This is a genomic window from Bartonella propinqua, from assembly GCF_047263965.1.
Classification (GTDB): Bacteria; Pseudomonadota; Alphaproteobacteria; order Rhizobiales; family Rhizobiaceae; genus Bartonella.
Genome location: NZ_JBLEBK010000005.1, coordinates 1 through 57,671, shown reverse-complemented (window position 1 = coordinate 57,671; position 57,671 = coordinate 1). Strand labels below are relative to the sequence as shown.

Here is a 57,671-nt window from a genome sequence, read left to right as displayed (position 1 = left end):
TTTATTTCCATCTGTGACACTATCTTCACGCATTCGCAAAGCCATTGGCATCACTGATGTTAATGGCTCAACCTCACTAACATCAACTTCATTAAGTTGCTCTACAAAATTTAAAATAACATTGAGCCCTTGTGACATATGCTCTGCTTCATCATCGTGGATAGCAATACGTGCTAAATGTGCCACCCGCTTGACTGTTTCTTTATCAACAGACATATTATGCCTTTCTGCTTTTTTATTTTGATATTCATTTACTATTTTGGCTATACAGGGCTACGTTTGTAAGCGCAAGAATATTGATATCTCGAATAGAAATATAGTACAAACCTTAAAATATTAAAAAACTTAATTATAAGATCACATGGCTGTTATCAATATAGATGAAGTTATTACACATCTTTTGCCCAAGCAAACGATAGCAGGATTAGATTTAGGCACAAAAACTATCGGAATTGCAATTTCTGATATGAGTTTGACTTTCTCAAATCCACGTGCTGTCCTTCAACGCAAAAAATTTACGCTAGATGCTCACGAACTTGTACAAATTTTCAACAATGAAAACGTGGGAGTTGCCATCATTGGTTTACCTCTCAACATGAATGGTAGCAGCGGCTCTCGTGCTCAAGCAACTAAGACTTTTGTCAGCAATATGGCAAAACATACAAAAGTCCCATTTATTTTTTGGGATGAACGTTTATCAACAGTTGCCGCACAACGTTACCTTCTTGAAATGGATGTATCACGCAATAAGCGAGCGACCCGCATTGATTCTGCAGCAGCTGCTTTTATATTACAAGGTGCTCTCAACAGAATCAAAAGCCTCCATCAGATAGAAGGGTAAAGGACATTTAACAAATGCCCTGCATTATATCGTGCAATTAACATGCCATAGGAAATTCTCCATTGTCCACCAAGACGGCTTTCCATATAGGCATTTGCAACATGCTCTATATCTACATAACGCAACGACGCAGCTGCAGCTGCATACGCTACTTGCTCAACAAAAAATCTACCCGCTCCCTCATTTGTTGATGCCATATTTACAGCAGACTTGATAATCTCAATTGCACGCGGTCCTGCTGGTCCAATATCAACAGCAATTTTTTCTAACAATTTTTGGAACAATCCAGGTGCTTTTTCAGCTATGAGAATTGCATCCTTTACCAATTGATTAGCAGAACTATTTCTAACAATCCGCGCTGGTCCATTACACAACATTTGCGATAATGGATTACCCTCTACAAAACTTTCTATGCCAAGTTGTGCAATAATTTCACCAATAATGGGAACGACTAATTGGCTCACATGATAAGCAATAATAGGCGTCATAATTCGTGCAAAAGCTGCTTCAGAGCGGTCATTTGCAGCATTATCAAATGCTCGCGCTAAACGAAAAACCAATGCTTGCGAAGCAGCAATATCAAGTGCAATATCTGCAAAAATACGTTCTGTTAACGGTGGTAAAGGCTGGTTTGGCATTTTTTTCCGAAAAAAATCTATGCCAAATTGAAGTGCTGCCCGCAAAATACCTGCTGATATCACAGATTGATCGAAACGCATCATAGTTTCTATATCTTTAATAACCTTAACACCCTCTCCAGCATTCCCCAAAAGCCAACCACAACTGCCTTGAAAATCAACAACACCTTCTGGCGTTGAATTTTCTCCAGAACGTTGCATTAAATTACGGATCGATATGATACCATTTAGTGCACCATTTTCTTGCACACGTGGGATTAAAAAGCAGCTCAAGTTACCTTCTAGCTCTGCGCTTACAAGGTATCCATCAACTACAGGATTAATAACATTCGTTTTGACGACATTTAAGCGATACAGATCACGCCCCATTTTTTCATCAAAAGAAATTTTCTGGGCACTTGGAAAATTGAAAAAATGTTTTTCGCTTTTTTCAATATTATCAAAAGCACAGGTAAGCGAAGCTGCCATTTTATCATTAATAGGCTTAGATGATAAATCATATTCACGCGATAAGAGAACATTTTGCCATTTTTTAAATAGCTCAATATCACTAATTAATACTGCAATAGCTGCACTTGTTATAACAACTTCATTCAAATGCCCTGTTTCTAAACTGGCAGATAAAGCTAAACGGATAGCACGTGCTTGATAGCGCACTCCACTTTCTGAGGTCGTATTTTCCCAAAGTGAAGTAACCAAACCAGCTTGTCTGGAGTATCGTTGAAGCGCTTGATAAGAAGAGTGTATCTCCAATTGTTCTATTGGTTGTCCCCATTCATCATTATAGCGCAATACTGGCCGATAATGATTTGCCAAATAAGAAAGATCCTTTGCTTCATGGCTAGCCACAAAATCTCCCATTTCTTCAAAACTTGCTAATAAAAACTTAGGCAAAGTAGAAGCAATACGAAACATAAGCGTATCACTAAGAAACGCATTTTTGCGGCGGGAATTTTGTGCAGACACAGCACTCATCATCATATTCCTATTATTCAAATCATTCACATCATAGACTATTTGTCGTTTTGCAGTTAAAGAATACTTATCATATTTAAACAAATAGTTTTTTAATCTCTATTAGCAGAGAGAGAGAAAAGAATGCTATGACTCAAAATACTTTTTTTCCCATTTTCCCCTACCAACATCTTTTAGGTATTAAAGGTCTAAGTATACAGGATCTTACCGCATTGCTTGACCGTGCAAATGCGAATATTAATTTTTCAAAAAAAATTGATAAAAAAAAATCTACATTATACGGATATACTCAAATTAATCTTTTCTTTGAAGCTTCCACGAGAACTCAATCCTCGTTTGAATTAGCTGGTAAACGGTTGGGAGCAGATGTAATGAGCATAGCCATTGGCAATTCATCTGTAAAAAAAGGAGAAACATTGGTTGATACAGCTACAACTCTTAATGCAATGAAGCCAGATATACTGGTGATTCGTCATAGTTGTGCTGGAGCAGCTGCTCTGTTAGCCCAAAAAGTTGATTGTTGTGTCATTAATGCAGGTGATGGTGCACATGAACATCCAACACAAGCTTTATTAGATGCCCTGACTATTAAGAAAACCAAAGGCCGTATAGAAGGATTAACTGTTGCAATTTGCGGTGATATTTTGCATTCACGTGTCGCGCGCTCCAATATCCTTAGTCTTAATACATTAGGGGCACGTGTTCGCGTTATCGCTCCTTCAACACTTTTACCCGCAGGAATAGAAAATATGAGCGTCGAGGTTTTTAATACAATGAAAGAAGGCCTTAAAGGTGCTGACGTCATCATGATGCTACGCTTACAACATGAGCGTATGACAGGTTCCTTTATTCCCTCTATTCGTGAATATTTTCATTATTTTGGTTTACATAAAAAAAACTTAGCCTACGCTAAAAGCGACTGCATTATTCTGCATCCTGGTCCAATAAACCGTGGTATAGAAATCGCATCTGATGTAGCAGATGGACCACAAAGCATGATTCAAACACAAGTAGAGATGGGAGTCGCTGTGCGAATGGCCGTCATAGAAGCTTTATTGGACTCACGCCTTAACGGAAGTGGAAAGAAAAAATGACAAAGCCAATAGTTTTTCAAAACGCTCGTGTTATTGATCCTTCGCGCGCAATCGATGAAATCGGCACAGTTATTATTGAAAATGGATTCATTACAGCCGCTGGGAAAGAAGCTTTAAATCAGGGAGCTCCCAAAGATGCAGAGATCATTAATGCACAAAACAAAGCAATTTTACCTGGACTTGTTGATGCTCGCGTCTTTGTTGGAGGATCGGCAAATGAATATCGTGAAACAATCCCATCAGCAAGTCAATCTGCAGCAGCAGGCGGTATTACTTCCTTCTTGATGCTGCCAGACACGCATCCAATTATCGATAATGTAGCGCTTGTTCAATTCATTACGCATACAGTACAGGAAATGTCATCGGTCAATATTTACCCTATTGCTGCTATCACTCAAGGTTTTAATGGACAAGAAATAACCGAATTCGGTCTTCTAAAAGATGCAGGGGCAGTTGCCTTTAGTGAAGGAAAAAAAACACTGCAAAGTTCATCTGTTATGCAACGTGCAATGACTTATGCGTGTGATTTTGACATCACATTGATGCACGAAACACAAGACAAGGATCTTACAGGACAAGGCGTTATGAATGAAGGTCTGCTAGCAAGCTGGCTTGGTCTTTCTGGAATACCTCGCGAAGCAGAAGTTATCCCACTTGAAAGAGATTTACGACTGGCAGCATTGACACAAGCACGCTATCATGCTGCGCAAATATCTACAGCTATGTCTGCTGATGCTATTCGTCTAGGGAAGCAACGCAATGCAAAAATTTCCGCTGGTGTATCTATTAATCACTTGTCTCTTAACGAAAATGATATTGGTGAATATCGTACCTCTTTCCGTCTCATGCCCCCATTGCGTACTGAAGAAGATCGTATAGCAATGATTGAAGCCATAAAAGATGGAACGATAGATATTATCGTTTCTTCTCATGATCCTCAGAATATTGATACAAAAAATTTACCATTTAGTGATGCATCGGCAGGCGCTATTGGCATGGAAACTTTACTAAGCGCAGCTTTACGCCTTTATCACAATAATGCTATCTCTTTGCTACGATTAACTGAACTTTTGTCAACAGCACCAGCAAGACTCTTTGGCCTTAATGCAGGAACACTCAAAAAAGGTGCTCATGCAGACCTTATTGTAGTTGATCTTGATGAGCCATGGGTAGTGTCCACAGATAAGTTGTATTCACGTTCAAAAAATACACCTTTTGAAAATGCCCGCTTTCAGGGACGTGTTCTCCAAACCTTTGTTAAAGGACAACCAGTTTTTAAACTTAATCAACAATAGGATTTTTCATGAATGTACTAGAAACACCTTTTCAGCTCTATACATTATTTATCTTTCTTATGTCCTATCTCATCGGATCTATCCCATTTGGACTGCTTTTTACACGATTAGCCAAGCTTGGTGATGTGAGAAAAATTGGTTCTGGAAATATTGGAGCTACAAATGTTTTACGAATGGGAAATAAAAAAGTTGCTGCTCTTACTCTTCTTTGCGATATATTAAAAGGGACTCTTGTTGTTCTTGTTGTAAAGTTTTTAAATTACTCTACAGAAAATAATATCATTATTATTTTAGCTGGTTTTTTCGCTTTTTTGGGACATCTTTTCCCAATATGGCTTAAATTTAAAGGTGGGAAAGGCATCGCTACCTATCTTGGTGTATGCTTAGGATTTTATTGGCCAGCAGCAATTGTTTTTATTATTGTGTGGATGGCATTTTTTTTATTTACTCGTTACTCTTCATTATCCGCGCTCATTGCCGTTATTATCACTCCAATATTTGTTTATTTTTTCTATCCTTATCTCTATGCTTATTATATGTTGATTGTGATGAGTATATTCGTAATTATAAAACATTACGAAAATATCGGTAGATTATTAGTTGGGAAAGAAAGCAAGATTGGTACTCAAAACGGGGATAAATAAAGGAATTTTGCTCACAGATCGTCAACGTCTAAACTGGTTACGGTTGTTGCGGAGTGAAAATATTGGAGCAGTTAGTTTTCGCAATTTAATTGATCATTATAAAACAGCAGAAAATGCTCTAGAAGCTCTTCCTGAGCTTAGTAAAAAAGGCGGTCTTACTACATCTATTCGAATAGCAACACTAGAAGATGCTGAAAAAGAAATGCAAAAAGCCGAACGATTAGGTATTCGGTTTGTCGGTATGGGAGAACCAGATTATCCAGCCTTTCTTAAGGTAACGGAAGCGTCACCACCACTTGTTGCTATAAAAGGCAACTTTTCGGTCTTTCAGAAACCTTCTGTTGGAATTGTGGGCTCTCGAAATGCTTCAGCAGCTGGCAAAAAACTCACCGCTCAATTTGCTCATTTTCTTGGTAATGCTGACTTTACAGTTATTTCTGGATTAGCTCGTGGAATTGATAGCATTGCTCATCAAGCAAGTTTGTTAACAGGCACAGTTGCAGTTATGGCTGGTGGAATTGATCACATTTATCCTCCTGAAAACAAAAAATTATATGAAGATATTATTGCCAACGGTGGAGCAATTATCAGCGAAATGCCCATTTCTTGGAAGCCTCGCGCTATCGATTTCCCAAGAAGAAACCGTATTATTGCAGGTTTATCACTTGGTCTCTTGGTTGTAGAAGCTGCCATGCGATCAGGATCTCTCATTACAGCGCGCCAAGCTACCGAACTGGGACGACTGATTTTCGCCCTTCCTGGTTCCCCACTCGATCCAAGATCAGTTGGTACAAACAACCTTATCAAAGACGGCGCCTTGCTTACCACGCATCCCTCTGACATCGTAGAAACACTTACACCCCTCATCCCAAATACCGTTAACCCCCAGCTTAATCTTTTCGAGGAATCAAGCTCTCTTTTTGAGCAAGAAAATTTAAGCTCAACGAATGTAACGAATGACAAAATCGCTCCCCTCGAGAACACTGCGGAACGCGCAGCCGTTCTCTCTGCCCTCTCGACAACCCCAATCGACTTAGACACGCTCAGTACACATTCAGGCGTTTCATTGCAAAACCTTTACCTCTTGCTGGTTGAACTCGATCTTGCTGGCAAGCTTATTCGACACTCTGGTGGTTATGTGTCATTGTCGAGTTCGGATCTTCCCCAAGAGTTTCAGCGCTGTTAAGAATACTTTGCCCCTCTTTGGCTACCATATCCAAAAGTAATGCTAAAAGCGGACTACGAGCTTGACGCGCCATTTGGTTCATTTGTTGTGACATATCTGTAATATATTGGATAACTTTTAAATGATTTATAAACATAATCTTCTATCCTTGAGTATTCTCCCCCACCTCTCAATAGACGTTATCTTTGTCTTTCGCCGTATTCTTTTGTATTAACTGCTGTATTAGCTGTGGAAAATAAATCTTACAGTTCTATATAGGGTGTATTTTAATAATAACAATCAAAAGTTGTATAATATAATGTTTTTTATGTGCTCTTAACCAATTGCCATTAGCTATTCCTGCGAAAGGAGTTTATAAAAAGAATTTTTATTTCAACATTCGGGTAAAATTATGAATATCGTTATCGTTGAATCTCCAGCTAAAGCAAAAACAATTAATAAATATCTTGGATCTCAATATAAAGTAGTCGCATCATTTGGCCATGTCCGTGATTTGTCTGCAAAAGATGGTTCCGTTTTACCTGATCAAGACTTTGCGATGAAATGGGATATCAATACTGCCGCGGCTAAACGTTTAAATGAAATAGCAAAAGCAGTCAAAGAAGCTGATAGCCTCATCTTAGCAACAGACCCTGATCGCGAAGGAGAAGCCATTTCATGGCATATTTTGGATGTTCTTCATCAGAAAAAAGTTTTAAATGATAAACCCATTAAACGGGTTGTATTTAATGCCATCACTAAAAAATCTGTGCTCGATGCTATGAATAATCCGCGTGATATTGATATATCGCTCGTAGATGCCTACCTCGCACGGCGCGCTCTCGATTATCTTGTTGGCTTTACACTCTCACCCGTTTTATGGCGCAAACTCCCTGGTGCTCGCTCAGCTGGTCGCGTACAATCGGTTGCCTTGCGTATTATTTGTGATCGTGAATCAGAAATAGAACATTTTATTAAAGAAGATTATTGGTCTATTACAACATGCTTAAAAACTATTCGAGATGACGGTTTTCGTGCAAAATTAACAATGTTTAATCAAAAAAAGATTGGAAAACTTGATATTCAATCTCAAGAACAAGCAAATCAGATTCGCTTTATGTTGGAGGAAGCAGAGTATCGTACATTAAATGTTGAAGCAAAACCCACAAAAAGAAATCCTTTCCCTCCATTTACGACATCTACTTTACAACAAGCTGCTTCTTCAAAACTAGGTTTTTCAGCTTCTCGCACTATGCAAATTGCTCAAAAACTTTATGAAGGCATTGAAATTGACGGTGAGATGGCAGGGCTTATTACTTATATGCGTACCGATGGTGTGCAAATAGCACCAGAAGCAATTGATTCAGCACGAAAAGTGATTCATGAAACCTTTGGTAATAGTTATATTCCTGAAAAGCCACGCTTTTATTCATCAAAAGCAAAAAACGCACAAGAAGCACATGAAGCTATCCGTCCCACGGATTTTCAGCGTACCCCTAATCAAGTAAGCAGTTTTCTCGATAATGATCAAGCAAAGCTCTATGAATTGATATGGAAACGAGCTATTGCTAGTCAAATGTGTTCTGCTGAAATTGAACGTACAACTGTCGAAATTGAAGCACTGCAAGGAAAAAATCACGCAAATTTACGCGCAACAGGCTCCGTTATTCGTTTTGATGGTTTTCTTTCTGTCTACACCGATCAACGAGATGAAGAAAATAATGAAGAAAATGAATCAACACGTCTGCCACAAATAAATACTGGCGAAACACTTACAAAAGAAAAGGTTGAAGCTGTACAACATACCACAGAACCACCTCCCCGTTATTCTGAAGCTTCATTAATTAAAAAGCTTGAAGAACTAGGAATTGGTCGCCCCTCAACCTATGCATCCACATTAGCCACACTTTGTGATCGTGGATATATTGTGATTGATAAACGAAAGCTTACCCCTGATGCTAAAGGGCGTATCGTTACAGCCTTTCTTGAAAATTTCTTTAATCGTTATGTAGAATACGGTTTTACAGCAGATCTTGAAGAAAAATTGGATCTTATATCGGATGGAAAACTTTCTTGGAAAGATGTTCTACAAGATTTCTGGGATGAGTTTAATGCATCTATTACCAATATACAAGAATTACGTATAACAAATGTTCTTGATGTTTTAAATGTAACATTAGCACCTCTTGCATTTCCTATTCGTGAAGATGGCAGTGATGTCCGTTCTTGTCCTCTTTGTACAAATGGACAGTTATCATTAAAATTAGGCCGGTATGGTGCATTTGTTGGTTGTTCCAATTATCCCAGTTGCAAATATACACGCCAACTTGGCACAGATACAGGAAAAGAAAATGAAGCTATGCACAATGATGAACCTGTTGTGCTTGGTGTCGACCCTAAAACAGAAAAAGATATCTCTCTTCGTAATGGTCGCTTTGGACCATATATTCAACTTGGTGAAGGCAAAGAGGCTAAACGCGCAGGATTACCAAAAGAATGGCAAGCAGAAAATATGACTCTTGATAAAGCTTTGGCTTTAATATCTTTACCTCGTGAAATTGGAATTCATCCTGAAACAGGCAAAATCATCACAGCCACAATTGGACGATATGGCCCTTACCTTTCCCACGATGGAAAATACGCTCCCCTTCTACACGCAGATGAAATTTTTGATATTGGTATCAATCGTGCTGTTACTGTGCTTGCAGAAAAACAAGACAATAAAACAAAGAGGAGCAAAACCACAACTGCAGCACTTGCTACATTAGGAGATCACCCAGATGGAGGGGCTGTTACCGTGCGCAATGGACGTTATGGCCCATATGTTAATTGGGGTAAAATTAATGTAACATTGTCAAAAGATAAAGATCCAATTAATGTGACACTTTCAGAAGCATTAGAACTTATATCGGCTAAAGCGTCTGGTAAAAAAACAACTTCCCCAAAAGCCCCTTCCAAAACGAAAGAGACATAAATTTTGGCTACAGGCGAAAAAAAAACAAAATATTTTCAATTTTTGAATATGGAGCAGCTGCCCGATAAAGAAGAGATTTTGACTTTTATTAAGGATAATCCTGATCAATCAAGCAAACGTGAAATCGCTAAAGCTTTTAACTTAAAAGGTGATGCACGCATCTGGTTAAGGGATATATTGCGTGATTTGAAAAATTATAATTTAATACCAAAACGCCATAAAAAGGCAATAAATAAGGAAAAATTGCCGCCGGTTGCTTTAGCGAAAATTAGCGCACGCGATGAAGACGGAAGTTTTATTGCACAACCTCTTGAATGGAAAAATGATCTAAAACCAAATATTGAAATATTCCCTTCTCATCGGATAAAAGGAACAAGCATTGGTATTGGAGATCATGTTCTTGTAAAAGTTTTTCAAAACAAAGTTTCTCAAAACATCCCCTATACAGGACGAATTATTCGTAAAATTGACGTACCTCAAAAGAGTGCACTCGGCATAATAAGAAAATTAGAAAATGGTCAATGGCGACTTGAGCCTATAGAACGCAAAATTAGCGAACTGATCGTTGATACATCTTCAGAAATTAAGATGGAATCTGGTGATCTTGTTGAAGTTGAAATTAAAAACAGTACTGGTTATGGACTGAAAAGTGCAAAAATAAAGAATGTTTTAGGACACATTGATAGTGAAAAAGCATTTTCAATGATTGCTCTTCTTTCGAGAGGAATTCCTTATATTTTTCCTGAAGATGTTCTTGAGCAAGTAAAAAACGCAAAACCTGCCAGCATAGATAATCGTGAAGATTGGAGACATTTACCGCTTGTTACAATTGATCCACCAGATGCAAAAGATCATGATGATGCAGTTTATGCAACAAATGATGAAGACCCTGCAAATAGTGACGGTTGGATTATCATCGTCGCAATTGCAGATGTTTCTCACTATGTTAAATCAGGAAGCGCTTTAGATAGAGAAGCATTAAAACGGGGGAATTCTGTTTATTTTCCTAATTACGTCGTACCAATGCTTCCAGAGCGCATTTCTAATAATTTATGTTCTTTGCGCGAAGGAAAAGATAGACCAGCATTAGCGGTTCGTATGGTTTTTGATGCAAATGGGAATAAACAAAAACATAGTTTTCACCGTATTATGATGCGTGTAGTAGCCAAATTATCTTATCAAGAAGTACAATCAGCAGTCGATGGAAATATAAATGAAAAAATGCTACCTCTTCTCGAAAACGTTTTACAGCCATTATGGAAGGCTTATGGTACTCTCAAAACTGCACGTAATCGTCGACAGCCGCTAGAATTAGAAATAGCTGAAAAAAAGATTATTCTTAATCAAAATGGATCGCTTAAAGATGTCGTGATAGAAACACACTTAGAGGCGCATCGCTTAATTGAAGAATTTATGATACAAGCTAATATTGCAGCTTCTGAAACATTAAAAGAACATAATCAGCCCCTCATCTATCGAATTCACGATAAACCTTCTCTTGCAAAACAAGAAATATTGCGAAATTTTCTCCATAGTTTAGGGATATCACTTTCTCGAGGAGCAGAACTGACATCAGCACGTCTTAATGGCATTTTAGCAAAAGTCACGAATACTCAACAACAAGAATTGGTCAACCAAGTTATTTTGCGCTCACAATCTCAAGCTGAGTATAATCCAAAAAATATTGGCCATTTTGGTTTAAATTTGCATAATTATACACACTTTACATCACCAATTCGTCGTTATGCTGACCTAATTATTCATCGAGCACTCATTAAAGCTTTAAAACTAGGGAATGACCAATTAGTGGACGCACAAGAAAAAAATCTTACAGAAATTGCCACACAAATTTCTTTATATGAGCGTCGTGCAATGATGGCTGAAAGAGAAACTATTGACCGGCTTGTCGCGCAATATTTAACAAATAAAATCGGTCATACTTTCACAGGTCGCATTTCTGGAGTTACAAAAGCAGGTCTTTTTATCTCGCTAGACAAATTAAACACAGATGGCTTTGTACATATTTCTACACTAAAAAATGATTATTATCATTTTGATGAAGCAAAATATATCCTTATAGGAAAGCGTAGCCATAAAGGTTATCAACTAAGTGATATAGTAGAAGTAAAACTTATAAAAGTGCAGCCTTTTGCTGGCGCTTTATGCTTTGAAATATTAACAGAACCTCGTCCAATCGCTTTTTCATCTGCATCACACCATAAAACAAAATTGAAAACAAAAAAACGATAATTTTTATAGAATAAATAAAGTAAAAATAAACAAATGATAATAAAAATAAAGAATTTTTACTATATTATACAGTTAATAATTAATGAAATTATATAAATAATAAGGTATAAATTCTTTAAATTTATAATTATTTTTTATTGTTAATATTTGTATTTTAATTTTTATTAAAATAAACTTTAAAGTAATTAGATATTAAATAAATTAAAAGAATCTATAATGAATAAATTTATTTTTAATAGCGCTACCGACTATTGCAAAACAATTGCAAAAAATTGCCACAATTATTATAATCCATCTTTTTGGTTAGATTGTCTTATGCTTACACTATTGCCAAAATAATATTGCTCAGGTGTAAGCATATAGGTGACTCTGAAATATTTCGGCTTCCTAGACGCCTATTTTCTCTAAGCAATACGGATTTGATCACTTTTTAATTCATATTAGAAGTTCCTCATGACCATTACATTTACTTTTCAACACTTTAAATCAACAATTACACACCACTTAAGAAGTATGATTTTGATTCCATTTATGATATTGAATTAAAGTTTGCAACACATCCAATGCTGACAATCAAAAGTGAAAATACAAAAATCTGTACTTTTACGATCGACTCCATCCTTATTGTACTTTCTGCCATATCACGTTTTTAAATTTTAGAAATTTAAGTCTAAAAATTTAAAGGAAGTCAGCATATACTATTTATTTTTTATATTTTTTTATCTTAATCAACAATGATCGTACTTCTTTATAGTACTTTTAAAATAAAAAAATTTTTCCTTATAACATCTTTAATATTGATCATTGGATATAGCGAAAATAAGGTAATATTCTTTATGGCTATCCTCCGTGCTTATTAATAATGTTTTACTCTTAAATTTCTACACTAAGCATTATAAGTGATTGCACAAAGTATCAGCTCCATTTTCCTATAAGCTGCATTATTTTACGCTATATTAAAAATTTTATAAGATACCACTATAATCAAACAATTATGAATTTTACAGTTATAAATTTTGATGTTTTTTCTTTTGTTTTTCACGGGCGAATTTGCTGATTTTTATGTAGTCAAGCTTGCACAGTTTAGGCACATATCTCAATCTCCATGAATACAGCTACTACTCATGCTGTTTTTATCCTCTTTTATTGTATCGATATGCGCATTAAATTAATCATTATCGGATAATCTATGAGATATTCTTAAAGTATTTAAATTTTTCTGTATTCATTTGTTTTTTACTTATATATTAATTTTGTTTTGATCGAATTTATGAGAAAATTAATCAGCTCTTGACTTTTTTTAGAACATCCGTAGTGTATTGCAAAATCTGATTGCACCAAAAATAGATTTTGGGAGCAAAGTGATATTGTTTTCAGTATAAATAGGATCCTTATATTATGGCTAAGGCAGCAACCATTAAGATCAAGCTTTTATCAACTGCAGATACTGGTTTTTTTTATGTGACAAAAAAAAATAGCCGCACAATGACAGATAAAATGAGCAAACGTAAATATGATCCAGTTGTGAAAAAGCATGTTGAATTCAAAGAAACGAAAATTAAGTAATTGACTTTACCATTTAACTGGAAACTGCTGTAACCGAAAAAAGAGGTAGATTTTATTGATCTCTGAATTTAGTTTCTAGAGGATATTTTTATAAAAAGTGGAAACAATCTGGCGATCTCCACAAAACAAAAGTGCATTTAGGTTTTTATAACTATAACGCTATTATGCTTAAATGAAGTAGATTTATTGATCGCCACCTTGATCGTGGGTATCATCACCGTAGTGGGTTTGACTTGTTTTAATTATATAGTCAAGATTCAAAATGAATTGAACACACAAAATTTTTTCGCTATATTTTTGTTATAATTGGGTAGTACGTTTATTTTTATCAAAATAATGAAAGCTTGTCGCAAAAGCTGTTAAGTGAATGTTTTCCAAAACAAGCGTATCATGATAGCAGTTTTTTAATTTTATGAGAAAAAAAAGCTCTCAGTTTTATCTAAAAAGCTTTAAATTAAAGCTTATCGGTCTTAGCATTCTTGCGGCAATCACACTTATTGTCTTTGTGACAATTTATCTCAAGTGTGCTCAAATATGCTCCCCAAAGGACAATTTTAGTTCCCAAGCCTTTATCAAAGGAAATGCGTCTATTATTGATGGCGATTCAATCACGATTTCTTCTGTTATTATCCGACTGATAGGGATTGATGCTCCAGAGCTTCGCCAATTTTGTGGCACAAAGGAATCACGATATCCATGTGGACTTGAAGCAAAAAAATATTTAAAACAACTTATAGCAAATCAGCCTATCACATGTTATTGGTACAAAAAAGATAAATATCATCGCATTCTTGCGACATGTAAAACAAAGCAAGTCAGCAATATAAATGCAACGATGGTACGCAATGGTTGGGCTGTAAGTTATTATAGTTACCCTAAAGAAGAACAAGAAGCCAGACAGAAAAAAAGAGGAATATGGCAATCAAATTTTCAACAACCGAAAAAATGGCGAAAGACGCATCCTTGGACAGAATAAAGAAAGTATTTTCTGCTCTAAAACGCATTCTTTAAATTTCCGCTTACCTATGAAGCAACAACAGTGTAGTCAAATTATAAAACTTGAAAAACAAATTTACTCCTGTCGTGTTTGTATCAAATGTCCACATTATCTTCCTCCTCTTCCACACGAGCCAAAACCTGTGGTTTATTTATCCAATACAGCTTCGATCGCAATCGCAGGTCAAGCACCAGGATTACGTGTACATGAAAGTTCTATTCCTTTTAACGATCGTTCTGGTGAAAGATTACGTAATTGGCTTAACGTAACTAGAGATGAATTTTATAACAAATCTCTATTTGCTATTGTTCCTATGGGATTTTGTTTTCCAGGCTATGACCAAAATAAATCTGATTTACCACCAAGACGTGAATGTCAAGAAATATGGCATGAAAAGGTATTTCAAGCTATGCCACAAATAAAGCTTGTCTTAGCTATTGGAAGTTATGCACAAAAATGGCATATTACAGAGCTCAAACATAAAACCGTTTCAGCAACCGTCAGTGATTGGAAAAATATTCTTTCCATACGTCAACCTCGAGGCTATAATGTTATGCCTTTACCCCACCCATCATGGCGAAACACTTTTTGGTTACAGAAAAATCCATGGTTTCATGATGAACTTATTGTGTACCTCCGCAATTTAGTACGTAAATTTTTATAAACTGGCTATTAAAAAAGAAAAATATGGATTATTCTTATCGAAAATCTTATATCTTTTACAAGAAAATGTGACATTTCTTATCATTGATATCATTAAAAAATTGAACTTTTCATAACATCTTATCGAAAGAAAATTCAAAAATTTAAAGGACAGAGTGTTATTCAACGTTGTGATACCATGTTTATTTCCCCCCTAAATTTAAATGCACATATCACTATTTTTGTTTTTATTTATACCAATACATACAAGCATAAATGCTTTAAGCGCTTTTTAAAAATTGTGTAGAAAACTCAAAGCTATCGAATTTATCGTATGAGTAAAAATATTAACTATCAATTGTGCGTTATCATTTCTAATATTGTAACTTATAATCTTTGGTACAAAAAATTAATTGCTAAAATTGATATTCGTAACATCTTAATTTGTAATAATAGAACACATTAACTACATAGCTTCCCTCATTAACTATGTAAAACTGCAAAAAATTAATAAATCAAACTCTTAAAGAATTTTTTTAGCTTTATAATTACGCTATAATCCCTTAAATACTTAAATCTTCTTGTTTGAAAAGTGTCATTTGTGCGTGCGTTAAGACTGCAGCTTTGACAACACCAGCTGCCATAGCTGCACCAATCCCTTCACCAAAACACATTCCCAAATCTAAAAGTGGTTCTTTCCCAATTTTTTCTAAAATCTTGCGATGCGCTGACTCTGAAGAAATATGCCCAACAATTATATGATCAAGAATTCTTGGATGCATTTTATAAAGTACTGCTGCTGCTGCTGTTGCTACAAAACCATCCAAAATAACTGGTATTTTTTCCATCCTTGCAGCTAAAATGGCACCCACCATAGCAGCAATTTCACGCCCTCCTAGGCAACGCATTACTTCAAAAGGATCATCAAAATTATGCTTATGTAAAGCAATAGCTGTCTTAACGGCTGCTATTTTACGCTGATAAAACTTTTCATCAGATTCTATGGTTTTTTCTACCCATTCCTCAACTTCTCCACCAAACAATGCTAAACATAAAGCTGAAGCTATCGTCGTGTTCCCAATACCCATTTCACCTATACACACAAGATCTGTTCCACCAGCAATGGATTCCATTCCAAACGCCATTGTAGCAGCTGCAGTACGCTCATCCATCGCTGCATCTTTGGTAATATTCATTGTTGGATATTCCAGTGCCAAATCAAATATCTTCAGTCCAAGATCATAAGCTATGCAAATTTGATTAATAGCACCACCTCCCGCAGCAAAATTTTGTACCATTTTTTGCGTCATAGATTGCGGAAATGGTGTAATATTTTCATCTATGATACCATGAGTCCCAGAAAAAATTGCAACTAAAGGCCGCATTATAATAGGCTTTTCTGCACCTCTCCATCCTGCATACCAAACTGCAATATCTCCCAATTTTCCTAGCGATCCTTGCGTCTTTGTTAAAATTTCTTGTCGTTTTTTTGCCAAAATTATAGAAGACTCATCAGCAACAGGTAAATTTTTAAGTAAAGCACGGAAATCATCAAACGGACTGATGGTCATATAAAGATACCTTTTAAAATTGATAATGCGTCATTAGAATCTTGTCATATAAACAGGATATGAATAATTTGTTGTTTTTTTAAAAAAGAGATTTAAGCATATTAAATATTATTAACAAAATTATTGGTATATTCAATCTTTTAACCACATAACTGTTTTCCCCCGATTTACAGATCATCCATTTCACGATCTATTTTTGTATTGAGTAATAATGATAAGCACATTATTTAGTATATATCATTGACATATTTTCAATGAAAATAATAACAACTTCCTATAGTTTATAAAATAAAGTTGCTTTTAAGAAAGCTTTTTCAAAAAACAGAGCTTTAAAAAAGCTAAGTTTTGATACATATTATTTCATAAAATTATTGTGAAATGAAAGCAGAAAAAGCTTCTTTTAAAACATGCACGCCCGCATCTCTTCTTGTTGCATCATTTGATAATACTTGCCGCCATCGACGTGCTCCATCTTGACCATGAAACAAACCAATCATATGACGTGTCACATGAGACAATCGTCCACCTAATGCGATATGTTGGGCAGCGTAATCACACATATGCTCAATAAGATCATAATCGCTAAGATCGTTCTGTAATTCACCATATATTTCAGAATCAACGTGCTTTAGCAAAGCTGGATCATGATAAATCCGTCGACCAACCATAGCTGCATCACACAAAGTCAAATGTTTTTTTACTTCATCAATTGATTTAATTCCACCATTTATCCCAATGAAATTATTTTGATATTTACGTTTTAATTTATAAACTCTTTCATAATTAAGCGGAGGAACATCTCGGTTTTCTTTCGGGCTTAACCCTTGTAACCATGCTTTACGTGCATGTACCCAAAGTGCATCACACCCAGCATTCCAAACTTGATCAGCAAAAAGGTCTAAAGTTAATTCTTCATTTTGCTCATCCACACCAATCCTACATTTAACAGTTACAGATACAGTAACAGCTTTCTTCATCGCTTCTACAGCATTTGCCACAACATTGGGATGTAACATCAAACAAGCACCAAATATACCTGCCTGAACACGATGTGATGGGCAACCAACATTGAGATTTATTTCGTCATAACCGAAACTTTCTGCAATTCTCGCTGCCTCTGCCAATTTTTGCGGATCTGATCCCCCTAATTGCAAGGCAATTGGATGTTCTTGATGGTGCAAAGCCAATAGTTGTTCACGATTACCATGAATTACAGCATCGGCTACAACCATTTCAGTATAAAGCAGTGCCTTTTTTGTTAAAAGGCGATAAAAAAACCTGCAATGCCGATCTGTCCAATCCAACATTGGCGCAACTGCGAATTTTACTGGTGATGGAGAACTATAAAATGTCATAAAAATATTATTCTCACGTTTCTATTCATAGCTCCCCATTCACACATTACAAATATTCACTTTTTTGACTTCATAAAAAGATTATCTTTTTTCTCGATTAATAGATGTAAAAAACAATTTATATTCAATTGATTTTTAAAAAACCTAAAAACTATTATAAATTTAAATAAAGAAAAAATAAAAATATATTATATATTAAAATAATTTATTTATATGTATATAATAATTTCATTAAATATAAATGTAATTATAATAAGTTATTAAATAGAGCTTTTCTTCAAGTATAAGGTCATTTATTATTCTCTAATACAGTATTTAAATATATTCTTATTTTTATAATTCATAAAATAAATCGTTAAATAACTTATATCATTACACCTTATCTTCCTGTAGCGCTTTTCAATAGATTCCGCAAATAGATGTCATAATAAAACAACGTAAACTCTCTAAAGATGAATTCATCATAAATTTTGTTCACTCCCTCTTTTGTTTTGCATATAATTGGAAAGAACATCAACCTCTTCTTTATTAAACAAAAGTCCAAGTTTTGAACGGCGCCATAATACATCTTCACATGTCCTAGCCCATTCTTTTTCCATTAACCATTTTACTTCTACTTCATAAAGTCCATGCCCAAAATCTTTTCCTTTATCTGCTTTACCATTTGCAAATATTATTAATGCCTCAGAACCATAAGAGCGAGCAAGTCTGCGACATGTAAAAGAATCTAAATCTGATATGAAAAAAGCGATCTTATTTTCGATTATATCTAACCGATTATATGGAAAATCGCCCCCAGGAAGTGTTGAATGAGCTGTCCACGGCGCTCCCTTTGTCCCAAGCGCTTTTTCAACAAATTTCATCACATCTTCAGCTAATTTTCGATAAGTTGTAATCTTTCCACCATAAAGATTAAGAATTCGTGGAATACTTTCTGTGCCCATTTCTTTTAAAACATAATCACGTGTAAGCTCTTGTGCTTTTGAAGATCCATCATCATAGAGTGGGCGAACACCAGAGTAAGTCCAACTAATGCTTTCACGCAATACTGGCTGTATAAAATATTCGCTCGCTGCTGCACAGATATAATCAATCTCTGCATCCGTAATATGAACGTTAGCAGGATCACCCTGATAATCACAATCTGTTGTTCCAAGTAATGTAAACTCTTCTTGATACGGGATAGAAAATATAATACGTCCATCACTGTTTTGAAAAATATAAGCACGATCATGATCGTAAAGCTTTGGAACGAGAATATGAGAACCTCTCACCAGTCGTACTGGTGGATTTTCTTTATAGTCTAATACATTTTCTAAAACATGATTAATCCAAGGCCCTGTCATATTTACGACATAAGAAGTCGTGACGCAATATTCTTTGCCACGTAACTTGTCTCGAAGAATTACAAGCCACTTTTTTTCTTCTCTTTTTAAGGAAAGAACTTCCGTCCGTACCTTTATATCAGCGCCCCACTTTTCTGCATCACGAGCGTTAGCAATCACCAACCGCGCATCATCTACTCTTGCATCAGAATATTCAAAACCTCTCTGATATTCTTTTTTAAGTGTAGAGGAAAAATTTTTTGACAAATTAACTGTTTTACTACGCCACAGTTTTTGATGCCAATCACCAAGATAATCATAAATGAAAAGCCCAAAGCGCAATATCCAAGCAGGACGTAATTTTTTATGATAAGGAAGAATAAAACGTAAAGGACGCACAATATGTGGTGCCATACGCCAAATGACCTCTCGCTCTTTCAATGCTTCACGAACAAGTTTGAATTCATAATGTTCAAGATAACGAAGACCGCCATGAATGAGCTTTGTGGACGCACTTGATGTGCCTGATGCAAGATCATTCATTTCAGCCAATCCCACTTTAAACCCACGTCCAGCTGCGTCTCTCGCTAATCCACATCCGTTTATTCCCCCACCAATAATAAACAAGTCATAATGCGTTGTGGTTTTCATAATCTCACTTTTCATATTAGATTTATTTTGTTTCACTGTATGCAATAAAACAACAGCCAAAAATTAATGTTGGTGCTTTCAATCAAATTATTAACGTGCCTTTTTGACGATAAATTAAGATAATATTCGATAAAAAGGAGAAAAATTTTCAACCATTGCACAAAACACGATTATCGTAAAAAAACATGCGTTACATGAAGTTTTCTAAACCTTCTTATAATAAAGAAAAAACTGATGTTTTCTCTACATCCTACAAGATTTATGCTACAGTTAAATGCTTTGTTGCATATCCGCAATAGTTTTCATATAGTTTACTGGCATCATAATCGAAAATAAAAATATGAAGGCACACAGATGACCTATCAGCCTCAACATTCAAAAACGACACTCATTGCAAAATTTTCAGTAGCAATTATGCTGAGTATTTCTTTAATCTACTCACCTTCTTTATCGCATGCACAGTTAAACGAAAAAATATCAAATGATGTGAATTTAGGAAAACTAAAAACACAGCTTTTAGAAGATCCTGCTTTTTTGTCTAAACTGAAAGAAAAGATTGTACCATATATTAACGATCATGATATTCAAAAAGTTGTAAAAGATTATTTACTTACTAATCCAGAAATTATGATTCAAATGCAGTTTATCCTTCAGGAAAAACTAGAAAAACTAGAAGAACAAAGAACCCAAAAACAATCTTCGGTCATTAATTCATTGAAAAAAGAAATTTTTCAATCTCCTCATGATATTGTTTTAGGAAACCCAAATGGTAAAATAGCGCTTGTTGATTTTTTTGATTATAATTGTAAATTCTGTAAAAGCTCTTATCACCACATAGAAAGCTTAATAAAAGAATACCCTAATTTACGGGTTATTGTTAAAGATTTACCAATTTTGGGACGCGATTCTACTGCTGCACATACTGTTGCATATGCTTTTCGAAAACAGCTTCCAGAGAAATATCCTCAATTTTATAAAGCACTTTTAACTAATCAAGGTCGTGCAAATGAAGCTACAGCTATAAAAATAGCAATTTCATTAGGAGCAGATGAAAGAAAATTGCGCAATGCAATAAAAGATCCTACTCTGTTGAACTCTTTTAAAGAAAATATTCAAATTGCTTCTGCATTAAATATCACAGGTACCCCTTCTTATATCATTGGGGATAAAGTGCTTATCGGAGCCGTAAGCAAAAATATTCTAGAAGAATTAATAAAAAATATGCAATAAATAACCCGTTTACCTTGTCAACTTTATGAAAATACCGCAAAGTGGAAAATTTATGATTCTTTTTTTGCTTTCTCTTTTTTATCAACAAGCTTATAAATGCAACTTTGCATGATAAACATAAGCTTAAAGCTGCAAAATACAATGAGTAAAAATATCAAAAAAAGTACAGGTCTTAAAAAATTCTCAAAAAAGTCATCCGTAATCTAAAGATATTCAATCATAAAATTTAAACAATAATGGTCTTCATTGATCAAGGAGTTAAAAGTAAAATGGCAACAAAAAAAGTGGATGCGACAAAACATACCGCAATTAATACGAAAATTATCCGCGATCTTGCTGAAATTTTGAATGATACGAATTTAACTAATATTGAACTTGAACAGGGTGGACTTCGTATTTGTGTATCACGTCAAAACAGCTCCGTCGCTCCTGAACAAACAATTTATGCCCCTGTTTCCACTCCTACTGTTGCCGTATCATCCCCCCCTTCAACTCCAACAACTGAACCTCTTGCACAGGAAGATAAATCAAAGAATGCGATAACATCTCCAATGGTTGGTACGGTGTATCTTGCACCTTCACCAGGCGCACAAAACTTTATAGAAGTAGGAAAAAATGTTTCTGAAGGAGAAACATTACTTATCGTTGAAGCAATGAAAATGATGAATCAAATTCCCTCACCACATTCAGGCAAGGTAACTGCTATTCTAGTTCAAGATGGGCAACCTGTTGAATTTGGTGAACCACTTGTTGTTATTGAATAAAGCGAGAACTTATTATGATTCGAAAAATCCTCATTGCTAATCGAGGAGAGATTGCTCTTCGTGTTTTGCGAGCCTGCAAAGAACTTGGAATAAAGACTGTAGCTGTTCATTCAATTGCTGATGCTGATGCGATGCATGTCCGCCTTGCTGATGAAAGTGTTTGTATTGGTCCTCCCCCAGCTCGAGATTCTTATTTAAGTGTTCATCAAATTATTGCTGCATGCGAGATTACGGGAGCTGATGCTGTTCATCCAGGCTATGGCTTTCTTTCTGAGAATGCAAAATTTGCAGATGTGTTAGAAGCTCATGACATTATATTTATTGGCCCAACAGCTGCACATATTCGAATGATGGGTGATAAAATTGAAGCAAAGAAAACTGCTAAAAAACTTGGAATTCCTGTAGTACCAGGTTCAGATGGAGCTGTCACAGAAGAAGCAGATGCATTACGTACTGCTAATGAAATTGGTTATCCCGTTATTATTAAAGCTTCTGCCGGTGGTGGTGGACGTGGTATGAAAGTTGCCCATTCTGAACAGGAATTTGCTATGGCTCTTAAAGTAGCTCGCTCAGAAGCTGGATCTGTTTTTGGTAATGATGCAGTTTACATTGAAAAATATCTAAAAAAACCACGCCATATTGAAATTCAAGTCATAGGTGATGGAGCAGGAAATGCTCTTCATTTAGGAGAACGCGATTGTTCGATTCAGCGACGTCATCAAAAAGTATGGGAAGAAGCTAGGTCACCTGCACTGAATGAAACTGAACGGAAAAAAATTGGTGATATTGTTGCAAATGCCTGCGCTAAACTTGGATATCGTGGCGCAGGTACTATCGAGTTTCTTTATGAAAATGGCGAATTTTACTTCATTGAGATGAATACTCGCTTACAAGTCGAGCATCCTATAACAGAGGAAATTACAGGCATAGATTTAGTTCACGAACAAATTCATATTGCATCTGGTCAAGGGCTTTCAGTCAAACAAGAAGATATCTGCTTTTCTGGTCATGCTATTGAATGCCGTATCAATGCAGAAGATCCCGTTAACTTTACGCCATCCCCAGGAACTATTACACATTTTCATACACCTGGAGGTTTAGGAATTCGTGTAGATTCAGGCGCTTATTCTGGTTACCGTATTCCGCCTTATTATGATAGCCTAATTGGAAAACTAATTGTCCATGGGCGTACACGCTTAGAGTGTATGATGCGTTTACGGCGTGCTTTAGACGAATTTGTAGTTGATGGAATAAAAACCACATTACCTTTATTTCGTGATCTTATTAATAATCAAGATATCACAGATGGTAATTATAATATTCACTGGCTAGAGAAGTATCTTTCTAATCAATCAGATTCTTCAGATTCGTAATTTAAAACTATAAAGTAGTGGAATTTCATCACTGCCTCTATTAAATAGAGGTATGGGAGTAATATTGACAGTACAAGATAATAAAAAAGCTTATTATTTTATAATTTGTAACAAAGTTTTTTAAAATATGTATAAAATCGATAATTTTCTATTTTCCTTTTTGTGAGTTTGTGTTACTTCCCATGTGTGGTTACGCCCTTATAGCTCAGTTGGTAGAGCACCTGATTTGTAATCAGGGGGTCGGGAGTTCGAGTCTCTCTGGGGGCACCAGACCTTTTTTATTATGTATAACTTATTGATTTAATGTATTTTTTTAAAGTGAAGAATACGTAAATAAAGGTGAGAGAATAAGGTTTTCGAACCTGCCTTTATCATGGCGTTTTTTGTATCAAATTTTTTATTGTAGCTATTAGATTTTTGTATCGATTTATTTTTTAAAAAGGTTTTTAAGAGGTCTTTAAAAAAGGGGCTTTAAAGCCTCCTCGGAGGGTATTTTTTTCTTCTATTAAACGTGATAATCAGTTCTTTAGCTGCAGTATTATTTGAAAAGACAAAAGTATAAGATGTAGCCACTTCTTTTATATGAAATTGACTGAAGGTTTTTCGAATCTTTGGCACGTCATTTAAAGAGAAAAGGAACTTCCCTTTTAATTGTACAAGAATCGTTGCCATCATCTGATAATCTTCCCGCTTAAACAAATCCTTTCTGTAATAACCCTCAACACTCCAATAAGCTCTAATAACGCTTCGATTTTAAAATAATTAAATCGTGCTCTACGATCAGTTGAAACACCAAAAGTGCGGCTAACCACCTTACCACTAAAACTCAATCGTTGCAGATATAAAAACCGAACAGCGTGCTCCAAGTTGGTTAAATTATTTGGGTCTTGGCTGAGAGAGACATTGAAACTCCTGACTGCTGCTAATCTGAAACTTCACCATATCCATAAATAACTGATAATGACGCTGCGGCACCCGAAAAAAATTCACCACATTGCCAGAACAATCATTGATGATTGTCTGCTGTTGGAATCTGTTTTTTTCCTAAAGAAAATCTCATCCTATCCAAGAAAGAGGAACAGAATAAAGGATGGAAGTGGGTATAAATCTGCATTCACGATTTTTTTCATTGACAATTTTTTAAATTTTTTTGACGCTTATATAATTTTTTTCTTTACCTTAAAAATCTTTAAAAAATTCCTATCAGGACACTTTTGAGGATTCAGATTATCACTAAAAAGAAATGTTTTTTGATATTTTTATATAACTCTTATTACGATTTTAAACCTTGTAGAAATTCAGTTTTTTCAGGGTAACAATCGCTGAAAAATCAAAAATAAAGAGCTAATTTTCCCTTTACCATTTATGCTAAACACGCCAATACACACACTCTCGAACCCATCACCTCGTATCTAGAAGCAATTCCATCCGAGAACTTAGTAAATTAAATTTTGAAAAATAAATATAAGACTCCACTTCTCAGTCTCTAAAAGATTTTTATTGAAAAATAATTTTTCTACAAAAAATAATTAAAAATCCTCTGAACCTGCAGTTTATCAAAGAGCTTTTAAAAGCGATAACGCAACCCAGCAGAAAAATGAACTCCAGAAAAACCAGACTTAGTAAGCTTATGCCGATAAACCAAATCACTGTGAAGCATAATTTTTTTGAGACAATTGCGAATAGACGCCCACTCCCGCTTCTAAGGAAGAACCAAAGGAAGCTAACTGAAAAGCATCTTTAAAATGCACAAATTGCTTTCTTTCAAAATTATGAGTAAAATGAAGCTACCATAAAAAGAGGTGGCACGATCCTTTTCAGATACTACAAATGTCTTTGTTACATTCCCTCCAACACGCATTACCCATTGATCAGGGTTTCCCATCTCAATATCAAAGCCACCAATATCACGTGCTTTATTAAACTGGAGATGTTGATAAATAATCTGAATCTGTGGGTCAAAACAAAGTCTTTATACCCTATCATAAATGCTTTCTTTACCAATAGACAATGAAGCGCTTAGAGAATTACCTTTTAATGTAGCTGTCTTTCCTTCTACGAAAGTAAAAACATCACCTTTAAATAGACCATAGGATAAAAAACCATCCAGATAAAGACCCGCATCATGCTGCATGCTGCCATATACTATACGACTGACCATTTATCTAATGAACTTTTTTGACTTTCTTCAACATTTTGAGGCTGCAAAGAAAGTTTTCCATAAATTCCCATCACCCCAAAAGATGTTGTACTATATGGATTCTCAATTGTCTTCAGTAAGATGCCCAAGCCATATTCAAGTGCGGACAAATTTGAAGTATAATGGTGGTTAGCACTATAACCATGCACAAATAAAGTAGGGTTTTTATCAATTTTTAAAAATCTACTAGTAGCAGTTCGCATAGTTTCCAACTGCCTATTTTGATTGCTAATATCCATCAAATCAGCATGAAACAAAGCGTTTGGCAAAAGCAGATAAGTTGAAATTTGTGGAACAACAAGCCTCACTTTTAGCTCAGAATGAGGAGCGATCTCAAAAGAAGGCGCGATAGGAAAAAGCGCAGCAGGTTCAATATATTTACTTTCAAGTCGATAATCCCAAAAATCCCCCTCGCCTTCAATCAATCTTTGAGCAGTACTTGTATTCCCATAAGAAGAATTTGGGACCATACGCATGAAGATAGTATTGATAAGGAAAACCCTTCAACGTGATATAAGCACTACTTAATTGAAAAGAGTCTTCCTCCGCTTTTCCATACACTTGAATAATTGAAATACTTTGAACATCTTCATTACCAATTTCTCCTCCTTTATCTTCTGCAATGAACTGCACATGAACTGTAGATTTTCCAGAGACATCACCATAAATCAAAATCCGATCAGTCTTTTGATTATCAAATGAACCACCATTATTGATATAGGTGTTAAAATAAAGACGCGCATTACCCTGCACACTGAAAACTTCTTCGGCTCCATTTCCAATACGAAGTATCTGATATTTTGTAAATATTGGAGTTTCAAAAACAATAGCACTATCAGAAAATCTTACAAATGCAATGGACGAGATTACGCGATCCGAATTTTGCCAATTTATTTCTTTCCTTTTTGTCAAAATCCATTTTGAATCTCCACTTAAATAAAGTTCTGCGATAGAATCATCAAAAACACGAGTGCCTCCTTTAAGCACAGAGGAATCAGCTAAGATTCCTACAGAATCCTCCTTTTCAAGCGTTAACAACAAATTGCCAGAGATTTCAGTCCCTTTTGAAGCTGCAATATAACCGCTACTCTTGCTACTATAAATAGCTGTACCATCTGGAGCATTAAAAATGGTTAAAAAAAAACAAACTCTTGTTCAGAATCATTGTCTCCTTTGTCTATATCAAAGTGTATACCGTGCTGGGCACCTGTCACCGTAACTATTAAATCATCAATATAAACCCGTGAAACTGAAATATTCTCTTTCATGTCAACATTCGGCTGTGCATTAACATATAGCCCAGTCCACAAACCACGAATATCTGTAGCCATAACACTGCTATTCTTTAAATGAATAGAACCATGCTGATTTATATTTAAAGCTGTATGGAAGACTTCATCTTCCTCATTAACTACTTTTTGATTTTTAGAAGTAATGGTAACACCATCTAAAATTGCACTTCCCCTAGTCCCTACATAAAGAGCTGCTGCATTTCTCACATCGATCGCCCCACCTATCCTATCATCTTAATGCTTGCATCAACACTACTAAAAAGAGCAGTTCCTTGGATAGATTCCTGATCTTCCACCTTAATTTTTGCATCAGTTAAAATAACAGATGCTCCTTGTTTTTCTGCATAAACACCCACTTCAGCAGTCTTAATAGATCTACGATCTATTTCTATAATCCCATTATTTGAAGCAAACACACCATAAGCACTACTTATAATTTTTACATGTGTTACTTGGATAACTGTTACCGATTCTTCTGCTACTATGGTAGCAGGCAACATAAAAAAATTATCTTTTTTACTTCCTTCTTCAAAGACCTCAACGAACTGATACACTTTATTAGCAATCTTATGCTTTTTGCCATCATTACATCTATAATACGGTTTGTTTTCATTACACGAAAATGACACAAATGAACCAGAACGCGCCTGAATATCTACGGTTAATAAAAAAGAAAAAACAGCTATCGTAAAAACGCACAAATATAAATGATTTTTAGATACTTTCATTATTCTTCTTCAAGCTTTCTTTTTTCTCAACGAAAACAAAAAATGTAGGAAAAAACCAACTACGACTTAAAATATGATACGTAAAAATGAAAAGGATAATTTGTTACACATCTTACTAAATCTAGCACATATAGTTCGTTTTGTATTTTATAAAAATTATAATATTATATATTTTCCAATATATAATATTATAATTCAGTCAAATTTTCCTATTCACAAAGATATTATATGGATTATTTTCTTTAATGAAAATCTACATCAACAAGTAGAATCTTTTATTCTCTACCATAAACACTTTACCATCAATCGATGAAATACTTCCAAATAAAAGACTTTCGCCATGTTACCACACACTATACTGGATATCTATGCAATAAGTGACATTGTGTTATGTTAATGAATATTCATCATGTAAAATGCTGCTAATGAAATTAATATGCACTTTGACACTCATACTTAATAAAAAAAGCACCGTTATCTTTTCAGATGTCTAAATAAAATTACTGAAATCAGCCTTAAATACTGAGAAAAGCACATAAACATTATGCTCTAAAACATTGTAACTATAACTCTTCCTTTGTCACATAAACAAAAAAGTCGTAATTAAGTTTTACTTTTAAGGAAGATCTTTTACAAAAAGATGCAATTAAAATAGTCGAAAAACTATAAAATAGATAAAAAATAACTCATTACAATCGACAAAAATTGATTTTATTAATATTTGGCGGAGAGAGAGGGATTCGAACCCTCGATATGGTTCCCCATATACACGCGTTCCAAGCGTGCGCCTTCAACCACTCGGCCACCTCTCCAGAGCTTTGCACTATACCCAGAAAACAATAACATGCAAGCTTAAACTATACACTCAAAATTCAAAAAATGACTTCATTTATCAAAATGAGATACGAATATTTGTCGAATAACAACTTACCATCCACCTTCAAGAAAAAAATTTTCCGCAGATAAACACCAAAAATCTAGTAGTTGGATCATTAAAAGCTTTAATATTCATCCGTACTACTATTCATCACGAATGAAAAATAGTCTTCAAATTAACATGCTGCACACATTTTTTAAAAATCGAATAATTAAAAATCAGCACCAGACTCTTTATACCACACTACCTATATTTAATAATAAACAAAGAGACTTTTTTTCATTAAGCTATTGAGATCCAAAATTAAAACCTACTTCACGAAAATAATAAACTTTATTTCAAAAAAATTATCTAATCTAATTACTTAAAAAAATTATAAAATTGATCAGTATTTTATTTCATTAAAATTTTTTATCACCTTGTGTCATATCGTTAAGGGCGCGTACAGCCTGTGCAGTTTCACATTGTAATGCTTTTTTTGCCAAAATTTTCATATCTTCAAAACTATGCGCCTGTAAACGCGCTTTTACTGAAGAAATATCGCAAGATATCATGGAGAGTTCATTAATTCCCAATCCAGCCAAAATCATTGCTGCAAAAGGATCTCCCGCCATACTTCCACACACGCTAACCCAACATTTATGCTTTGCTGCACCCTGAATAGTCTGATGGATCATGCGTAAAACTGCTGGATCAAGGCTATCAGCTTCAGATACAAGATAAGGGTTTTGTCGATCAATAGCCATTGTATACTGAGTTAAATCGTTAGTTCCAATCGAAAAAAAATCAACATGAGCACTCAAAATATCTGCCATAATAGCCGCTGCTGGAACTTCAATCATAATACCAAATTTTAATTTTGGAGCACCAATATCGTTCCGAACTTCTTCTGCAATCTTTTTCATAGCAAAAATTTCTGAAACAGACATAACCATTGGAAATAGAATCCATAGATCTCCACCCTCTTTTGCTGCTCGATACAAAGCGCGCAACTGTGGAATCAGAAGATCACGTCGACGTAACAAAAGCCGTGTTCCCCGAACACCTAAAAAGGGATTGTCTTCTTTAGATAAATGTAAATGCGTAACTTGTTTATCACCACCAATATCGAGCGCGCGAATAATCAATGGCTTACCTGCTACAGCTGCAACCATCGCTTGATACACATCAAATTGCGCCTCTTCATCTGGAATGTGTGAATTGTCTAAAAATAAAAATTCTGTGCGCATGAGTCCAATACCTTCAGCTCCCACATTGAGTGCAACAGGAACCTGATTGGCATAATTGACATTAGCCATGATACGAATCCTTTGACCATCTGTCGTTTGTACTGGCAATCCACATACGTGAACCTCACTGCCACGCTTTTGCGCAATAATGTTTATCTGTTTTTGGACATCTTCAACATCTTCAGGAACAGGATCAAGATAAATAAACCCGTTATCACCATCAATAATGGCCTGAATATCGCTCTCAACTGCTAAAATACCAACACCCGCAGCAACAACCATTGGAATGCCAAGAGTACGTGCCAAAATAGCTGTATGAGACATGGGCCCTCCCCATGCTGTCACCAATCCTTGCACTTTTGTACAATCAAGCTGAGCTGCATCAGAAGGAGACAAATCATCTGTAACAAGAATAACCCCGTGTGGAATATCATTTAAAAAAAACGATTTATAAGAGGGGTTGATTTCACCTAAAACACGGCGACCCACATCAACTAAATTAACAGCACGCGCCGCCAACAAAGGATTATCCACCTTAGAAAACATATCTGCAAATTGCCGAACTGTTTTATCCCAAGACCACGCCACACCATGACCTTCTGCCATAAAACGACAAACTTGCGCTATCAGAGTCTCATCCTCAAGCAAAACCATCTGCGCTGAAAAAATTGCAGCAGAATCCGCCCCCATACGGGCTGTAATATCATCAATAACTGATGCTATTTTATGCTTTGTTTTCGCAAGAGCGTTCTCAAGACATGCAACGCCAGTTGCAAAACCAACAGGCTGATCCGTTATAGAAATATCATTCCGTCTTAAAACAAAAATTTTTCCAAGAGATAATCCCGGACTTGCCCCAACACCAGAAATGCCTTTTTGTCCAGAGCGTGGATACCAACCGTGCAAGACTTTGGCTTGAGCTTCCATTTTTTTCATTACACACTTTTCACTTATGCTCACTTTCTTCACAACAGAAATTGCATTCTTAAGCAATTGCTTACCTTCTACAGCATCCGTCGAAAAAGTTAAAACATCACCGTTTTTTACTCCTAATTGCAATAAACCAACAAAATTTTTCATTTCAGCAGCATACTGACCAAGGCGAACTCTGATAGAGCTTTCAATTTTTTTCGCAAAGTCAACCCAAAGCGACGCTGGTCGTGCATGTAGACCACTTGGATAATCTAAAGTCCATTCTTGACATACCGAAAGATCACCAATAAAAACCTTCTCTCTCTTCATATCTTGATTAAACAGAGTGGTAACAATTTGCTGTTTGTCCGTAGTTGTTGAAAGTGTTTCAAGTCGTTCTTTATCAAACAAAAGATGCGTCAGTTTTTTGCAAATCTCTGTATAACGATCTGGACTAGCTGCAATAGCAATAACCAAACGTGCTTTATTTCCCTCTTGCCACTCAACACCAGCAGGAATTTGCACAACAGCGACAGCATCCCTAATAATTAAATCACAATTTTCAACCATTCCATAGGGAATTGCTATACCATTCCCAAGCCAAGTATTTGCTATTGCCTCACGTTTTAGCATGCTGGCTAAATAATATTTGTCAACTGCACCAATCTGTACAAGCAATTCAGCAGCAGCATGAATCGCATCATTTTTATGACTAAAAGCAGCCGCAAGTTTTACAGATTTTATAGATAAGATTTCTATCTCATTAAAATCTGTATTCATTGCTTCTGTCTCCTCGCATCTTATAGGGAATAAAAGGTGTTTTTGATAAAGTTTATTTCAAAGTAGCATTTTTAAAAATATAAAGTATAAGCAGCTATGAAATTTCCTTTATTTAAAAAAATATAATCAAGTAAAATATTAAGACCCTAGTGCAACTTACTAAATTATCAAATATTATCTCTAATGCGCACTGCTCAAAAACATTCACAAGAAAACTTGGCACCTATTATTTATTTTACCAAGCCAAACGCTCAGATACTCATGTACCCAATCAATTTTTAAAAACGTTATCATCATCTCAAGTTATTCAACGTAAATCACTATATTTTTCATATGAGAAAAAAATAACTACTTGCAGTTCCCGTTGATATTCTACGTACGCTCTCTTATTAAGCAGCCTGCTATCGCTTCTCTCCGACTAATTACATAATTTACAAATTGCCACACACAGTTCACTTCTTTAAGTTTGTTGCAACTTAATATTCCACGATACAAAAATGAATCTTGACAATACCGTAAGCTCTCCTTTTTCATATAAGTATCACAATTATACGATATTATCTGCTTCGTGCATAAATTAAATATGACATCAAAAAGCAACGCCATCAGCAGAAAAAATAAGTAAAGCTCTGCAAATAACCTTAATTTTTTCGCACTTCGATAAACAAAATAAAATAATGAAAAAGTGCTATTACCTTAAATTAATCCTCACTATTAAGCTAATGAATTTTATTTTCACAACACTCTAATATAGCTGATCGCACCTTGACCATTACGATGCCATAAAACTAAATTTCTTTAATAGCATATTCCTTATGATAAATTTACTGAAATTCCCTCTATACGTCACACTATCGACGCAACTTTAAGCAGCTTTTATTATTCCTCTTCCACCCTTTTATATATCCATTTTCTCTCTAAACGGCTAATTCAACCAAACCTCATCACCCGCTATATAACTATTATAAAAAACATAAATACCAATAAACCAATCCATTTTCATCAAAATAACCGTAAAAATACCTGCACCAAATTTTTTTACCAATCTCTGAAAAAAATTCAGCAATGTCGTTTTGCATATAAGAAGAGAAAAAATTTCCTGCATTATTATCTATAATTGCCTATCTATCGGAAAGCCCAAATACTACACAAATATTTCCAACACAGATGAAACATAACATCAATCTTCTAGCTCTTTAAGAAAAAGATTTCTCCAGATTCTATTTTTTAATTTCTTGTGCAATCCCTCAACATTTATTGCACTGTAGAAAAAAGGAGAGGTAAAACCCACCTCCCCTTTTAATGCTAAAAAAATTTAATAGATACTGGCTTATTGCAGAGAATACTACTATTTACTCTGCTGTCTCCATCATAGGAATTACTGAGACATATGAGCGGTTACTAGCTTTTCTACGAAAAGAAACCGTTCCATTTGACAATGCAAAAAGTGTATGATCTCTCCCAATACCAACATTATCACCAGCATGCCAGCGCGTACCACGTTGGCGAACAATAATATTTCCAGCAATAACAGTTTCACCACCAAATTTTTTAACGCCAAGACGTTTTGATTCTGAATCGCGGCCATTCCGCGAAGAACCACCAGCTTTTTTATGTGCCATAGATGTTCTCCTTTAATCTTTCTCACTCATCCGACGTCACGACTGAATCTTTTTGCGACACAACCTTTTTCTTAGAAGTTTGCCCAGCAGTTTTCTTGAGAGAATCAGCAGATTTTACTTCCTTTCGTGCAGCAGCTTTTTTTTCAGCCAACTTTTCTGTCGCTTTTTTGGGTTTTAAATCACCAGTCAAGATTTCCAAAACACGAAGCGTCGTTATCTCTTGACGATGACCCCGCGTACGCTTTGAATTTTGGCGACGACGCTTCTTAAATGAAATGACCTTACGCAAACGGCCCTGCTCTACAATTTCAGCCGTGACCATAGCACCAGAGACAACGGGCGCACCAACGGTTGCATTATTTCCCTCACAAACCATCAATACGTCTCTGAATTCAACAATATCACCGATATTTCCAACAATTTTTTCAACTTTTACCAGTTGATTAGCAATAACGCGATATTGCTTCCCACCAGTTTTAATGACTGCGAACATTATGTATCCTTTCGTTCGATCCAGCTCTTATTTCACTTCTAACTTAATTAATAAAGGGAAACAGGCTACTTTTTATCAGTCGTAACAAACTTAAATAGAGTATAAAATAACTGAAAATCGTGCACGCGCAAACCTTCCCACGCTTACACTTTGCTACATATGATAGAATTTTTGTTCTCTGTCAAGAAAAGCCAATAAAAAAGCAAAAAAGGGGTTGTTCTCAGAGTAATTGCAGATTATTTTTTCATCATATATTCACTAAGACTCTACAATGGAAAAATTTTGTTGTGCCTTAGTAATCTTGGAGAGATGGCTGAGTGGTTGAAAGCACCGCACTCGAAATGCGGCATAGGGGCAACTCTATCGGGGGTTCAAATCCCTCTCTCTCCGCCACATCATTAGGTAAAGTAGTGTTATTTTAATTTCCTTACTCAATGTAGTTTACTGTAGCTTACCACTAATGTACAATTTACCACTAGGTTTTGCACAAGTTCATTTTTTCTATTTTAAAAGAGTTTTAAAAAGGCTTTCAAGAGGTCTTTAAAAGAGTTTTTAATCTCCCTCAAAGAATATTGTTTTTTTCTGCCCAAAATCACAGTTTATGATGATCTGCTCTTTAAACTACAATATTATTAAAATGCCAAATGTATAAGATGTGGTGACTTCTTTTATATGAAATTGATTGAAAGTTTTTCAAATCTCTAGCACGTCATTTAAAGTAAGAAGGAGCTTCTCTTTTAATTTTGCACAAGAATCGTTACCATCACCTGATAATCTTCCCGCTTAAACAAATCCTTTCCATAATAATCCTCAACACACCAATAAGGCGGATCAAGGTAAAACAAAACATTTAGGTCGATCATAGGAGGCATAAAATCTGATTAGCGTCATGAGCCATTCTATGATGAATTTGATATTTTGAAGGCTCTGTATAACACAGAAGCTGTAATCAAAATTCTTTATGTAGATAATTCAACAAAATACTGTGAAAATATCAGCGAAAAAGAAGTAAAAAAACAAACAACTGAGGTTGTAAAAATCAAATCCACTAGCGAGTTGTTAATTCATCTCAATAAAATTAAAACACCAGAAACTATAGGAAATACTTATAGTATTGACGATTTTCCATCATTTGAAAATAAGCAAGAAGAACACAGCTTCAACAAAGCTTGTCGCTCTGTTGATGGTATAAAGTTTTAGCCATGCCAAAACGTCGTCCACCTCACCTTGTTCGCGAATGTACTCGCCATGGTAAAATCATCTGGTATGTGCGCATCGATCACGGTTCGCGGTTTTGGATTAAAGGAACCTACGGAACACAAGAATTTGTTGATAATTATACGCTTGCAATCAAAAAAACGCAAAATGGTTCCTCAAAAAATATGAAGCGTACTAGACTTATAGAAGGGTCTTTCGATTGGTTATTGCATCAATATTTACAAAGCATGCAATGGCATAATCAATCAGAATCTACAAAAAAAGTTAAATATAGAATTCTGAATAACGTTTCTAAACTTATTGGTGATCGCTCTTATAAAAGCATAGAAAAGCAACATATTCTTAATGCCGTAACAGCAGGCGCAATACTCTAGCAGCAGCAAAACATTTTTTAACATCTTTAAATGGTCTTTTTAATTGGGCGGTCGATAATGCTCTTTTAAATAAAAATCCTGCCTTTAATATAAAAACACCAAAATCTTTTAACTCAGAAGGATTTACTCCATGGTTAGAGGAAGATATCGACAAATATTACAACAAATGGGCACGTGGTACACATGAACGCGTTTGGATTGACGTGCTTTTGTACATAGGACTGCGACGTGGTGATGCAGCCCATATTAGCTGGAAAGATGTCACAGACAATATCATTCATCTCAAAACAGAAAAAAGCCAATTTTATACGAATGTCTTTCTGCTGATTTTGCCTGAACTCATAGAAACCCTTAAGATTGGTTCTATTGGAAATAAAATATTCATTTGTAGTAAAAATGGAAATAGGCTGTTCAAAAAAAATTTTGGCAACCTATTTTGTGAAGCATGCAATGCGACAGGAATTAATAAATAACACATGGATTAAGAAAATTAGCGGCAATGGCATCCCTTTATACTAAAACGACTGATAGAAAACAGCTCGCAATAGAGCCAATCAAAAAATTACAAGGAAGGTTAGAATAAATGGAAAATAACTTAAAAGAATCAATAAAATAAAAATTCCCAAATTTTTCTATAAACCATTGATTTTATTTAAAATGGCGATCCCGACAGGATTCGAACCTGTGACCCACGGCTTAGAAGGCCGTTGCTCTATCCAGCTGAGCTACGGGACCAACTGATCATTTTCCTCATCTAAAATAGCAGCTTTACTAATGCGTCCAAGATTGCTGTCTATCACTGCGAAAATTATCAGAATAAGAAACAGCACGTCGAATCGGCTTATATGTTTTTTCTACACGATAAGGAATAGAATTTTTGAGTGCAAAAGCAATCGCTTCTTCCTTATTATTAAAGCGAATTTTCACTTGGTTATTGATATCAGATGTTGCCGTATATTTCATAAGAGGCTCAAGCATTTTTGCTTGTGTCGGCTCATACTGCAACAACCAAAAACCAGTACTACCTCTTCCTGACTGCATAGCAGTCTTTGCAGGACTATAAATACGTGCAATCATAGTCTTTCCCTTTAGACCTTACAACGCTTGAGTGATAATCTCTCTACCATACACACTCAATTGAGCCATTCTCTCAAACATCAAACAAAGCATGGTCGGAGCGATAGGATTTGAACCTACGACCCCCTGATCCCAAATCAGGTGCGCTACCAAGCTGCGCTACGCTCCGCCATTTGTATTTATTTGATGCACATTCCCTAAAATTTTCACAACAAAAGTGCAAGGAAAAAACACAGTTTTTTTTAATTTTGTTTCATTTTTTGACAAATAATAACTTTTTTTAGAGTTTCTCCACCCAATGATACATTAATTGATGAAAATTAACGGAATAAAAAATTAATACCCACAAAAAAATTCAATCCACAGAGATAAACAGCTTATTTTCGTATAAAACTCTACAATTGTTCACATTATTTAGGAAATATTCCATAATTATATAAAAAGTATCCAATAGAAATAATTTTAGAAAAAAGTGATTTAAGCATTACAAAAATTTAAGATTTACATTGCTCTATAAATACAAACCTCAATCCTGATTATAAAAAATAGGTAATTTTTCTCGCTTCTTTACACTCTTAATCTCATTTATTTTAAAAATTTTACACTCTTTTACAATGTTAATATCCAAACTGAGAAAAAGAAAATATCTTTACGCTCTAACCATAAAAGTTTTTTACAGCCCTTAAAAATATTTTTTTTCTAAACCAATTTGAAATACACTATGATGTTCATGTAATCTATGAAAAAAATATTATAACATCATAAATTGAAAATCTTTAAAACATTCCAATAATGTATCAGGTTCATCTTAAAAAAAGAGAAAACATTGCCGTGTAGAACAAGAAGCAAATAAAAATAACTGCCCTTCATTCCAGAAAATATAGCATAAACAAAATTTCTTTTTGTAAACTAAAATACCAGCAAAACACTCTACTGTCTTACTGTCTATTTAAAAAAAAGCAATATTTACTGAATTTGCATGTTGAGAACTTCACCAATAACAGTACGTGTTATTTTACTTTTTCTTTGTAATGCTAATTGATCAACAGAATCAATAACACGCTTCAACGAAAATAAAGAACGTTCACAACGACTTACAAGATAATAAATCGTATTTGGATGAACAATAATCTGTCTATCAGAAAAAAGTTTAAAAGCAATAGCTGTTAATAACGCATCATCAGGCTGATCAATCGCAACTAACATAACTGAATTTAGACGACTTTTTAGATCATTTAATTTTAAATTCCACATAGAAGGTACTGTACGTGCAGTTATCAATAAAGTAGCTTGACGCGCATCAAGATTTGCTTGCTTAATACTGTTAATTAAGTGAAAAAGCCCCGTCTCACTGATTTCACCCGCATCAATATCTTCAATTAAAAATGATCTGCCTAAAGAAGCCGCAACAATAGCTTGATCAATTTCATTACGATGAATAGTTAAAGCATGAGCTTTTTTTGCCCATAAATTAGAAAAATGCGTTTTTCCCGATCCTTCTTTTCCAACCAAAATTGCAATAGGCAAAACCCAATTTGGCCAATGATCTATAAGCTGAAAAGCCATACGATTGCTTTCCGTCACTACCAAGTCATCAAATTGGAAAACTGATGTATAAGGAAAGTCTAAGGGCAATTGCTTTTCACGATCATTCATTTTAGTGGCTCCGAATCTTCACTTTGCAAATACATTTGAGAGTTCAGATAGGTATGAAGAGCAAAACGAACCAAAACACCAACAGCTGCTGCCGCAGGAACAGCAACAAGCATACCTGTAAAACCAAATAATGAAGAAAAAGCAAAAAGTGCAAACATCAACCACACTGGATGCAGCCCTACAGATGAGCCTACAAGCTTTGGTTGAAGAATATAACCCTCAATAAATTGACCAATAAAAAGGATAGCTATAACAACAATGATATAACCCCAATTATTTGGATAAAATTGAACCCATGCGACACCAGCAGATAAAACAAAGCCACACATTGTACCAATATAAGGAATAAAGCTAATAAGACCGATAAACATACCAATCAAAAGACCAAAATTGAGCCCTGTAACAGTCAGACCAATAGCATAATATCCCCCCAATATTAAACACGACGTTCCCTGTCCGCGAATAAATCCAGCAACTGCCCTATCCATTTCATGAAAAATACCACGAACAGTTTCAAGATGATCGCGTGGAATCCACGAATCAATTGCTGCAACCATGCGTGGCCAATCCAATAGCATATAAAATGCTACCACAGGTGCTACTACGAAGAGACTAACAACGTTAACTATAGATTTTCCTGACTTCAAAAGTGAATTCAAAAGGGATGTAATAAAATCAGAGCTTTGTCCTAAAAGTCCTGTAATATTAGTCTGTAACTCTTTTGGATCACTACCAAAATAGCGTCTAACCCAATCAAAATCATACTCAACAAAAAAAGTTTGAATACGACTAACATAAATCGGCAAGCCATCACTCATAAACTGTTGTATTTGCCAACTGATAATAGGAATCAAAATGATTAAAGCAGCGACAAAAATAATAACAATGAACAAAGTAATCAGGATAGTACCCAAAACACGACAAATACCAACTTTTTCAAGCAATTGAACAATAGGATTAAGAAAGTAAGCCAATGCAATCCCTGCTACAAAAGGAAGCAACACTGATCCAAAGAGAAACATAAAAAGAATGAAAAAAAGCAATGTTCCGAGCCAGAAAAAAATTTGTTTTTTCATATTGTTCGGTAATGGCACTTGAGCATAAGCAGGCACATAAGCCGCATAACGACCATGAATCTTATTTTCACGAATTTTCTTTTTCATTATCTGCGAAGCAGAGTTATCATGATTATCTGGTATCTTACTCATAAATATCTCAAAAAACTCTTCTACAAAAGATTATAAATTTCTTCACCATGGGTCAAGCAAAGTCACTTATTTCTTAAATACTAAATATCAATATCTCTTGCAGATATAATTTTATCATGGCATTGCATAACATCAAAATCTGGTTTTTCCTAAGGAAGGTTCTCATGAGCAATCAAGATTTAATAAATAATAACCCTGATAATGGTCTTACCTATGCAAAAGCTGGTGTGAATATCGATATGGGAAACGCCATGGTAGAAAAAATTAAACCCTATGTCCGCTCAACAAAACGAGCAGGCGCAGACGTAGAAATTGGAGGCTTTGGTGGTCTCTTTGATTTAAAAGCAGCAGGATTCACAGATCCTATTCTCGTAGCTGCTAATGATGGCGTAGGAACAAAGTTAAAAATTGCTATTGAAGTAGGTATTCATAATACTGTTGGGATCGACCTCGTAGCCATGTGTGTTAATGATTTGCTCGTACAAGGTGCTGAGCCGCTCTTTTTTCTCGATTACTTTGCCACTGGAAAGCTTAATCCTGAACAAGGTGCTGCAATTGTCTCTGGCATTGCAGCAGGCTGCCAACAGGCGGGTGCAGCCCTTATTGGAGGAGAAACTGCAGAAATGCCTGATATGTATGCGAAGGAAGATTATGATTTAGCAGGCTTTGCGGTAGGAGCAGCAGAACGGAGTTCATTATTACCTTCAAAAGACATTACAGAAGGTGATGTTATTTTAGGTCTTAGCTCATCTGGAATTCATTCTAACGGCTTTTCTCTCGTCAGACGAATCGTTCAACAAAGTGACCTAAAATGGGATAATTCTGCTCCTTTTAATCCCCAAATGAGCCTTGGCACAGCGCTACTCACACCAACACGCATTTATGTAAAATCACTCTTATCCACTATACGAAATTACGAAGGAATCAAAGCTCTTGCCCATATTACAGGAGGAGGATTTCCTGAAAATATTCCACGCGTAATTCCATCCTCTCTCTGCGCTGAAATTAATCTTTCTGCTATTAATGTTCCACCAGTCTTTTCATGGATTGCCAAACAAGGAAAAATAGGAGAAACAGAGATGTTACGAACATTCAATTGCGGCATTGGTATGGTTATTATCGTAGAGCAATATGCTGTTGAAAAAATTACACAAGCACTTGAAATGCAAGGAGAAACCGTTACTTTGCTTGGTGTTTTAACAAAACGTGAAGATAAAGGGATTTTCTGTAAAGGTGTACTGCATTTATGAAAAAACAAATTGTTGTTTTTATTTCTGGTAATGGATCCAACATGGTTGCCCTCGCTAAAGCGAGCAAACAAAAAGAGTACCCTGCCGAAATCGTCGCTGTTATTTGTGATAAACCTCATGCACCTGGCATTGAAAAAGCACGTAACAATAATTTGCCTATTCATGTTATTGACCGCAAAAGTTATCCAACTAAAGAAGCGCATGAAGAATCTATTTTTACAATTTTAGCTCAATATCAACCAGATTTTATCTGCTTTGCTGGTTATATGCGCCTCATTTCATCAAATTTTGTAAAACTTTACGAAGGAAAAATTTTAAACATTCATCCTTCTCTTCTTCCTTCATTTAAAGGTTTAAATACTCATGAAAGAGTCTTACAAGCAGGTGTTAAAATTACTGGATGTACTGTTCATCTTGTTACAGAGGATATGGATGCAGGAAAAATTCTTGCCCAAGCAGCCGTTCCAGTATGTCCCAATGATACTGCAGATAGCTTAGCACAGAGGGTTCTGAAAGCTGAACATGAACTTTATCCAAAAGCCTTGCAAGCTTTCATCGAAAGAAATGAAAATATGACAGATGCACAACAACAACTTTTCTCTTTTTGAGAACATTAATCGGTATGTTCCAATATTGCGCCTTAATTTATCATTAGTTTTATAGTTTGAATTATATAAAAGTGCTGCTCTTTAATTGAAATTTACATTACTTTCAGGAATTTTTTGTGCAAAAGATGTGAATGTTTTTCAATTTTTTAACTGTGAATGTACAAATGAATTTTGCTTATTTAATTCACTGACTCTATATATTATCATGGGAATTTTTGTCTAAGGATTTGAAAATATAAAGTTTCTTTATTTTATTGTGCAAGAGTTTCTTTAACAGTTAAAGCTAACTGTTTGAGTGTAAATGGCTTAGATAAAAAACCAAAAACAGCATCTTGTGGAAGATTTTTAGTAAAAGCATCTTTCGCGTATCCAGAAACAAAAATAAATTTAATATCGGGGTAGCTTTTACGTACTTCTCTAAGTAAAGTTGGTCCATCCATTTCTGGCATCACCACATCGGAAACAATAATATCAACTGCACCCTTATTTTTCTTAAGAACAGCAAGGGCTTCAATCCCGCTTGCAGCTTCTAAAACAGTGTACCCTCTCATTTGAAGTGCTCTTACCCCACCCATTCTGACAGCATCTTCATCTTCAACCAATAAAACAGTTGCAAACCCTGTTAAGTCTATATTTTTTTCCTGCTTTTCTACTTTTTCAATCTGCTGAGAAATTTCACTGCCAGCGTCAGAAATATAACGGGGAAGAAAGATATGAAATGTTGTTCCTTTTCCTTCTTGGCTATCACAATAAATATAACCACCTGTCTGTTTAATAATTCCATAAACCATTGATAAACCAAGCCCAGTTCCTTTTCCAACTTCTTTTGTTGTAAAAAACGGTTCAAATATTTTTTCTTGTATAACAGGTGATATGCCGATTCCTGTATCTGAAATAGTCAGCTGCACATACTCACCAATTGCAAAACCGACATGATCGAACTCAGCACTTTGTTGCTTTGTAATATTGTTTGTTGCAATTGTGACAACACCTCCCTGTGACATAGCATCACGCGCATTAATAACTAAATTCATAATAACACGCTGAAAAGATGCTTGATCGACTTCAACGCTCCACAAATCTCTTCCATGGATAATTTTTAATTGAATATTATTGCCTAAAAGGGGTAAAATAAGATTGCGAATGTCTGATAAAAGCTCTGTAAAATCAACTTTCTCAGGTCGAAGCGTTTGCTTTCTAGAAAAAGCTAATAATTGCTGTACAAGTGCAGCCGCACGATTAGCATTGTTTTTAATGTTGATAAGATCAGCATGTGCTGGATCGGAGCTGCGATGTGTATTTAAAAGAAAGTCACAAGACATCAAAATTGCTGTTAAAACATTATTAAAATCATGAGCAATACCACCTGCCAGTTGCCCTACTGCTTGCATTTTTTGACTCTGCATCACTTTATCTTCAAGCATTTTTTGCTCTGTGATTTCTATAACAGATATAATGGCTAAACCTTGTAATGTATCATCATGATATGACGTTACAGACATAACATGGAGGCGCAAATGGCGCTCTTCATTATTTTCTAAAACTGTTTCTATCGAAACTGAATCATTTCTGTTTGCCGCAATTTTCTGAAATGCACGCTCTAATTGTGCACGATCGCGGTGAGATATAACATCATAAAGACTAAAAATTTGATCTCGGCATCCCATTAACGATGAAAAAGCATTATTTACGTGAACCAATTGTCCTTTTTGATCTACCAATGCTATTGCAAAAGGACTTGCATCAAAATATGTGACTAATGAATTTGATAATTTTGATTGATCATCATTCTCTTCATTTTTTATCTGATGAGGCATTATCACAATACGATAGATGGCTTCATCCTTTGAGAAAGAAGAAACACACATAAAACAATTCAAAAATTTTTTTCTGCTGATTTCTGAATTTAAACATAACAAAAAAGTATAAGGCATAGAGAAACCTAAACTTTGATGTTTATGATTTTGCAAACAAATATCACTCCACGTGTTATTGGCTTCAATGCTATCAAATAACTGATCAAAATGATATTGACCAACAACAAAATTTTCCAAATCGATTGAAAACCATTTAGCACAAACTGCATTTGCGTACAGGATTACCCCTTGTGAATTAACAGACAAAAAACCAACAGGAGCTTGGTCTAAGTGATGAATAGATTCTTGAAGATGTGAGAAAAAAACTTCGTGATACTTTTGTAGATGTGAAATATCAGCAATACGCCAAAATAAAAGTTTTTTTCTCCGCTTTATTATTGGTTGAACAGAAATATTATACCAAGCAGAATTGTTCTGTACAGAATGGAGAAAAATTGGACGGTCTATTCTTAATTCTTCCTGCGCTGCAAGATTACTGCATGCAGCAACTTTTAGGCGATACAAAAGTGCATCAGCTCCTGGAAGATCAGAAATGACTGCATAACATGAAGATTCAGGCTGATAGGTAAGAATATTTCGATAACTTTGATTAGAATAATAAACAAAACCGGACAGATCAGATACTATAATTGCATCATCGATACTATCAAAGACACTAAAATCAAAGCCTCCATACAACTGTGTTGCATCATATTTCAAAACCCCCATCCCTATCAAAATCAATGCAGCAACACCTATAACTGCTAAAGCTAAAAAAAACATCAGCATAGCTTTTTGAAAATAGCTGTACGGATTTAAAAAACCTAAAATACTCACAATGAATAAAAAGCATATAATAAAAGCAACACCAAAAGTCATAGCTCCCCAATGCACAAAAGCAGATGATGGTCTTTTAATATTTATACAATCTTTATTCATTTCTCTTTATCTCAATTACGGTCATTTTTTATGCCACAAATTGCTTTCATAATTATTGTTATAAAGTATACACTATGATAATATCTGCCTTATTAAAATCACTCAATGTTAAAAAGAACTATATTTTGCACGAGAAATAAGCCTTTTAAGATGTATTTATGAACTTATATAAATGAACAATGATGTTCCATTATAAAATGGGGAGAAGCAGCATGCATGTCTGGTTATCAAGCCAAATAGGCGCACCCGCAGCAGACGCAATCATAAATTTTGTGCTCTTCATAATGGTAATAATAGCCATTGCTGTAATCATTATGTTTTTACGCCATTTAAATACAGGAAACTCTGACAAAAAAAAGCATCCACGACGGTTAATCATATGTGATACGATCGCTATTGATCGTACACGTCATCTTATTTTGGTACGTCGTGATGACACAGAGCATTTAATTCTTATTGGAGGATCAACAGATATCGTTATAGAATCTGATATTATGAATGCACACATTACACACAAAAGTATTGATAAACAAAAAAAAGACACACAATTCAAATTGACAAAAACAGAAACGAATCAAAATCAGGAACTCACAGAAAAAGTATCTTTTCCTGCGAAGGAAATAAAACATGCACACAATAATATTTCCACGTCTTTTATGAAACAACGTTTTGAAGATTCAGCAATTACTGCAGAGATTGAAGGACGACAAGAACCATCCTTATCTATTCCTGTCCCAAAAAAATAAAATCGCGAATTCCTCACACCAAGAAATTTATTTTTTCATCATTACAATTGCTTTCAATCGTCACGATAAACCCTCTCTTGCCGTTCATGGCGTTCTTGCGCTTCTAATGACAAAACTGCAATCGGTCGAGCCTCAAGACGCTTTATACTAATAGGTTCACCCGTTTCTTCACAAAATCCATAAGTTCCATTATCAATACGTTCCAAAGCTGCATCTATCTTTGAAATAAGCTTTCTTTGGCGATCACGCGCACGCAATTCAATAGTACGATTAGTTTCGCAAGACGCTCTATCAGTCAAATCAGGTTGACCAACATTATCTTCTTGCAAATTTTCTAAAGTTTCACGAGCTTCTTTCAATATGTCATTTTTCCAAGAAACTAACTTAGCACGAAAATACGCCTTTTGTCGCTCATTCATAAAAGGCTCATCTTCACTAGGACGATATTGACCATCAACCTGTTTGCTCATGCCATAAAACCTTCACATATGGTATGTGCGGTCTATATATTGTGCAATATTGACCAGTACAAGAGTAAAATGCTTTTTTATAACAGCACACACATATATTTTAAGTCACTGTTTCAAGGTTTCTAGCCACTTTTTTGCAGAGCATGTTATTATTTTGTGATAATTTTTATCATTTCACTTTTATAAATATCTTTTTCAGCAACATCTATAAGCGTATACAAAGAAAAAAACGTAAATATTCAAGATCATATAAAAGAGCCTTATCCAGCAGATATTGAGCTAAAACTCGAACACATTAGTAAAAAATGAGCTGAACACAAAAAAAATCTTTATAACGGCAGAGTATGATATTCACGATTCAAATAGATCAAAGCATCTTTTTCTTGATTACGATTTATTGCAACAACTTCACCAATCAAAACATAATGAGATGCATGTTCGTGCCAACAAACTAAACGACAATCAAGTGACGCTAAAGCATCTGAAAGACTGGGAGCACCAGTTTGCAAAGTCCCCCATTGCGCTATATCAAAATGTTCAGTTTGTGTGAAATTACAACGCCCAGAAAAAATATCTGCTATGGAACGATGTTTTCCTGCTAAGCTATTAACACAAAAATTTCCATTCTCCATAAATAACTTATTTTTAGGGTTCTGGCGCATAAGACAAACAAGAAGCATTGGTGGATTATCTGATAAAGAACAACAAGCTGATACTGTCACCCCACGCCTTCCCTTAAGGCCATTTGTTGTCACAACATGCACAGCCCCTGCAAAATGACTCATCGTATCCCGATATTCTTGCGAAGAAGCAGTAGCAACAATATGTTGAAGTTTAGGCATTAAATGTGTTGTATGATTTGGCATATCTTTCACTTATACAGCTTTTAAATTTTTAAAAAACATTTCTATAAAAAAATCTACTATATATTCTTATTATTTTTGCACCATAACATAAATGATATTTTAACATGCAAAACTACATGCTAAAAAGAACCATCTCAAGGAGATCTTAATGCCTCATTCTCACCTCATTTCATCTTCACTCTTGGCTTCTGATTTTTCTAAACTTGGCCAAGAAGTCTTGGATAGTGTTAATGCTGGTGCCGATTGGCTGCATCTTGATGTAATGGATGGTCACTTTGTTCCTAATATTACTTTCGGACCCGATATTATTAAAGCATTACGTCCATTAACTAAAGCAATATTTGATGTTCATCTGATGATCGCGCCAGCAGATCCTTATCTTGAAGCCTTTGCAAAAGTGGGATCAGATATTATAACCATTCATGCAGAAGCAACCCCTCATCTTCACCGTTCATTACAAACAATTAAAGCAATGGGAAAAAAAGCAGGAGTGTCAATTAATCCTAGTACACCAGAACATATACTTGAATATGTACTTGATCAATTAGATCTTATTTTAATCATGACTGTTAACCCTGGTTTTGGTGGACAAAATTTCATTCCAGCAATGCAAGATAAAATTAAACGTGTCAAAAATATGATTGCCAATAGACCTATTGATCTTGAAGTTGATGGTGGGATCACTGTTGATACAATTGGAATAGCTGCAAAAGCTGGCGCAAATGTATTTGTTGCAGGTTCTGCAATTTATAAAAATGGAAACAAAGAGCTTTACAAAACACGTATTAACGCATTGCGCCAAGCTGCATCCCTCTCACAATAAGGAAAAATTATGATAGAACGTTATTCTCGCTCTGAAATGGTAACAATTTGGTCACCAGAAACGAAATATCGTATTTGGTTTGAAATCGAAGCGCATGCCTGCGATGCACTCGCTCAACTGGGTATTATTCCAAAAGAAGCAGCAAAAATCATTTGGGAAAAAGGAAAAGTTGCCAAATTTGATGTAAATCGCATTAATGAAATTGAGGCAATCACCAAGCATGATGTTATAGCATTTTTAACGCACTTAGCTGAATTTATTGGCTCAGAAGCTCGCTTTGTACACCAAGGCATGACATCATCAGACATTCTAGATACAACGCTTAATATTCAATTAATGCGTGCCAGTGATATTTTGCTAAAAGACATAGAGTACCTTCTTCAAGCATTAAAAAAGCGCGCAATTGAACATAAAGAAACAATCACTATTGGACGAAGTCACGGTATCCATGCTGAGCCAACAACGTTTGGAGTTAAATTTGCTCTTGCATATGCTGAATTTTCCCGCTGTCGCAAACGTCTTCTTGCAGCACGTGAAGAGATTTCTACTTGCGCAATCTCAGGAGCTGTCGGAACTTTTGCTAATATCGATCCACGTGTTGAAGAACATGTAGCAAAAGCATTGGGAATGCGTGCTGAACCCGTTTCTACCCAAGTTATACCACGTGATCGTCACGCCATGTTTTTTGCGACACTTGGTGTTATTGCTTCATCTATTGAAAGACTAGCTATAGAAATTCGCCATCTACAGCGAACAGAAGTTCTTGAAGCAGAAGAGCATTTTTCACCTGGGCAAAAAGGTTCATCCGCTATGCCTCATAAACGTAATCCAGTTTTAACAGAAAATTTAACTGGACTAGCGCGTATGGTGCGTGCATTTACAATACCTGCCATGGAAAATGTAGCACTTTGGCATGAACGTGATATTTCTCATTCATCTGTTGAACGTTATATTGGTCCTGATGCCACTATTACACTTGATTTTGCTCTTGCTCGTCTGACATCCGTAATTGAAAATCTCATTGTTTACCCAGATAATATGCAAAAGAATCTCAATAAGTTTCGTGGTCTTGTTCATTCACAACGGGTGCTTTTGGCGCTTACACAAGCTGGAATAAGTCGTGAAGATTCTTATCAAATTGTACAACGAAATGCGATGAAGGTTTGGGAACAAGGGAAAGATTTTTTAGAAGAACTGCTTAACGACAAAGATGTTACAAAAGCTTTAAGTGAATCAGAGCTTCGCGAAAAATTTGACCTTTCTTACCACACAAAGCATATCGACACTATTTTTAAACGCGTCTTTGGGTAATAATGCAGGAAGCAATTTATGAAAGTCAATCAACTCGATATTCTTATTGTGCCTGGCTATAAAGGGTCTAGTTCTGACCATTGGCAAACGCGCTGGGAACAAAAATTGTCTACAGCTCACCGCGTTAAACAAACCCATTGGTCAAAGCCTGTTTGTGAAGAATGGGTTAATAAGGTTAAAATTGCCATTGCACAAGCTCAAAAACCTGTTGTAATTATTGCTCATTCATTAGGGGTTCCCACAGCTATTCATGCAACGTTACAGAATGCAAAAAAAATTCGTGGTGCTTTTTTTGTTGCGCCTCCAGACATAGCTAATGAAAAAATACGTCCACAGCATTTAAAGACATTTGGCCCATATCACAGCGAAAAATTGCCTTTTCCCTCTGTAGTCGTAGCCAGCCGCAACGATGAATTTTGCCCATTTCCCGTAGCAGAAAAACTTGCCAATGATTGGGGAGCACTCTTTGTTGATGCTGGGCAGTCTGGTCATATCAATGTAGAATCTGGACATGGACCTTGGCCCGAAGGACTTATGGTTCTTGCCCATTTTCTTGCAAAACTTTAACCTACTTTCCTCACTTACCTATGTAGTTTTTTCCTTTTAATAAAACCCAGATAATAAAAATTGTAGCAATCATTGAGAATTTCTGTCAATTAGGATAATATTGGTTATCAATGCTATTTAAGACCCCTCAAATAAATAGAGAATCATAATGAATCGTCGCCACCGTATTTATGAAGGCAAGGCTAAAATTTTATATGAAGGACCTGAGCCAGGAACCTATATTCAGTTTTTTAAAGATGATGCAACTGCCTTTAATGCAAAAAAACATGAGATTATTGATGGCAAAGGAGTTTTAAATAACCGTATTTCAGAGCATATTTTTAGCCATCTTAGTCGTTTGGGCATCCCAACACACTTTATCAAGCGTATAAATATGCGCGAACAACTTATTAAAGCGGTTGAAATTATTCCTCTGGAAGTTGTTGTTCGTAACGTTGCTGCTGGATCTCTTTCTAAACGTTTGGGATTGGCAGAAGGAACAGCTCTTTCGCAACCCATCGTTGAGTTTTATTACAAAAATGACTCTCTTGATGACCCAATGGTAACTGAAGAACATATCACCGCCTTTGGATGGGCAGCCCCACAAGAGATAGAAGATATTATGCAGCTTTCAATTCGTATTAATGACTTTCTTTCTGGGCTTTTTGCAGGTGTTAATATTCAATTAATTGATTTTAAAATGGAATTTGGTCGCTTATGGGAAAATGAAACAATGCGCGTTATTCTTGCTGATGAAATTTCGCCTGATTCTGCCAGATTATGGGATATGCAAACACAAGAAAAAATGGATAAAGATCGTTTTCGTCGTGATATGGGAGGGCTCATTAATGCCTATCAAGAGGTTGCAAAACGCCTTGGTATCATCAATGAAAACGAACCTACACGACAAAGCGGTCCTGTTTTAGTAAAATAAAACAAGGTGATGTAATATTCCCATTCCTTTATATGTACGTATTCTTCTTCAAAAAAGAGATCCTTTTCGACAATAGGAAATAAAAAATGAAAGCACGCATTATAGTTACTTTAAAAAATAGCGTCCTTGATCCACAAGGAGAAGCGATTGTCGGTGCTTTAAAGAGTTTAGCTTTTACAGACATTCACTCTATCCGCCAAGGGAAAGTTTTTGATATTAATCTTGATGATATGCCCGCTAACACTGCAATGCAAAAGCTTGAGCAGATGTGTAAAGAACTACTTGCGAATACTGTCATTGAAAATTATACTATAGAACTTCTTTAAGCGGATATCTCTATGAAAACTGCTATTATTCAATTACCTGGGTTAAATCGCGATCAGGATATGGTTGCAGCATTATTCCACATAACAGGAGTTGAACCACTTAAAATTTGGCAAACAGATACAACGATTCCAGACGTAGATGTTATTGTTATTCCGGGCGGTTTCTCTTACGGTGACTATTTAAGATGTGGCGCTATTGGTGCACGAACACCAGTCTTGCAAGCTGTTCGTGAAAAAGCACAAAAAGGTATCACGATAATAGGCATATGTAATGGATTTCAAATTTTATTGGAAGCTGGATTGTTACCAGGTGCTTTAATGCGTAATGCTTCATTAAAATTTGTTTGTCGTGAAATAAAACTTGAAGTAACAAATGCCAACACAAAATTTTCTCGGTATTATTCTAAAGGGCAAATCATCCGTTGTCCTGTTGCTCACCACGATGGAAATTATTTCGTTGATGGTGAAACGTTAAAACAGATAGAAGATAATGAACAAATTATTTTCCGCTATACAGAAAACACAAATCCTAACGGCTCGATTAATAATATTGCTGGTATTATCAATAAAGCTGGTAATATTCTTGGTATGATGCCTCATCCTGAAAATTTTATTGAACCTGCACATGGCGGCACTGATGGTCGTTTACTTTTCCAAAGTGTTTTAGAATTAACAAATGGATAATTATAAAAAAGGGATTTTGTGTTAGCTAAATTCTAACCATATAATCTTTCACACTCTACGTAGTGAATTTATTAACCCAGCTTTTTACGAACAACAACGAATAACAATGGAATATTATTGCTTTAATAAACAAAAATTTATTTAAAAACCATTTTTAATCTCTGAAGCCACTAAGCAAACGACCAAAATTTCAGCTTATAGTTTATAAACGATTTTATTATCAAATAACGCAATCGCTTATGATCTAAACTGGTGAGGTTTAAAATAATCAAATGCTCAATTTTAATTAATTTGACGGAACAAAATACTCATGAAACCTTGCAATAACATCACCATTACCCCAGAATTGATTGCGCAACATGGTCTAAAAAACGATGAATATCAACATATCCTCACCTTGATTGGTAGAGAGCCGACATTTACTGAACTTGGAATTTTTTCTGCAATGTGGAATGAACATTGTTCTTACAAATCATCTAAAAAGTGGCTTAAAACTTTACCAACACAAGGTAAATATGTCATTCAAGGTCCTGGTGAAAATGCTGGTGTTGTTGATATCGGTAAAGGGCAATGTGTAGTTTTCAAAATGGAAAGCCATAACCATCCTTCTTACATTGAACCTTACCAAGGTGCTGCAACAGGTGTTGGTGGTATTTTGCGTGATGTCTTTACAATGGGTGCTCGTCCCGTCGCAGTTATGAATGCATTGCGATTTGGAGCACCTCATCATCCCCGAACACGCCATCTTGTTTCTGGTGTTGTTTCTGGAATCGGTGGCTACAGCAATTCTTTTGGCGTTCCCACCATTGGTGGAGAAGTAAATTTTGACGAACGTTATAATGGCAATATTCTCGTTAATGCTTTTGCAGCCGGTATTGCAAAGACAAACTCTATTTTTTACTCTAAAGCACAAGGAGTAGGACTTCCTGTTGTTTATCTCGGAGCTAAAACAGGACGTGACGGTGTTGGTGGAGCAACAATGGCTTCTACCGAATTCGATGATTCAATTAGTGAAAAACGCCCAACCGTTCAAGTCGGTGACCCTTTTACTGAAAAATGCCTTCTTGAAGCTTGTTTAGAACTCATGGAACTTGGAGCTGTGATTGCTATTCAGGATATGGGGGCAGCAGGATTAACATCCTCTGCCGTTGAAATGGGTGCAAAAGGCAATTTAGGAATAAAGCTTAATCTCGATAAAGTTCCTGTTCGTGAAGAAAAGATGACGGCCTATGAAATGATGCTTTCTGAAAGTCAAGAACGTATGCTCATGGTGCTGAAACCAGAATTAGAACAACAAGCATCTGCAATTTTTCATAAGTGGGGTCTTCACTTTTCCGTTATTGGAAAAACAACAGATGATTTACGTTTTCGTGTATTGCATCAAGGAGAAGAAGTCGTTAATCTCCCAATCAAAGAACTCGGGAATGAAGCGCCTGTTTATGATCGTCCTTGGATAGAGCCTACCAAAAAACCTACCCTTAAAGCAGAAACATTCAAAAAAGTTGAAAATCTTGCTGATGTACTCCTTACATTATTGAACTCTGCAAATCAAAGTTCACGCAGATGGGTTTATGAACAATATGATACGCTTATACAAGGAAATAGCCTTGTTGGTCCTGGAGGTGATGCAGGAATCATTCGTGTCAATCATAACGATGAACGTGCCCTTGCTTTTTCTTCTGATGTAACGCCTCGCTATTGTGAAGCTGATCCTTATGAAGGAGGAAAACAAGCTGTTGCAGAATGTTGGCGCAATATTAGTACCACAGGCGCAACACCACTAGCAGCGACAGATAATCTTAATTTTGGTAATCCTGAAAAACCTGAAATTATGGGACAATTGGTTCTCGCCATTAAAGGCATAGGTGAAGCTTGTAGAATCCTCGATTTCCCTATCGTCTCAGGTAATGTCTCCCTTTATAATGAAACCAATGGAGAAGCAATTCTTCCTACACCGACAATAGCGGGTGTTGGCCTTCTAGAAAATTGGTCGAAAAGAACCACAATCAGTGGTATGCAAAATGACGATATTATTGTTTTGATTGGTTCTTGCGGCTCACACTTGGGACAGTCGATTTATGCGCGTGATATTTTAAATATTGATGCAGGTGCACCACCTCACGTAGATTTGCAACTTGAAAAAAAGCATGGACAATTTGTTCGAGATGTTATTCATCGTGGTTTTGTTCATGCCGCTCATGACATTTCTGATGGAGGGTTAGCGATTGCGCTTGCAGAAATGGTGATTAAAGCAGGAAAAGGAGTCAGAGTAGAATTAAGTAATAAATCACCTTGTCATGCTGAGCTTTTTGGTGAAGATCAAGGGCGTTACCTTTTAGCTATCAAACCCAATGCACTCAATAACTTTGAAGATTTAGCAAGAATACATGAAGTTTCCGTAACAAAACTTGGTATAGTTGAAGGCAATGCGCTTGATATAAAGGACATGTTCAATCTCTCGGTATCTAAGCTCACACAAGCTTATGAAAACTGGTTTCCAGAATTTATGGGTGAAAATAAATAATGATTCACTTCCATTTGACTATATACTATTCTCACGAGTATAGTAAACAAACACTGGAGAATGACCATGGCAATGAGTGCTCATGAAATTGAAATCCTTATTCGTGAAAATATCCCTGATGCAAAAGTGATAATTCATGACCTTGCGGGAGATGGTGAACATTACGCTGCAGAAGTTATTTCAGAAAGTTTTCGAGGAAAAAACCGTGTTCAGCAACACAGAATGGTTTATGATGCCCTTCAAGGTAATATGGGAAATCTGCTACATGCTTTAGCACTTCAAACAAGCGTTCCCCAATGAATTTAAAATTTCTTCTTGCATTCATTTTATAAATACGCAATTAGAAAAATGATGCTAATATGAATATATCCCTTTCAAATGTGCAATATTAAGGAATAAAAATGACTACAACTCATGATTTTATTGATGAAGAAATTAAAGCAAATAATGTCGTTTTATTCATGAAAGGCACCCCCAGCTCTCCACAATGTGGATTTTCTGGACAAGTCGTTCAAATTCTTGAGTATTTAGGATTAAATTATAAAGGAATTAATATCCTTACCTCAAATGAATTACGTCAAGCCATAAAAGAGTACTCAAATTGGCCAACAATTCCGCAACTTTATATTAAAGGAGAATTTATTGGGGGTTGCGATATTGTTAAAGAAATGTTTCAGAATAAAGAATTACAAAAACTTCTAGAAGAAAAAAATATTCCCTATAATATATCATAACATAAATAAACTTTGATTTATTTCAAAGTTTTGTAAAATATTTTTCAATGGAATTTTTTATTTCTTAAGGGGGGCATATGTTATATTCAATCGATGAACGAAAACACATAGATGCTATCAAAAAAAAGATTGGGTATAAGGAATTTGTTATTCTCCTTGCAGCACTCATGACAATTAATTCCATAGCTATTGATATTATGCTACCAGCTATGCCTGACATTTTAAATAATCTGCATATTGTTAATGAAAACTACCAGCATTACATTATTTCTTGCTATCTTATCAGCTACAGTGTTACGCAAATATTTTTTGGTCCCATAAGCGATCGTTATGGACGCCGTAAACTTGTCCTTATTGGTCTTGCTTTTTATACGTTTTCAGCAATCCTCTGTGCATTTGTATCAAATTTGTCTACATTACTGGTTCTGCGTGCTTTACAGGGCACTGGAGGAGCAGCTATGCGTGTGCTCACAGTTTCTATCATACGCGACCTCTATGACGGTCGAAAGATGGCAGAGGTTATATCTATAGTCATGATGGTTTTTCTCATTGCACCAATGGTTGGACCAGCAACAGGACAAATTATTTTGTTGTTTGGACATTGGCAATTTATTTTTATATTTATGGCTCTTATTGGTTTTGGGCTCATGATTTGGATTTATCTACGCTTACCTGAAACTCTTTACACACAGCGCTCTCTTTCTTTTTTTTCTATTAAAAATAACTTTGGGATTGTTATAACTAATCGCACTAGTCTTTGTTACACACTTGCTGCTTCTATCATCTTAAGCTGTCTTTTTATATCTATTAATACATCGCAACAAATTTATGAAGGAATCTATAATTTAGGATTTTGGTTTCCTGTTGCTTTTGCGGTTAGCGCTGGATTTGAAATTATGGCGTCTCTCTTGAACTCTCTACTCGTTGGACGTATTGGAATGCGACGTATCGCCCATAGTATGCTTTTGCTATTTTGTATTATTTCATGTATTTGGTTTGTTAGCTCAATTTTAGCAGGTGGTGTTGTGTCCTTTACTTTTTACATGCTGTTATACTGTACACTCATGTTTGCATGTGGTGGGATGATGGCTAATTTCAATACACTCGCTCTTGAGCCTGTCGGAAAAATTGCTGGAACTGCATCTTCTATATCTAGCTTTCTTCAAAGCTCTATTGGCACAGGTCTTGCTTTTTTTATTGCACAACAATTTAACGAAACAACAATTCCTAATTCAGCAGGTTTTTTCTTCTTAAGCCTCATTGCCATATTTCTCGTCTTATGGGCAGAACGTGGACGCTTATTTATGCAATACAATAAAAAAGTCTAAAGAACCTCTTTATAATATTCTGATGAAGCCAAACTAAATATATTACTTTTGTAGCTCTAATTGAAAGATTCTATGCTGTATTAATTGGTGAATTTTCCTGATTTTGGAAATCCTTTTGGAACTAACCGTCCAACTCCAGCACGAGCACCTACCCACTCAGTAAGCTCATCGATTTGGCGATTAAAATTACGTTCCGCTGTATCTTGCCAGCTTAAACCTTCTGACAAATTGAAAGTTTTAGCATCGCAAACAGTACTATCTTTATACCGTTGCAAACGTACCCCCTTACCGCGATTCATTTGTGGTATTTCCTTAATAGCAAAAATGAGCATTTTGCGATTTTTTCCAACCAGCGCAACATAATCACCCTCTACCAAAATGCAAAGCTTTACCTTATCAGGAAACTTCACATTCATAACTTGTTTTCCTTTTCGCGTATTAGAAATGATCTCGCTTTCAGGCACAATAAAGCCATTGCCATAAGATGAAATCAAAAGCCGTTTTTCCTGCGCATTGTGCACAAAAGCTGTAAGAATATCGTGCTCGTCATCCATATCAATTAAAATACGAACCGGTTCACCATGTCCTCGACCTCCAGGCAAAATATTTGCACTAATAGTAAAAAACCTTCCATCTGTACTCGTCATAACAATTTTATCTGTAGTGAATGCTGGAAATGCTAATTTCAAGCAATCTCCCTCTTTAAAAGAAAGTGTTTTATAATCACTCAAATGACCTTTTAAAGCACGCATCCAACCTTTTTCAGAAAGCACAATAGTTACTGGCTCTTTTTCAATCATCGCCTGATGAATCTCATCAACATCATACCTTGGTGCATTTTCAAATGTCGTACGTCTTTTTCCTAAAGGAGTTTCTGAACCAAAAGTGTTGCGAACTTTTATTATTTCTTGCGAAATCACCTTCCATTGCTTTGCGTTGGAATTTAATAAATTTTGCAGCTCCGCTTTTTCAACTTCTAGAGCATCAAATTCCTTACGAATTTCTAATTCTTCAAGCTTACGTAAAGAACGCAACCGCATATTAAGAATAGCTTCAGCTTGATTTTCTGTTAATCCAAAACGTACAATCAGCTGCTTTTTAGGTTCCTCTTCTTCACGAATAATCTGAATCACCTCATCAAGATTCAGATATGCAATAAGATACCCATGTAGAATTTCTAACCGACACTTAATTTCATCGAGACGATAAGTAGAACGACGAATAAGTACCTCTTGACGATGTTCAAGCCACTGCTGCAAACTTTCACGCAAAGAAAGAACATTTGGCACTTTTCCTAAGGATAAAACATTAAGATTCAGAGGAAACTTTATTTCAAAATCAGTCAATTTAAACAAGGATTCCATGAGGAGTTCAGGATCAACTGTACGATTTTTAGGAACCAGCACAATGCGTATATCTTCTGCTGATTCATCACGAATATCCTCAAGCATTGGTAACCGCCGTGCAAGCAGTAACTCTGCTGTTTTTTCAATAAGACGTGACTTTTGAACTTGATAGGGAATTTCAGTCACAATAATTACATAAGAACCACGACTACCAATTTCTTGATGCCAACGTGAACGCAACCGAAAGAATCCGCGCCCTACACGATAAGATTCCTCAATACTCTTTTTAGGCTCAACTAAAATACCACCTGTTGGGAAATCAGGCCCAAGCACAAACTGATTTAATTCTTCATCATTTGCATCAGGATGAGCAATCAAATGTAGTGCAGCATCGCACAATTCAGCAACATTATGCGGTGGAATAGACGTTGCCATACCAACAGCAATACCTGATGAACCATTCGCTAAAAGATTCGGGAAAGCTCCAGGTAAAACAATAGGTTCTTCATCTTCTTCATTATAGGTTAAGCGAAAGTCAATGGCGTTTTCATTAATTCCCTCAAGCAGTAACGCAGCCACTTCAGTCATGCGTGCTTCCGTATAACGCATAGCAGCGGCATTATCACCGTCAATATTACCAAAATTGCCCTGTCCATCAATTAATGGATAACGAACAGCAAAATTTTGAGCCAAGCGCACTAATGCATCATAAATAGATGCATCACCATGAGGATGAAATTTTCCCATTACATCACCGACAATCCGTGCACATTTAGCATAGGATTGTCTAGGATTAAGCTTGAGTAAACGCATCGCATGGATAATACGTCGATGTACAGGTTTCAACCCATCACGTACATCAGGTAATGCACGATGTGTAATGGTAGAAAGCGCATAAGCCAAATAGCGCTCTTGTAAAGCAGAACGTAATTCTATTGGCTCAATATGTTCTTTATCAAAAGGTAAACTCATTTTATCAGACATAGTATTAGGATAACAATTCCCAAAATAACGAGCACTTATTCCCAAAAGTTTTTTAAGTGCAATCTTTCACCAGTCAACTATTTTTATTAAAACTGACTATATAAAAATAAACATTATGATTAAAACATGAACAGAAAATTATATCAATTTGAAAAATTTGTGCATATGCTTTACTATTTTTTCTAAAAAATACATAAAAATGCTTAATGCACTAAATTAAAATCACTTTTTTAAAAACATGATAAAAATATTAACTTAAAAAAATTAACAGATAAACAAAAAAATCAAAAATACATCTATTATGAAATTTAGCAATTTGTATTTTTATGATAAATAATAATAGTTTTAGTTTAAAAAATTTTAATTAAATATAATTATCG

Annotated in this window: 44 protein-coding genes, 5 tRNA genes and 2 pseudogenes (1 of these 51 running past the window's edge); 30 read left to right on the top strand and 21 right to left on the bottom strand. The window is 35.5% G+C overall.

The features are described 5' to 3' along the window. A protein-coding gene (gene gatC / locus ACMFKV_RS04940) for an Asp-tRNA(Asn)/Glu-tRNA(Gln) amidotransferase subunit GatC (protein ID WP_336288385.1) crosses the window boundary here: on the bottom strand, positions 1-216 show its 5' portion. It extends 72 nt beyond the left edge of the window; 216 of the gene's 288 nt are visible here — the first part of the coding sequence; its start codon is at positions 214-216; the stop codon falls past the left edge of the window. A gap of 145 nt (positions 217-361) precedes the next feature. Between gatC and ruvX the strand changes: the two genes are divergently transcribed. After that, positions 362-841 carry a Holliday junction resolvase RuvX gene (ruvX, locus tag ACMFKV_RS04935; protein WP_413154646.1) on the top strand — a complete coding sequence of 160 codons (480 nt, stop codon included), beginning with the start codon at positions 362-364 and terminating at the stop codon, positions 839-841. On the opposite strand, the gene ACMFKV_RS04930 is transcribed toward ruvX, so the two are convergent. Beyond that, complete coding sequence (locus ACMFKV_RS04930) at positions 826-2,454, bottom strand: acyl-CoA dehydrogenase family protein (protein WP_413154644.1); 1,629 nt, start codon at positions 2,452-2,454, stop codon at positions 826-828. The genes ruvX and ACMFKV_RS04930 overlap by 16 nt on opposite strands. A gap of 128 nt (positions 2,455-2,582) precedes the next feature. On the opposite strand from ACMFKV_RS04930, the gene ACMFKV_RS04925 reads away from it, so the two are divergent. From ACMFKV_RS04925 to dprA, 4 genes are read left to right on the top strand one after another with little or no spacing between them, the layout of a single operon-like run. Further along, entirely contained in the window at positions 2,583-3,548 is a 966-nt protein-coding gene (locus ACMFKV_RS04925) for an aspartate carbamoyltransferase catalytic subunit (RefSeq protein ID WP_413154643.1), read from the top strand. Further along, positions 3,545-4,843 carry a dihydroorotase gene (locus ACMFKV_RS04920; protein WP_413154642.1) on the top strand — a complete coding sequence of 433 codons (1,299 nt, stop codon included), beginning with the start codon at positions 3,545-3,547 and terminating at the stop codon, positions 4,841-4,843. Before ACMFKV_RS04925 ends, ACMFKV_RS04920 begins: the two co-directional genes overlap by 4 nt. A gap of 8 nt (positions 4,844-4,851) precedes the next feature. Further along, complete coding sequence (gene plsY / locus ACMFKV_RS04915) at positions 4,852-5,487, top strand: glycerol-3-phosphate 1-O-acyltransferase PlsY (protein WP_336288380.1); 636 nt, start codon at positions 4,852-4,854, stop codon at positions 5,485-5,487. Beyond that, a complete protein-coding gene (gene dprA / locus ACMFKV_RS04910) occupies positions 5,444-6,673 on the top strand; it encodes a DNA-processing protein DprA (protein ID WP_413154641.1) in 1,230 nt (409 codons plus the stop codon). The genes plsY and dprA overlap by 44 nt, the downstream gene beginning before the upstream one ends. On the opposite strand, the gene ACMFKV_RS04905 is transcribed toward dprA, so the two are convergent. After that, positions 6,603-6,809, bottom strand: coding sequence for a hypothetical protein (locus ACMFKV_RS04905; RefSeq protein WP_332061069.1), 207 nt, complete (start codon positions 6,807-6,809; stop codon positions 6,603-6,605). The genes dprA and ACMFKV_RS04905 overlap by 71 nt on opposite strands. 255 nt (positions 6,810-7,064) lie before the next feature. On the opposite strand from ACMFKV_RS04905, the gene topA reads away from it, so the two are divergent. The 5 genes from topA to ACMFKV_RS04880 all read left to right on the top strand — a co-directional run bounded on the left by topA (position 7,065) and on the right by ACMFKV_RS04880 (position 15,103). Next, positions 7,065-9,626 carry a type I DNA topoisomerase gene (gene topA, locus ACMFKV_RS04900; RefSeq protein WP_413154640.1) on the top strand — a complete coding sequence of 854 codons (2,562 nt, stop codon included), beginning with the start codon at positions 7,065-7,067 and terminating at the stop codon, positions 9,624-9,626. 3 nt (positions 9,627-9,629) lie between these two features. Continuing rightward, positions 9,630-11,876 (top strand): ribonuclease R, encoded by a 2,247-nt coding sequence (rnr, locus tag ACMFKV_RS04895; protein ID WP_336288377.1) that lies wholly within the window; start codon positions 9,630-9,632, stop codon positions 11,874-11,876. A gap of 1,398 nt (positions 11,877-13,274) precedes the next feature. Beyond that, entirely contained in the window at positions 13,275-13,442 is a 168-nt protein-coding gene (gene rpmG / locus ACMFKV_RS04890; protein WP_004864083.1) for a 50S ribosomal protein L33, read from the top strand. Positions 13,443-13,854: 412 nt separating this feature from the next. After that, on the top strand, positions 13,855-14,418 hold the full coding sequence (locus ACMFKV_RS04885) for a thermonuclease family protein (protein ID WP_413154639.1): 564 nt from the start codon (positions 13,855-13,857) through the stop codon (positions 14,416-14,418). A gap of 49 nt (positions 14,419-14,467) precedes the next feature. Continuing rightward, a complete protein-coding gene (locus tag ACMFKV_RS04880) occupies positions 14,468-15,103 on the top strand; it encodes a uracil-DNA glycosylase family protein (protein ID WP_336288375.1) in 636 nt (211 codons plus the stop codon). Between the two features lie 541 nt (positions 15,104-15,644). Here ACMFKV_RS04880 and cobT read toward each other — a convergent pair. The 3 genes from cobT to glpD form a co-directional block, all read right to left on the bottom strand. Beyond that, positions 15,645-16,652 carry a nicotinate-nucleotide--dimethylbenzimidazole phosphoribosyltransferase gene (gene cobT, locus ACMFKV_RS04875; RefSeq protein ID WP_413154638.1) on the bottom strand — a complete coding sequence of 336 codons (1,008 nt, stop codon included), beginning with the start codon at positions 16,650-16,652 and terminating at the stop codon, positions 15,645-15,647. 368 nt (positions 16,653-17,020) lie between these two features. Beyond that, complete coding sequence (dusA, locus tag ACMFKV_RS04870) at positions 17,021-18,007, bottom strand: tRNA dihydrouridine(20/20a) synthase DusA (RefSeq protein WP_336288373.1); 987 nt, start codon at positions 18,005-18,007, stop codon at positions 17,021-17,023. Positions 18,008-18,468: 461 nt separating this feature from the next. Next, the gene (gene glpD / locus ACMFKV_RS04865) at positions 18,469-19,983 is read right to left on the bottom strand and encodes a glycerol-3-phosphate dehydrogenase (protein ID WP_413154637.1); all 1,515 of its coding nucleotides are present in this window, start codon (positions 19,981-19,983) and stop codon (positions 18,469-18,471) included. 354 nt (positions 19,984-20,337) lie between these two features. Between glpD and ACMFKV_RS04860 the strand changes: the two genes are divergently transcribed. The 4 genes from ACMFKV_RS04860 to ACMFKV_RS04845 all read left to right on the top strand — a co-directional run bounded on the left by ACMFKV_RS04860 (position 20,338) and on the right by ACMFKV_RS04845 (position 23,620). Beyond that, on the top strand, positions 20,338-21,213 hold the full coding sequence (locus ACMFKV_RS04860; RefSeq protein ID WP_413154636.1) for a DsbA family protein: 876 nt from the start codon (positions 20,338-20,340) through the stop codon (positions 21,211-21,213). 269 nt (positions 21,214-21,482) lie between these two features. Then, entirely contained in the window at positions 21,483-21,977 is a 495-nt protein-coding gene (gene accB, locus ACMFKV_RS04855) for an acetyl-CoA carboxylase biotin carboxyl carrier protein (RefSeq protein WP_336288370.1), read from the top strand. Between the two features lie 14 nt (positions 21,978-21,991). After that, positions 21,992-23,350, top strand: coding sequence for an acetyl-CoA carboxylase biotin carboxylase subunit (gene accC / locus ACMFKV_RS04850; protein WP_413154635.1), 1,359 nt, complete (start codon positions 21,992-21,994; stop codon positions 23,348-23,350). Between the two features lie 194 nt (positions 23,351-23,544). Continuing rightward, positions 23,545-23,620, top strand: a tRNA-Thr gene (locus ACMFKV_RS04845). A gap of 1,297 nt (positions 23,621-24,917) precedes the next feature. On the opposite strand, the pseudogene ACMFKV_RS04840 reads toward ACMFKV_RS04845, so the two are convergent. From ACMFKV_RS04840 to rplU, 5 genes and pseudogenes are all read right to left on the bottom strand, one after another. Further along, a pseudogene (locus ACMFKV_RS04840) lies at positions 24,918-27,570 on the bottom strand (autotransporter outer membrane beta-barrel domain-containing protein). A gap of 722 nt (positions 27,571-28,292) precedes the next feature. After that, positions 28,293-28,382: transfer RNA gene (locus ACMFKV_RS04835), tRNA-Ser, on the bottom strand. Positions 28,383-28,848: 466 nt separating this feature from the next. Then, positions 28,849-31,368: a phosphoenolpyruvate--protein phosphotransferase gene (gene ptsP / locus ACMFKV_RS04830; protein ID WP_413154634.1), complete on the bottom strand. Its 2,520-nt coding sequence runs from the start codon at positions 31,366-31,368 to the stop codon at positions 28,849-28,851. A 1,352-nt stretch (positions 31,369-32,720) separates the two neighbouring features. After that, positions 32,721-32,990, bottom strand: coding sequence for a 50S ribosomal protein L27 (rpmA, locus tag ACMFKV_RS04825; RefSeq protein ID WP_336288337.1), 270 nt, complete (start codon positions 32,988-32,990; stop codon positions 32,721-32,723). 22 nt (positions 32,991-33,012) lie between these two features. After that, positions 33,013-33,483, bottom strand: a complete 471-nt coding sequence (gene rplU / locus ACMFKV_RS04820; RefSeq protein WP_413154633.1) for a 50S ribosomal protein L21 — start codon at positions 33,481-33,483, stop codon at positions 33,013-33,015. Between the two features lie 303 nt (positions 33,484-33,786). Here rplU and ACMFKV_RS04815 point away from each other — a divergent pair. After that, a tRNA-Ser gene (locus ACMFKV_RS04815) sits at positions 33,787-33,876 on the top strand. A gap of 344 nt (positions 33,877-34,220) precedes the next feature. Here ACMFKV_RS04815 and ACMFKV_RS04810 read toward each other — a convergent pair. Further along, complete coding sequence (locus tag ACMFKV_RS04810) at positions 34,221-34,355, bottom strand: hypothetical protein (protein WP_413154632.1); 135 nt, start codon at positions 34,353-34,355, stop codon at positions 34,221-34,223. Positions 34,356-34,401: 46 nt separating this feature from the next. On the opposite strand from ACMFKV_RS04810, the gene ACMFKV_RS04805 reads away from it, so the two are divergent. Together ACMFKV_RS04805 and ACMFKV_RS04800 are read left to right on the top strand one after the other, a co-directional pair. Continuing rightward, on the top strand, positions 34,402-34,683 hold the full coding sequence (locus tag ACMFKV_RS04805) for a hypothetical protein (RefSeq protein WP_413154631.1): 282 nt from the start codon (positions 34,402-34,404) through the stop codon (positions 34,681-34,683). Positions 34,684-34,685: 2 nt separating this feature from the next. Further along, a pseudogene (locus tag ACMFKV_RS04800) lies at positions 34,686-35,658 on the top strand (tyrosine-type recombinase/integrase). A gap of 75 nt (positions 35,659-35,733) precedes the next feature. Here ACMFKV_RS04800 and ACMFKV_RS04795 read toward each other — a convergent pair. The 5 genes from ACMFKV_RS04795 to ACMFKV_RS04775 form a co-directional block, all read right to left on the bottom strand. Then, positions 35,734-35,810 (bottom strand) — tRNA-Arg (locus tag ACMFKV_RS04795). A gap of 36 nt (positions 35,811-35,846) precedes the next feature. Further along, positions 35,847-36,152 carry an ETC complex I subunit gene (locus ACMFKV_RS04790; protein ID WP_413154630.1) on the bottom strand — a complete coding sequence of 102 codons (306 nt, stop codon included), beginning with the start codon at positions 36,150-36,152 and terminating at the stop codon, positions 35,847-35,849. 92 nt (positions 36,153-36,244) lie between these two features. After that, positions 36,245-36,321, bottom strand: a tRNA-Pro gene (locus ACMFKV_RS04785). Between the two features lie 797 nt (positions 36,322-37,118). Beyond that, positions 37,119-37,808 (bottom strand): DnaA regulatory inactivator HdaA, encoded by a 690-nt coding sequence (gene hdaA / locus ACMFKV_RS04780; RefSeq protein ID WP_413154629.1) that lies wholly within the window; start codon positions 37,806-37,808, stop codon positions 37,119-37,121. Beyond that, on the bottom strand, positions 37,805-39,016 hold the full coding sequence (locus ACMFKV_RS04775) for an AI-2E family transporter (RefSeq protein ID WP_336288332.1): 1,212 nt from the start codon (positions 39,014-39,016) through the stop codon (positions 37,805-37,807). Before ACMFKV_RS04775 ends, hdaA begins: the two co-directional genes overlap by 4 nt. Positions 39,017-39,180: 164 nt before the next feature. Between ACMFKV_RS04775 and purM the strand changes: the two genes are divergently transcribed. Both purM and purN read left to right on the top strand, forming a co-directional pair. After that, positions 39,181-40,266, top strand: coding sequence for a phosphoribosylformylglycinamidine cyclo-ligase (purM, locus tag ACMFKV_RS04770; RefSeq protein ID WP_336288331.1), 1,086 nt, complete (start codon positions 39,181-39,183; stop codon positions 40,264-40,266). Next, complete coding sequence (purN, locus tag ACMFKV_RS04765) at positions 40,263-40,874, top strand: phosphoribosylglycinamide formyltransferase (protein WP_336288330.1); 612 nt, start codon at positions 40,263-40,265, stop codon at positions 40,872-40,874. Before purM ends, purN begins: the two co-directional genes overlap by 4 nt. Before the next feature lie 251 nt (positions 40,875-41,125). Here purN and ACMFKV_RS04760 read toward each other — a convergent pair whose 3' ends face one another. Next, entirely contained in the window at positions 41,126-43,669 is a 2,544-nt protein-coding gene (locus ACMFKV_RS04760) for an ATP-binding protein (protein ID WP_413154628.1), read from the bottom strand. A 212-nt stretch (positions 43,670-43,881) separates the two neighbouring features. Between ACMFKV_RS04760 and ACMFKV_RS04755 the strand changes: the two genes are divergently transcribed. Then, complete coding sequence (locus tag ACMFKV_RS04755; protein ID WP_413154627.1) at positions 43,882-44,415, top strand: hypothetical protein; 534 nt, start codon at positions 43,882-43,884, stop codon at positions 44,413-44,415. Positions 44,416-44,468: 53 nt separating this feature from the next. Here ACMFKV_RS04755 and dksA read toward each other — a convergent pair whose 3' ends face one another. Then, entirely contained in the window at positions 44,469-44,885 is a 417-nt protein-coding gene (gene dksA / locus ACMFKV_RS04750) for an RNA polymerase-binding protein DksA (RefSeq protein ID WP_413154626.1), read from the bottom strand. Between the two features lie 329 nt (positions 44,886-45,214). Next, the gene (locus ACMFKV_RS04745; RefSeq protein ID WP_336288326.1) at positions 45,215-45,751 is read right to left on the bottom strand and encodes a flavin reductase family protein; all 537 of its coding nucleotides are present in this window, start codon (positions 45,749-45,751) and stop codon (positions 45,215-45,217) included. A 148-nt stretch (positions 45,752-45,899) separates the two neighbouring features. Between ACMFKV_RS04745 and rpe the strand changes: the two genes are divergently transcribed. The 10 genes from rpe to ACMFKV_RS04695 all read left to right on the top strand — a co-directional run bounded on the left by rpe (position 45,900) and on the right by ACMFKV_RS04695 (position 54,961). Then, positions 45,900-46,574 carry a ribulose-phosphate 3-epimerase gene (rpe, locus tag ACMFKV_RS04740; RefSeq protein WP_336288325.1) on the top strand — a complete coding sequence of 225 codons (675 nt, stop codon included), beginning with the start codon at positions 45,900-45,902 and terminating at the stop codon, positions 46,572-46,574. 9 nt (positions 46,575-46,583) lie between these two features. Next, entirely contained in the window at positions 46,584-47,885 is a 1,302-nt protein-coding gene (purB, locus tag ACMFKV_RS04735; RefSeq protein ID WP_336288324.1) for an adenylosuccinate lyase, read from the top strand. A gap of 18 nt (positions 47,886-47,903) precedes the next feature. Next, on the top strand, positions 47,904-48,452 hold the full coding sequence (locus ACMFKV_RS04730) for an RBBP9/YdeN family alpha/beta hydrolase (RefSeq protein WP_336288323.1): 549 nt from the start codon (positions 47,904-47,906) through the stop codon (positions 48,450-48,452). A 148-nt stretch (positions 48,453-48,600) separates the two neighbouring features. Beyond that, a complete protein-coding gene (gene purC / locus ACMFKV_RS04725; protein WP_332061080.1) occupies positions 48,601-49,365 on the top strand; it encodes a phosphoribosylaminoimidazolesuccinocarboxamide synthase in 765 nt (254 codons plus the stop codon). Between the two features lie 86 nt (positions 49,366-49,451). Then, complete coding sequence (gene purS / locus ACMFKV_RS04720; RefSeq protein WP_336288321.1) at positions 49,452-49,691, top strand: phosphoribosylformylglycinamidine synthase subunit PurS; 240 nt, start codon at positions 49,452-49,454, stop codon at positions 49,689-49,691. A gap of 12 nt (positions 49,692-49,703) precedes the next feature. Further along, the gene (purQ, locus tag ACMFKV_RS04715; RefSeq protein ID WP_413154624.1) at positions 49,704-50,375 is read left to right on the top strand and encodes a phosphoribosylformylglycinamidine synthase subunit PurQ; all 672 of its coding nucleotides are present in this window, start codon (positions 49,704-49,706) and stop codon (positions 50,373-50,375) included. A gap of 310 nt (positions 50,376-50,685) precedes the next feature. After that, positions 50,686-52,899 carry a phosphoribosylformylglycinamidine synthase subunit PurL gene (gene purL / locus ACMFKV_RS04710; protein WP_413154623.1) on the top strand — a complete coding sequence of 738 codons (2,214 nt, stop codon included), beginning with the start codon at positions 50,686-50,688 and terminating at the stop codon, positions 52,897-52,899. A 66-nt stretch (positions 52,900-52,965) separates the two neighbouring features. Next, positions 52,966-53,199, top strand: coding sequence for a BolA family transcriptional regulator (locus ACMFKV_RS04705; RefSeq protein ID WP_332061076.1), 234 nt, complete (start codon positions 52,966-52,968; stop codon positions 53,197-53,199). Positions 53,200-53,300: 101 nt separating this feature from the next. Next, positions 53,301-53,633, top strand: coding sequence for a Grx4 family monothiol glutaredoxin (gene grxD / locus ACMFKV_RS04700; RefSeq protein WP_336288318.1), 333 nt, complete (start codon positions 53,301-53,303; stop codon positions 53,631-53,633). A gap of 77 nt (positions 53,634-53,710) precedes the next feature. Continuing rightward, positions 53,711-54,961 (top strand): multidrug effflux MFS transporter, encoded by a 1,251-nt coding sequence (locus ACMFKV_RS04695; RefSeq protein WP_336288317.1) that lies wholly within the window; start codon positions 53,711-53,713, stop codon positions 54,959-54,961. An 80-nt stretch (positions 54,962-55,041) separates the two neighbouring features. Here the strand turns inward: ACMFKV_RS04695 and parC are convergent, their stop codons facing one another. Then, a complete protein-coding gene (gene parC / locus ACMFKV_RS04690) occupies positions 55,042-57,291 on the bottom strand; it encodes a DNA topoisomerase IV subunit A (RefSeq protein WP_413154622.1) in 2,250 nt (749 codons plus the stop codon). Between the last annotated feature and the right edge of the window lie 380 nt (positions 57,292-57,671).

Coding starts and splice junctions, on each gene's coding strand:
- ruvX (WP_413154646.1), top strand. CDS start 362: ATGGCTGTTATCAATATAGATGAAGTTATTACACATCTTTTGCCCAAG.
- ACMFKV_RS04930 (WP_413154644.1), bottom strand. CDS start 2,454: ATGAGTGCTGTGTCTGCACAAAATTCCCGCCGCAAAAATGCGTTTCTT.
- ACMFKV_RS04925 (WP_413154643.1), top strand. CDS start 2,583: ATGACTCAAAATACTTTTTTTCCCATTTTCCCCTACCAACATCTTTTA.
- ACMFKV_RS04920 (WP_413154642.1), top strand. CDS start 3,545: ATGACAAAGCCAATAGTTTTTCAAAACGCTCGTGTTATTGATCCTTCG.
- plsY (WP_336288380.1), top strand. CDS start 4,852: ATGAATGTACTAGAAACACCTTTTCAGCTCTATACATTATTTATCTTT.
- ACMFKV_RS04905 (WP_332061069.1), bottom strand. CDS start 6,809: ATGTTTATAAATCATTTAAAAGTTATCCAATATATTACAGATATGTCA.
- topA (WP_413154640.1), top strand. CDS start 7,065: ATGAATATCGTTATCGTTGAATCTCCAGCTAAAGCAAAAACAATTAAT.
- rpmG (WP_004864083.1), top strand. CDS start 13,275: ATGGCTAAGGCAGCAACCATTAAGATCAAGCTTTTATCAACTGCAGAT.
- ACMFKV_RS04885 (WP_413154639.1), top strand. CDS start 13,855: ATGAGAAAAAAAAGCTCTCAGTTTTATCTAAAAAGCTTTAAATTAAAG.
- ACMFKV_RS04880 (WP_336288375.1), top strand. CDS start 14,468: ATGAAGCAACAACAGTGTAGTCAAATTATAAAACTTGAAAAACAAATT.
- cobT (WP_413154638.1), bottom strand. CDS start 16,652: ATGACCATCAGTCCGTTTGATGATTTCCGTGCTTTACTTAAAAATTTA.
- dusA (WP_336288373.1), bottom strand. CDS start 18,007: ATGACATTTTATAGTTCTCCATCACCAGTAAAATTCGCAGTTGCGCCA.
- glpD (WP_413154637.1), bottom strand. CDS start 19,983: ATGAAAACCACAACGCATTATGACTTGTTTATTATTGGTGGGGGAATA.
- ACMFKV_RS04860 (WP_413154636.1), top strand. CDS start 20,338: ATGACCTATCAGCCTCAACATTCAAAAACGACACTCATTGCAAAATTT.
- accB (WP_336288370.1), top strand. CDS start 21,483: ATGGCAACAAAAAAAGTGGATGCGACAAAACATACCGCAATTAATACG.
- accC (WP_413154635.1), top strand. CDS start 21,992: ATGATTCGAAAAATCCTCATTGCTAATCGAGGAGAGATTGCTCTTCGT.
- ptsP (WP_413154634.1), bottom strand. CDS start 31,368: ATGAATACAGATTTTAATGAGATAGAAATCTTATCTATAAAATCTGTA.
- rpmA (WP_336288337.1), bottom strand. CDS start 32,990: ATGGCACATAAAAAAGCTGGTGGTTCTTCGCGGAATGGCCGCGATTCA.
- rplU (WP_413154633.1), bottom strand. CDS start 33,483: ATGTTCGCAGTCATTAAAACTGGTGGGAAGCAATATCGCGTTATTGCT.
- ACMFKV_RS04810 (WP_413154632.1), bottom strand. CDS start 34,355: ATGCCTCCTATGATCGACCTAAATGTTTTGTTTTACCTTGATCCGCCT.
- ACMFKV_RS04790 (WP_413154630.1), bottom strand. CDS start 36,152: ATGATTGCACGTATTTATAGTCCTGCAAAGACTGCTATGCAGTCAGGA.
- hdaA (WP_413154629.1), bottom strand. CDS start 37,808: ATGAATGATCGTGAAAAGCAATTGCCCTTAGACTTTCCTTATACATCA.
- ACMFKV_RS04775 (WP_336288332.1), bottom strand. CDS start 39,016: ATGAGTAAGATACCAGATAATCATGATAACTCTGCTTCGCAGATAATG.
- purM (WP_336288331.1), top strand. CDS start 39,181: ATGAGCAATCAAGATTTAATAAATAATAACCCTGATAATGGTCTTACC.
- purN (WP_336288330.1), top strand. CDS start 40,263: ATGAAAAAACAAATTGTTGTTTTTATTTCTGGTAATGGATCCAACATG.
- ACMFKV_RS04760 (WP_413154628.1), bottom strand. CDS start 43,669: ATGAATAAAGATTGTATAAATATTAAAAGACCATCATCTGCTTTTGTG.
- ACMFKV_RS04755 (WP_413154627.1), top strand. CDS start 43,882: ATGCATGTCTGGTTATCAAGCCAAATAGGCGCACCCGCAGCAGACGCA.
- dksA (WP_413154626.1), bottom strand. CDS start 44,885: ATGAGCAAACAGGTTGATGGTCAATATCGTCCTAGTGAAGATGAGCCT.
- ACMFKV_RS04745 (WP_336288326.1), bottom strand. CDS start 45,751: ATGCCAAATCATACAACACATTTAATGCCTAAACTTCAACATATTGTT.
- rpe (WP_336288325.1), top strand. CDS start 45,900: ATGCCTCATTCTCACCTCATTTCATCTTCACTCTTGGCTTCTGATTTT.
- purB (WP_336288324.1), top strand. CDS start 46,584: ATGATAGAACGTTATTCTCGCTCTGAAATGGTAACAATTTGGTCACCA.
- ACMFKV_RS04730 (WP_336288323.1), top strand. CDS start 47,904: ATGAAAGTCAATCAACTCGATATTCTTATTGTGCCTGGCTATAAAGGG.
- purC (WP_332061080.1), top strand. CDS start 48,601: ATGAATCGTCGCCACCGTATTTATGAAGGCAAGGCTAAAATTTTATAT.
- purS (WP_336288321.1), top strand. CDS start 49,452: ATGAAAGCACGCATTATAGTTACTTTAAAAAATAGCGTCCTTGATCCA.
- purQ (WP_413154624.1), top strand. CDS start 49,704: ATGAAAACTGCTATTATTCAATTACCTGGGTTAAATCGCGATCAGGAT.
- purL (WP_413154623.1), top strand. CDS start 50,686: ATGAAACCTTGCAATAACATCACCATTACCCCAGAATTGATTGCGCAA.
- ACMFKV_RS04705 (WP_332061076.1), top strand. CDS start 52,966: ATGGCAATGAGTGCTCATGAAATTGAAATCCTTATTCGTGAAAATATC.
- grxD (WP_336288318.1), top strand. CDS start 53,301: ATGACTACAACTCATGATTTTATTGATGAAGAAATTAAAGCAAATAAT.
- ACMFKV_RS04695 (WP_336288317.1), top strand. CDS start 53,711: ATGTTATATTCAATCGATGAACGAAAACACATAGATGCTATCAAAAAA.
- parC (WP_413154622.1), bottom strand. CDS start 57,291: ATGTCTGATAAAATGAGTTTACCTTTTGATAAAGAACATATTGAGCCA.